The 57,127-nt window shown below is 69.4% G+C and carries 55 protein-coding genes and 2 tRNA genes (2 of these 57 cut by a window edge); 35 read left to right on the top strand and 22 right to left on the bottom strand.

Annotation, left to right across the window (positions count from 1 at the left end; translation table 11 throughout):
• On the bottom strand, positions 1-468 hold the 5' portion of the coding sequence (locus SKC42_RS11745; protein WP_085255217.1) for an STAS domain-containing protein. Its footprint begins 432 nt before the window's first position; the window shows 468 of its 900 coding nt (coding positions 1-468); it begins with the start codon at positions 466-468; its stop codon lies beyond the left edge, outside the window.
• A gap of 150 nt (positions 469-618) precedes the next feature.
• On the opposite strand from SKC42_RS11745, the gene SKC42_RS11740 reads away from it, so the two are divergent.
• Together SKC42_RS11740 and SKC42_RS11735 are read left to right on the top strand one after the other, a co-directional pair.
• Positions 619-969 (top strand): STAS domain-containing protein, encoded by a 351-nt coding sequence (locus SKC42_RS11740; RefSeq protein ID WP_330964467.1) that lies wholly within the window; start codon positions 619-621, stop codon positions 967-969.
• A 36-nt stretch (positions 970-1,005) separates the two neighbouring features.
• On the top strand, positions 1,006-1,506 hold the full coding sequence (locus SKC42_RS11735; RefSeq protein ID WP_330964466.1) for a DUF6328 family protein: 501 nt from the start codon (positions 1,006-1,008) through the stop codon (positions 1,504-1,506).
• A gap of 7 nt (positions 1,507-1,513) precedes the next feature.
• On the opposite strand, the gene SKC42_RS11730 is transcribed toward SKC42_RS11735, so the two are convergent.
• Complete coding sequence (locus SKC42_RS11730) at positions 1,514-2,200, bottom strand: HAD family hydrolase (protein ID WP_330964554.1); 687 nt, start codon at positions 2,198-2,200, stop codon at positions 1,514-1,516.
• A gap of 318 nt (positions 2,201-2,518) precedes the next feature.
• On the opposite strand from SKC42_RS11730, the gene SKC42_RS11725 reads away from it, so the two are divergent.
• Genes SKC42_RS11725 through SKC42_RS11715 form a run of 3 tightly spaced genes read left to right on the top strand, consistent with a single transcriptional unit; the run spans position 2,519 to position 4,908 of the window.
• Positions 2,519-2,815 carry a DUF4193 domain-containing protein gene (locus SKC42_RS11725; RefSeq protein WP_330964465.1) on the top strand — a complete coding sequence of 99 codons (297 nt, stop codon included), beginning with the start codon at positions 2,519-2,521 and terminating at the stop codon, positions 2,813-2,815.
• A 27-nt stretch (positions 2,816-2,842) separates the two neighbouring features.
• A complete protein-coding gene (locus SKC42_RS11720; RefSeq protein ID WP_330964464.1) occupies positions 2,843-4,249 on the top strand; it encodes a cytochrome P450 in 1,407 nt (468 codons plus the stop codon).
• A gap of 53 nt (positions 4,250-4,302) precedes the next feature.
• Complete coding sequence (locus tag SKC42_RS11715; RefSeq protein ID WP_330964463.1) at positions 4,303-4,908, top strand: restriction endonuclease; 606 nt, start codon at positions 4,303-4,305, stop codon at positions 4,906-4,908.
• Here the strand turns inward: SKC42_RS11715 and SKC42_RS11710 are convergent.
• The 8 genes from SKC42_RS11710 to ponA2 all read right to left on the bottom strand — a co-directional run bounded on the left by SKC42_RS11710 (position 4,905) and on the right by ponA2 (position 14,962).
• A complete protein-coding gene (locus SKC42_RS11710) occupies positions 4,905-5,321 on the bottom strand; it encodes an ArsI/CadI family heavy metal resistance metalloenzyme (protein ID WP_330964462.1) in 417 nt (138 codons plus the stop codon). The two genes, SKC42_RS11715 and SKC42_RS11710, sit on opposite strands and share 4 nt — an antisense overlap.
• 24 nt (positions 5,322-5,345) lie before the next feature.
• A complete protein-coding gene (gene arsB / locus SKC42_RS11705) occupies positions 5,346-6,803 on the bottom strand; it encodes an ACR3 family arsenite efflux transporter (RefSeq protein ID WP_442932099.1) in 1,458 nt (485 codons plus the stop codon).
• Complete coding sequence (locus SKC42_RS11700; RefSeq protein ID WP_330964460.1) at positions 6,800-7,144, bottom strand: ArsR/SmtB family transcription factor; 345 nt, start codon at positions 7,142-7,144, stop codon at positions 6,800-6,802. Before SKC42_RS11700 ends, arsB begins: the two co-directional genes overlap by 4 nt.
• Before the next feature lie 448 nt (positions 7,145-7,592).
• The gene (locus SKC42_RS11695) at positions 7,593-9,257 is read right to left on the bottom strand and encodes a hypothetical protein (RefSeq protein WP_330964459.1); all 1,665 of its coding nucleotides are present in this window, start codon (positions 9,255-9,257) and stop codon (positions 7,593-7,595) included.
• 1,045 nt (positions 9,258-10,302) lie between these two features.
• Positions 10,303-10,376, bottom strand: a tRNA-Pro gene (locus tag SKC42_RS11690).
• Between the two features lie 62 nt (positions 10,377-10,438).
• A complete protein-coding gene (locus SKC42_RS11685; protein ID WP_330964458.1) occupies positions 10,439-11,515 on the bottom strand; it encodes a PLP-dependent cysteine synthase family protein in 1,077 nt (358 codons plus the stop codon).
• Positions 11,512-12,471, bottom strand: coding sequence for a metallophosphoesterase (locus SKC42_RS11680; protein WP_330964457.1), 960 nt, complete (start codon positions 12,469-12,471; stop codon positions 11,512-11,514). Before SKC42_RS11680 ends, SKC42_RS11685 begins: the two co-directional genes overlap by 4 nt.
• Before the next feature lie 64 nt (positions 12,472-12,535).
• Positions 12,536-14,962 carry a transglycosylase/D,D-transpeptidase PonA2 gene (gene ponA2, locus SKC42_RS11675; protein WP_330964456.1) on the bottom strand — a complete coding sequence of 809 codons (2,427 nt, stop codon included), beginning with the start codon at positions 14,960-14,962 and terminating at the stop codon, positions 12,536-12,538.
• 360 nt (positions 14,963-15,322) lie between these two features.
• On the opposite strand from ponA2, the gene SKC42_RS11670 reads away from it, so the two are divergent.
• On the top strand, positions 15,323-15,673 hold the full coding sequence (locus SKC42_RS11670) for a WhiB family transcriptional regulator (protein ID WP_330964455.1): 351 nt from the start codon (positions 15,323-15,325) through the stop codon (positions 15,671-15,673).
• A 243-nt stretch (positions 15,674-15,916) separates the two neighbouring features.
• Here SKC42_RS11670 and SKC42_RS11665 read toward each other — a convergent pair whose 3' ends face one another.
• Both SKC42_RS11665 and SKC42_RS11660 read right to left on the bottom strand, forming a co-directional pair.
• Positions 15,917-17,047 carry an ArsA family ATPase gene (locus tag SKC42_RS11665; protein ID WP_330964454.1) on the bottom strand — a complete coding sequence of 377 codons (1,131 nt, stop codon included), beginning with the start codon at positions 17,045-17,047 and terminating at the stop codon, positions 15,917-15,919.
• The gene (locus SKC42_RS11660; protein ID WP_330964453.1) at positions 17,044-18,072 is read right to left on the bottom strand and encodes an ArsA family ATPase; all 1,029 of its coding nucleotides are present in this window, start codon (positions 18,070-18,072) and stop codon (positions 17,044-17,046) included. Before SKC42_RS11660 ends, SKC42_RS11665 begins: the two co-directional genes overlap by 4 nt.
• A gap of 75 nt (positions 18,073-18,147) precedes the next feature.
• Between SKC42_RS11660 and SKC42_RS11655 the strand changes: the two genes are divergently transcribed.
• From SKC42_RS11655 to SKC42_RS11645, 3 genes are read left to right on the top strand one after another with little or no spacing between them, the layout of a single operon-like run.
• Positions 18,148-18,309 carry a hypothetical protein gene (locus SKC42_RS11655; RefSeq protein WP_330964452.1) on the top strand — a complete coding sequence of 54 codons (162 nt, stop codon included), beginning with the start codon at positions 18,148-18,150 and terminating at the stop codon, positions 18,307-18,309.
• Positions 18,310-18,765, top strand: a complete 456-nt coding sequence (locus SKC42_RS11650) for a RidA family protein (RefSeq protein WP_330964451.1) — start codon at positions 18,310-18,312, stop codon at positions 18,763-18,765.
• A 5-nt stretch (positions 18,766-18,770) separates the two neighbouring features.
• Positions 18,771-19,562 carry an MBL fold metallo-hydrolase gene (locus tag SKC42_RS11645; RefSeq protein WP_330964450.1) on the top strand — a complete coding sequence of 264 codons (792 nt, stop codon included), beginning with the start codon at positions 18,771-18,773 and terminating at the stop codon, positions 19,560-19,562.
• 114 nt (positions 19,563-19,676) lie between these two features.
• Here SKC42_RS11645 and crp read toward each other — a convergent pair whose 3' ends face one another.
• The gene (gene crp, locus SKC42_RS11640) at positions 19,677-20,351 is read right to left on the bottom strand and encodes a cAMP-activated global transcriptional regulator CRP (RefSeq protein ID WP_044508824.1); all 675 of its coding nucleotides are present in this window, start codon (positions 20,349-20,351) and stop codon (positions 19,677-19,679) included.
• 97 nt (positions 20,352-20,448) lie between these two features.
• Positions 20,449-20,844 (bottom strand): hypothetical protein, encoded by a 396-nt coding sequence (locus tag SKC42_RS11635; protein WP_330964449.1) that lies wholly within the window; start codon positions 20,842-20,844, stop codon positions 20,449-20,451.
• Positions 20,845-21,005: 161 nt separating this feature from the next.
• Between SKC42_RS11635 and nth the strand changes: the two genes are divergently transcribed.
• From nth to marP, 4 genes are read left to right on the top strand one after another with little or no spacing between them, the layout of a single operon-like run.
• A complete protein-coding gene (gene nth, locus SKC42_RS11630; protein ID WP_330964553.1) occupies positions 21,006-21,686 on the top strand; it encodes an endonuclease III in 681 nt (226 codons plus the stop codon).
• Between the two features lie 9 nt (positions 21,687-21,695).
• A complete protein-coding gene (locus tag SKC42_RS11625) occupies positions 21,696-22,343 on the top strand; it encodes a TlpA family protein disulfide reductase (RefSeq protein WP_330964448.1) in 648 nt (215 codons plus the stop codon).
• A gap of 19 nt (positions 22,344-22,362) precedes the next feature.
• The gene (locus SKC42_RS11620; RefSeq protein WP_442932098.1) at positions 22,363-23,154 is read left to right on the top strand and encodes an NUDIX hydrolase; all 792 of its coding nucleotides are present in this window, start codon (positions 22,363-22,365) and stop codon (positions 23,152-23,154) included.
• Between the two features lie 11 nt (positions 23,155-23,165).
• The gene (marP, locus tag SKC42_RS11615) at positions 23,166-24,359 is read left to right on the top strand and encodes an acid resistance serine protease MarP (protein ID WP_330964447.1); all 1,194 of its coding nucleotides are present in this window, start codon (positions 23,166-23,168) and stop codon (positions 24,357-24,359) included.
• Positions 24,360-24,368: 9 nt separating this feature from the next.
• On the opposite strand, the gene SKC42_RS11610 is transcribed toward marP, so the two are convergent.
• Positions 24,369-25,334 (bottom strand): alpha/beta fold hydrolase, encoded by a 966-nt coding sequence (locus tag SKC42_RS11610; protein ID WP_330964446.1) that lies wholly within the window; start codon positions 25,332-25,334, stop codon positions 24,369-24,371.
• Entirely contained in the window at positions 25,335-25,877 is a 543-nt protein-coding gene (locus SKC42_RS11605) for a phage holin family protein (RefSeq protein ID WP_330964445.1), read from the bottom strand.
• 188 nt (positions 25,878-26,065) lie between these two features.
• Between SKC42_RS11605 and SKC42_RS11600 the strand changes: the two genes are divergently transcribed.
• Positions 26,066-26,764: a serine protease gene (locus SKC42_RS11600; RefSeq protein WP_330964444.1), complete on the top strand. Its 699-nt coding sequence runs from the start codon at positions 26,066-26,068 to the stop codon at positions 26,762-26,764.
• Between the two features lie 12 nt (positions 26,765-26,776).
• On the opposite strand, the gene acs is transcribed toward SKC42_RS11600, so the two are convergent.
• Entirely contained in the window at positions 26,777-28,735 is a 1,959-nt protein-coding gene (gene acs, locus SKC42_RS11595) for an acetate--CoA ligase (protein WP_330964443.1), read from the bottom strand.
• 110 nt (positions 28,736-28,845) lie between these two features.
• Between acs and SKC42_RS11590 the strand changes: the two genes are divergently transcribed.
• Genes SKC42_RS11590 through SKC42_RS11565 form a run of 6 tightly spaced genes read left to right on the top strand, consistent with a single transcriptional unit; the run spans position 28,846 to position 35,233 of the window.
• On the top strand, positions 28,846-29,391 hold the full coding sequence (locus tag SKC42_RS11590) for a DUF4232 domain-containing protein (RefSeq protein WP_442932097.1): 546 nt from the start codon (positions 28,846-28,848) through the stop codon (positions 29,389-29,391).
• A gap of 31 nt (positions 29,392-29,422) precedes the next feature.
• Positions 29,423-31,036 carry a peptide ABC transporter substrate-binding protein gene (locus tag SKC42_RS11585; protein WP_330964442.1) on the top strand — a complete coding sequence of 538 codons (1,614 nt, stop codon included), beginning with the start codon at positions 29,423-29,425 and terminating at the stop codon, positions 31,034-31,036.
• Between the two features lies 1 nt (position 31,037).
• The gene (locus SKC42_RS11580; RefSeq protein ID WP_330964441.1) at positions 31,038-31,964 is read left to right on the top strand and encodes an ABC transporter permease; all 927 of its coding nucleotides are present in this window, start codon (positions 31,038-31,040) and stop codon (positions 31,962-31,964) included.
• Positions 31,957-32,832, top strand: a complete 876-nt coding sequence (locus tag SKC42_RS11575; protein ID WP_330964440.1) for an ABC transporter permease — start codon at positions 31,957-31,959, stop codon at positions 32,830-32,832. The genes SKC42_RS11580 and SKC42_RS11575 overlap by 8 nt, the downstream gene beginning before the upstream one ends.
• Positions 32,829-34,463, top strand: a complete 1,635-nt coding sequence (locus tag SKC42_RS11570; protein ID WP_330964550.1) for an ABC transporter ATP-binding protein — start codon at positions 32,829-32,831, stop codon at positions 34,461-34,463. The genes SKC42_RS11575 and SKC42_RS11570 overlap by 4 nt, the downstream gene beginning before the upstream one ends.
• Before the next feature lie 11 nt (positions 34,464-34,474).
• A complete protein-coding gene (locus tag SKC42_RS11565; RefSeq protein WP_330964439.1) occupies positions 34,475-35,233 on the top strand; it encodes an oxidoreductase in 759 nt (252 codons plus the stop codon).
• Between the two features lie 429 nt (positions 35,234-35,662).
• Here the strand turns inward: SKC42_RS11565 and SKC42_RS11560 are convergent, their stop codons facing one another.
• Positions 35,663-36,520, bottom strand: a complete 858-nt coding sequence (locus tag SKC42_RS11560) for an HAD-IB family hydrolase (protein WP_330964438.1) — start codon at positions 36,518-36,520, stop codon at positions 35,663-35,665.
• Positions 36,521-37,015: 495 nt separating this feature from the next.
• Between SKC42_RS11560 and ssd the strand changes: the two genes are divergently transcribed.
• Genes ssd through SKC42_RS11510 form a run of 10 tightly spaced genes read left to right on the top strand, consistent with a single transcriptional unit; the run spans position 37,016 to position 44,270 of the window.
• Entirely contained in the window at positions 37,016-38,065 is a 1,050-nt protein-coding gene (gene ssd / locus SKC42_RS11555; RefSeq protein ID WP_330964549.1) for a septum site-determining protein Ssd, read from the top strand.
• Positions 38,062-39,237 carry a TadA family conjugal transfer-associated ATPase gene (locus SKC42_RS11550; RefSeq protein WP_330964437.1) on the top strand — a complete coding sequence of 392 codons (1,176 nt, stop codon included), beginning with the start codon at positions 38,062-38,064 and terminating at the stop codon, positions 39,235-39,237. The genes ssd and SKC42_RS11550 overlap by 4 nt, the downstream gene beginning before the upstream one ends.
• The gene (locus tag SKC42_RS11545; RefSeq protein ID WP_330964436.1) at positions 39,234-40,037 is read left to right on the top strand and encodes a type II secretion system F family protein; all 804 of its coding nucleotides are present in this window, start codon (positions 39,234-39,236) and stop codon (positions 40,035-40,037) included. Before SKC42_RS11550 ends, SKC42_RS11545 begins: the two co-directional genes overlap by 4 nt.
• Positions 40,034-40,630 carry a type II secretion system F family protein gene (locus SKC42_RS11540; RefSeq protein ID WP_330964435.1) on the top strand — a complete coding sequence of 199 codons (597 nt, stop codon included), beginning with the start codon at positions 40,034-40,036 and terminating at the stop codon, positions 40,628-40,630. Before SKC42_RS11545 ends, SKC42_RS11540 begins: the two co-directional genes overlap by 4 nt.
• An 18-nt stretch (positions 40,631-40,648) precedes the next feature.
• Positions 40,649-40,849 (top strand): DUF4244 domain-containing protein, encoded by a 201-nt coding sequence (locus SKC42_RS11535; protein WP_330964434.1) that lies wholly within the window; start codon positions 40,649-40,651, stop codon positions 40,847-40,849.
• Positions 40,850-40,872: 23 nt separating this feature from the next.
• Positions 40,873-41,172, top strand: a complete 300-nt coding sequence (locus SKC42_RS11530; RefSeq protein ID WP_330964433.1) for a TadE family type IV pilus minor pilin — start codon at positions 40,873-40,875, stop codon at positions 41,170-41,172.
• 22 nt (positions 41,173-41,194) lie between these two features.
• A complete protein-coding gene (locus tag SKC42_RS11525; protein WP_330964432.1) occupies positions 41,195-41,497 on the top strand; it encodes an Rv3654c family TadE-like protein in 303 nt (100 codons plus the stop codon).
• Between the two features lie 9 nt (positions 41,498-41,506).
• Entirely contained in the window at positions 41,507-42,304 is a 798-nt protein-coding gene (locus SKC42_RS11520; RefSeq protein WP_330964431.1) for a prolipoprotein diacylglyceryl transferase, read from the top strand.
• Positions 42,301-42,723 (top strand): hypothetical protein, encoded by a 423-nt coding sequence (locus SKC42_RS11515; RefSeq protein WP_330964430.1) that lies wholly within the window; start codon positions 42,301-42,303, stop codon positions 42,721-42,723. Before SKC42_RS11520 ends, SKC42_RS11515 begins: the two co-directional genes overlap by 4 nt.
• A 5-nt stretch (positions 42,724-42,728) precedes the next feature.
• Positions 42,729-44,270, top strand: a complete 1,542-nt coding sequence (locus SKC42_RS11510; protein WP_330964548.1) for a radical SAM protein — start codon at positions 42,729-42,731, stop codon at positions 44,268-44,270.
• 7 nt (positions 44,271-44,277) lie between these two features.
• On the opposite strand, the gene SKC42_RS11505 is transcribed toward SKC42_RS11510, so the two are convergent.
• Positions 44,278-45,315 carry a PAS domain-containing protein gene (locus SKC42_RS11505; protein WP_330964429.1) on the bottom strand — a complete coding sequence of 346 codons (1,038 nt, stop codon included), beginning with the start codon at positions 45,313-45,315 and terminating at the stop codon, positions 44,278-44,280.
• Between the two features lie 490 nt (positions 45,316-45,805).
• The gene (locus tag SKC42_RS11500) at positions 45,806-48,133 is read right to left on the bottom strand and encodes a DEAD/DEAH box helicase (RefSeq protein ID WP_330964428.1); all 2,328 of its coding nucleotides are present in this window, start codon (positions 48,131-48,133) and stop codon (positions 45,806-45,808) included.
• Positions 48,134-48,381: 248 nt separating this feature from the next.
• On the opposite strand from SKC42_RS11500, the gene cspA reads away from it, so the two are divergent.
• From cspA to topA, 3 genes are all read left to right on the top strand, one after another.
• On the top strand, positions 48,382-48,585 hold the full coding sequence (gene cspA, locus SKC42_RS11495; protein ID WP_007166602.1) for a cold shock protein CspA: 204 nt from the start codon (positions 48,382-48,384) through the stop codon (positions 48,583-48,585).
• Between the two features lie 143 nt (positions 48,586-48,728).
• Positions 48,729-49,319 carry a hypothetical protein gene (locus SKC42_RS11490; protein WP_330964427.1) on the top strand — a complete coding sequence of 197 codons (591 nt, stop codon included), beginning with the start codon at positions 48,729-48,731 and terminating at the stop codon, positions 49,317-49,319.
• A 193-nt stretch (positions 49,320-49,512) separates the two neighbouring features.
• Positions 49,513-52,323: a type I DNA topoisomerase gene (gene topA / locus SKC42_RS11485; RefSeq protein ID WP_330964426.1), complete on the top strand. Its 2,811-nt coding sequence runs from the start codon at positions 49,513-49,515 to the stop codon at positions 52,321-52,323.
• Positions 52,324-52,326: 3 nt separating this feature from the next.
• On the opposite strand, the gene SKC42_RS11480 is transcribed toward topA, so the two are convergent.
• Positions 52,327-53,955, bottom strand: coding sequence for an adenylate/guanylate cyclase domain-containing protein (locus SKC42_RS11480; protein ID WP_330964425.1), 1,629 nt, complete (start codon positions 53,953-53,955; stop codon positions 52,327-52,329).
• A 155-nt stretch (positions 53,956-54,110) separates the two neighbouring features.
• Here SKC42_RS11480 and SKC42_RS11475 point away from each other — a divergent pair, with 155 nt between their 5' ends.
• Together SKC42_RS11475 and SKC42_RS11470 are read left to right on the top strand one after the other, a co-directional pair.
• Positions 54,111-55,331 (top strand): DNA polymerase III subunit delta', encoded by a 1,221-nt coding sequence (locus SKC42_RS11475; protein WP_330964424.1) that lies wholly within the window; start codon positions 54,111-54,113, stop codon positions 55,329-55,331.
• Positions 55,332-55,364: 33 nt separating this feature from the next.
• Positions 55,365-55,440 (top strand) — tRNA-Thr (locus tag SKC42_RS11470).
• Positions 55,441-55,453: 13 nt separating this feature from the next.
• Here the strand turns inward: SKC42_RS11470 and SKC42_RS11465 are convergent.
• Positions 55,454-57,127: the 3' portion of a hypothetical protein gene (locus SKC42_RS11465; protein ID WP_330964423.1), read on the bottom strand. It continues 132 nt past the right edge of the window; only the last 1,674 of its 1,806 coding nucleotides appear in the window; the start codon falls outside the window, past its right edge — the gene reads right to left on this strand; the stop codon is at positions 55,454-55,456.

Raw genomic sequence — 57,127 nt, 5'->3', positions numbered from 1 at the left:
TTCCTGGACGAAGCTGACGCCCACGGTGTTGGCGATGCGGTTGGCGGCCGGTTCGTAGGCGTCGAGCACCCGGTTGAGCATCTCGAAGTCGGTCTGATACTTCTCGAACAGCGAACGGGCGAGCACGTCGCGCAGCAGCAGGACGATGCCGAGCACCTCGTCGGTCTCGACGCCCCGCGGGATGATGCGCTCGGAGAGGTCCCGGGCGTAGGCCTGCAGCGCCTCGACGCTACCGGTCTCGAGCACCTCTACATAGTTGTCGTAGACGGCGGTGGCTTCGGAGAACAGCTCCTCCGGTGTCATCGCGGTGAGCAGCTCCGCCTCGGTGATCCGGCGCGCCCACTCCTCGCGCAGGATCGTTCGGTTCTGCCGCAAATGCTGAACCAGCTGTGGCAACAGGCCTTCGCTGGAAATCACCGTTGGTGTGGCGGTGGCGGTGCTGCTGAAGTCCGACGGCGAATCTGACATCTGGCCTCCTGCCGTGTCCCCCTCGGTGCACAGGTATAGGGGACACTAGTCTGGGCTGTCGCGGGGTGGGTGCTGAGGGCTTATTCTTCTCGCAGTTCGCGCGGCAGGCTAGGCTTGCACCACGCTCGAGGCCCGGACAAAGGATCGCCATTGTCAGCTCCTGATTCGATTACCACGTTGGTCGAGGACCACGCCGGCGTCTCGGTGGTCCGTGTCAGCGGCGAGATCGATTTGGTCACCGCCCCGGCCCTGGAACAGGCGATCGGCGCGGTTGTCGCGGAGAGCCCGGCGGCGCTGGTCATCGACCTCTCCGCGGTGGAGTTCCTGGGCTCGGTGGGGTTGAAGATCCTGGCGGCGACGCACGAGAAACTCGGCACGGCAACCCAGTTCGGGGTGGTGGCCCGCGGCCCCGCGACCAAGCGGCCGATCCACCTGACCGGACTGGACAAGACCTTCCCGTTGTACCCCACGCTCGACGAGGCGCTGACCGCCGTCGGCTGACCGGTTTCCGCGCCCTCGGGTGCGATGATCGGGTGTATGGACGTCGATCATCCGCAAGACGACCAGCGCTGGGATCGCCGCGAGCGGGACGAGACCGAAGTCCAACGGCTGGACCGCAATTGGAACAACCTGCTGCAAGAGCTGCGGGTGGTGCAGACCGGGGTCCAGCTGCTCACGGGTTTCCTGTTGACGCTGCCGTTCCAGCAGCGTTTCGATCTGCTCGACGGGCCCATGCGCCACGTCTACCTCGCGACGGTCGCGCTGTCCGTGGGCGCAACGGTGCTGCTGGTCGCGCCGGTCAGCATCCACCGCCTGCTCTTCCGGCGGCACCGCCTCCAGGTGCTGGTGTCCGCCGCGCACCGGTGCGCCTACGCGGGGCTCACGCTGCTGGGGGCGGCGCTGACCGGGGTGACCGCCGTCGTGTTCGCGGCGGTGGCCGGGGAGCACGCCGCGGTCATCGCCGGGGCGTGCGCACTGGCGTTGTTCACCTTCTTTTGGTGGGTGTTACCTCTTATATTGCGGACCCGCGGTATGTGACGTTCGGTCACCGGCGGGGCGCGAGCGCCGCTATCCGCGTCGACGACAGGTGTTCGAGCAGACCCTGCGGGTCGGCGAAGACCGGGGTCGCCCCGGCCTCCCGCAGTTCGGCCTCGGCGACGCCCCCGCTCCGCACCCCGATGCACGGGAGGTTCGCGCGGGCGGCGGCCTCCGCGTCCCACACGGCGTCGCCGACGAACACGGCATGGTCGGCGTCGACCCCCGCGCGGTCCAGCGCCACCCGCACGATGCCGGGTTCGGGTTTGGCGGTGTCGACGTCGCGCGACGACGTCGTCTCGGAGATGACGTCGTCGCAGTCGAGCACCTTGAGCAGCGCCTCGAGCTCGTCCTCGGGCGCGGAGCTGGCCATCACCACCTGCAGGCCCAGCTCGCTGACGCGCCGAACCAGCTCGCGGGCGCCCGGCAACGGGGTCAGCAACGGGATGAGTTCCCGGTAGACCCGGCTGTGCGCGTCACTGAGCCGTCCCCGCACATCGTCGGGGGCGCCGTCGGTGAGCGTCTTCACCAGCTGGGATCCGTCCATGCCGATGCCGCGGTGGATCCGCCATGCCGAAACCGGGACGCCTTCCTCGTGGAAGGCGCGTTGCCAGGCGTAGACGTGCAGGTAGACGGAATCGACGAGAGTCCCGTCGACGTCGAACAGGACGGCGGGGGCGCCGGGGCCGGGCTTCAGCGGATGCTCCCCGAGTCGGCCCCGAAACGGCCTCGGGCAAGCGGTCGAAGTTTCATCCGCGCGGGATACCCGGTTGGACGGTGCCTGACACCGCCGTTTGACGTATCGGGCGGTAGGCCCTGTTCTCGTATGCCCAGCGTGGCGCCTACAACGTCGCCCTGCCGCCGCAGGACTGACGGCACCCGCGCCCCCTTTTTTGGCGTGTGTGCAGCTTTTATGATTTCTTGCGTGTAGTCCGCGTCAGAACGGGGTAATGCCTGCGCCACGGGTGAGTACAGGGAAGTGCGTCAACCCGCCACTGAGCAGGAAGGAACTCCCATGGCGACTGCAAGCGACTACGACGCACGCCGTGTTTCCGACGACACGCCGGACCGGTCCACGCTGCGCGAGCTGGCGACCCTGCCCGCGACGACCACCGCGGTGGTCGACGAGGACCCCAACGACGTGCACTTCTTCGAACTGCCCGGTGCCGACCTGTCTAGCGAGGAATTGTCGATCACGGTGATTCCCCAGCAGAAGGACGAGTTCACCTGCTCGTGCTGCTTCCTGGTGCAGCACCGCAGCCGGCAGCGGAGCACCAACGCGGGGCTCCCGGTCTGCGCCGACTGCGCGTAGCGGAGCCCGCGCCGGGCCCGGCGCACCTTGACCAACCCGGCGGCCCGTGTTTCTGTCATCAGCGTGGCAGGACTCGCGACTCGCCGGACGGACGCGCCGGCTGCCGCGGGCCGTCCGCCCGGCCTGCCCGCCCCCCGCCCGTTCCGGTCCGTCTGCGCCGTCGCGTACGCGGTCGCCTACCTCGTGGGCGGCGAGCGCCGGATGCTGCGGCTGATCCGGCGCTACGGGCCGATCATGACCATGCCCATCCTGAGCCTGGGCGACGTCGCCATCGTGTCCGACGCCGACCTCGCCAAGCAGGTGTTCACCGCGCCGACCGACGTCCTGCTCGGGGGAGAGGGGGTGGGCCCCGCGGCCGCGATCTACGGGTCCGGCTCGATGTTCGTGCAAGAAGAGCCGGAGCACCTGCGGCGGCGCAAGCTGCTGACGCCGCCGCTGCACGGCGCCGCGCTGAGCAGCTACGTGCCGATCATGCAGAACTCGGCGCGCGCGGCCATGCACAGCTGGCCGGTCGGCCGTCCGTTCGAGATGCTCGAGGCGGCCCGGGCGCTGACGCTCGACGTGATCGTCAGGATCATGTTCGGCGTGGACGAGCCCGGCGAGGTCCGGCGACTGGGCCGGCCGTTCGAGCGGTTGCTGAATCTCGGTGTGTCCGAACAGCTGACGCTTCGCTACGCCCTGCGCCACGCGGGGGCCCTGCGGGTCTGGCCGTCGCGGACCAAGGCGTACAGGGAGATCGATGATCTGTTGATGCCGCTCATCGCCCGCCGCCGCGGTGACCCGCGCCTGGACGAGCGGCTCGACATCCTGTCGCTGCTGATCCGTGCGCGCGGTGAGGGCGGAGAAGCGCTGTCCGACATCGAGATTCGCGACGACGTCATCACCCTGATGCTGGCCGGGCACGAGACCACCGCCACCACGCTGGCGTGGGTCTTCGATCTGTTGCTGCGCCATCCCGACGCGTTGCGGCGCGTCCAGGCCGAGGCGCTGAGCGGGGGCGAGACCTTCACGACCGCGGTCATCAACGAGACGTTGCGGGTGCGCCCGCCCGCTCCGCTCACGGCCCGCGTTGTGGCCCAGCCATTCCCGATCGGTGGATACGTCGTGGACCCGGGCACGCGGATCGTCGTCCACATCATCGCCATCAACCGCGATCCGCACACCTACGAGCATCCGAACGAGTTCCGCCCCGAGCGGTTCCTGGACGCCCGCCCCCAGACGTATGCGTGGGTGCCGTTCGGGGGTGGCGTCAAACGCTGCCTGGGCGCGAGCTTCTCCATGCGGGAGCTCGTCACGGTGTTGCACACGCTGCTGCGCGAGGGGGAGTTCAGCGCGGTGGACGACGAGCCCGAGCGGATCGTGCGGCGCTCCATCATGCTCGCGCCCCGCAACGGCACCCGGCTGCGGTTCCGGCCGCTCAAGCCGTCGCCGTAGCGGCGCGCGCTTCGTCCGCCGGGTTGTCGTACCGCTGCGGTAGCTTCATCCGCGTGGAGAAAGTCCTTGGGTGCCTGCTCGTGGTCGGGCTCGCTCTCCCTTGGTATTTCGCCCAACGGGCGACCGGCAGCGCGGTGGCGGGGTGCGCGGCGGGGCTGGGCGGGCTCGTCGCGGCGGTGGTCGTGCTGCTGTGGTTGTCGGCCCAGCGGGACCGCTTCCGCGTCGCCCGCCAGCGCAGGCGCGACCATCGGCGCGCGCTGGCGGACATGGCAGACGTCGACGAGATGTCGGGCACCGAATTTGAGGGGTTCGTCGCGGCGCAGCTTCGGGCCAGGGGCTGGAGCGTCACGCACACCGGCGGCACCGGCGACTATGGGGTCGACCTCGTCGCCCAGCGGGACGGCACTCGCCTTGCGGTGCAATGCAAGCGGCTGGCCAAGGCGGTCGGGGTGGCCGCCGTGCAGCAGGTGGTTGCCGGGGCGCGGCACCACGGTTGCGACCAGGCGGTCGTGGTGAGCAATCGATCGTTCACCAGGGCGGCCCACCAGCTGGCGATCACCCACCGTTGCCGGCTCGTCGGGCGTGAGCAAGTGCTGATCTGGGCGGGCGCGGTGGCGCCGCTGCCCAGGCGGCGGTTGCAGCCGGACATGGAGGCCTAGGGCTGGCAGCAGGCCGTGCCGCTCTCGGCAGTGTCGTCACCGAAGGTCTCGGAGTCGGACAGGACGGTGTAGACCTCCCACCGCTCGCCGGCGGGGCCGGTGACCCACGCCTTGTCCTGCGTCGCGTAGCAGCAGGTGGTGCCGATCTCCTCGTCGGGGACCAGGTCCTGGTCGGCGAGGCGCGCGATCTCCGCGTGCACCTCGTCGCTCGAGTCCACCTCGACGCCAAGGTGATTGATGGTGCCGCCGTGCCCGGCGTTTTCGATCAGGACTAGCTTCAGCGGCGGGTCGGCGACCGCGAAGTTGGCGTAGCCCGGTTTGACCTTGGTCGGTGCGGTGTCGAAGAGCCTGCGGTAGAACGCGATCGCCTCGTCGAGGTCGTCGACGTTGAGGGCGAGCTGCACACGTGACATGGTTGATCCTCTCTTCGCGTGCGGTTACGGGGTGGTGGCCAGGAGTTCGCTGACCAACGCCTGGACTCTGTCGGCGATGTCGTCGCGGATGGCGCGGACCGCGCCCAGCGGCTGGCCGGCGGGGTCCGGCAGGTTCCAGTCGCGGTACGACACACCGGGAAAGAACGGGCAGGTGTCGCCGCAACCCATCGTGATGACCACGTCACTGGCTTCGACCGCGTCACCGGTCAGGAGCTTCGGGTGGGCGGCGGTGAGGTCGATCCCGACCTCGGCCATGGCGGCGACGGCGGCCGGATTGATCTGATCCGCCGGCTCGGTGCCGGCGGAGCGGACCTCGATGCGATCGCCCGCCAGGTGACTCAGGAGCGCGGCGGCCATCTGCGAGCGGCCGGCGTTGTGCACGCAGACGAAGAGCACGCTCGGCTTGTCGGGGAACAGGCCGGCGCGCAATGACAGGGCGAGGTACACCAGTCCGAGCAGCACGGGCACCTCGATCAGCGGTCCGACCACGCCGGCCAGTGCCTGGCCGGACGTGACGCCGTAGGTGGCGATCGCGACCGCGATGGCCAGTTCGAAGTTGTTGCCGGCGGCGGTGAACGCCAGGGTCGTGGTGCGGGCGTAGCCCAGCCGCAGGGCGTACCCGAGGGCGTAGCCGCCGGCCCACATGATCGCGAAGTACGCCAGCAGCGGCACCGCGATCCGGGCCACGTCCACGGGCCGCGAGGTGATTTGCCTGCCCTGGAGGGCGAACAGGATCACGATGGTGAACAGCAACCCGTAGAGGGCCCACGGGCCGATGCGGGGCAGGAACGTCGACTCGTACCAGGCGCGGCCCTTCACGCGTTCGCCGAGCCGGCGCGACAGGAACCCGGCCAGCAGGGGGATGCCGAGGAAGACGAGCACGGACTTGGCGATCTGCCAGGGGGAGACCTCGATGCCGGCGCGGGGCAGGCCGAGCCAGCCCGGCAGCACCGACAGGTAGAACCAGCCCAGGGCCGCGAACATGACGACCTGGAACAACGAGTTCAGGGCGACCAGCACCGCCGCCGCCTCCCGGTCGCCGCAGGCCAGGTCGTTCCAGATGATGACCATCGCGATGCACCGGGCCAGCCCGACGATGATCAGCCCGGTGCGGTACTCGGGAAGGTCGGGCAGGAACAGCCACGCCAGTGCGAACATCACCGCCGGCCCGACGACCCAGTTCAGCAGCAGCGAGGAGACCATCAGCCTGCGGTCGGTGGCGACCTCGTCGAGCCGGTCGTAGCGTACCTTGGCCAGCACCGGGTACATCATCACCAGGAGGCCGACCGCGATCGGCAGCGAGATGCCCTGCACCTCAACGGCGCTCAGTGCCGACCCGAGGCGGGGCACGAGCCGGCCGAGCAGCAGGCCGCCGGCCATCGCCACGCCGATCCACACCGGCAGGAAACGGTCCGGCGTGGGCAGGCGGGTCGCGGTGTCTTTGGCGGTCACCGACGTCACCGTTCGCCCGGGCCGACGTGAAGGACCGCCGAGAGCTGTTGCAGGGCCGCGGGAATCACCCGGTAGTACACCCACGTGCCCCGACGCTCGCAATCCAGCAGCCCGGCCGAGCGCAGCAGCTTGAGGTGATGCGAGATCGTCGGCTGCGAGACGTCGAACGTCGCCGAGATCTCACAGACGCACGCCTCACCGCCCGGGTGGCTGGCGACGAGGCTCAGCAGGCGCAGGCGCACCGGATCGCCGAGAGCCTTGAACATCGCCGCCAGCCCCGTCGCCTGCGACTCGCTGAGGGCATCGGCCGTCAGCGGTGGGCAACACCCCGTCCCCGCCTGGTTCGACATTCGTCTATATAAACATCCATCGAATCAAGACGCAACAAGAGCAGACATAGACCCTGGGAACTCCCTCTCCGGATTCGCCACCATCCGCGTTTACCACGGGTTAGCGTGTTGCCCCGCCAGACGCGGCTGCACACAATGGGGGCCGAGGTAGGGCCATTACGACGGAAAACAGGCTAGTCATCGTCTGGCGGTTGGGACAGTTATACGGCGGGACGTAGATTGGCTTCACCGACTCGTCGGAGACGGTCAGTGTTTGGCGCGCCGATCGAATTTGTTTAGGAGATGTCGGCACTCGGGCGACCCAGTAGCTTTGAGGTTTTTCGTTTAACGAATCGGAAGGAACGACGGTGCGTCCAATGGATGCTTGCGGACAAGTTTCGAATTGTATTTGGTCCGTGTGCAACCGGTAATGGGGTTACATGGTGGAATATCGCCAACGATCTTATGACTAAGTGATGCCTTCGAGTTTCGTCAGTTCTAGTTGCGGTGCCCCGCGCAGAATTGATCTTAGCTGGGAAGAGGTTGAGCCGACGCGGTCCGGCTCCTTTCCGCGTGTTTGCCGGGAGACGAAGTTTCCAGCAGAAAAGTCAAGAACTCGAATCCGTTGTTTCAGCCGGGCGCCCGAGAACTGGCTCAAATCGAGCATGTATGCTTCGTATCGGTGACCGGCTGAGTGAGGATCAGACACTCCTGCATCCACCAAATGGATTAATCGAACGTCCATCAGGTCGGTTAGCAAACTATACCAAATCGGATTGTCCTCTTTGTCACGAAAGCTGACCAGGAAGTAAGTGTACGAGGATGTCTCCAGACAAAACTTACGCACCACTTTGAGGGTGTCAAGCGTCTTTTGAGCGGCTCCGGGATTCGAGGCCATATCCTCTTCGAGTTCGTTAATCTTGGTGGCAGCGGCGTCGCCGGCTGCCTGATTAACCTCCTGAACCCCGACCTGCCGGGCGCCTGGGCGTTGCTGAGCGCGTGTCAATGCACTTGCTGCCAGCACAAGATAATCGCGAGGTACGGCCCCAGACGCCAAAACAAGACGGTCAAGGCCAGTCCGGGAGTAAATCTGTGACAACGAGGATATTCCCACCCGCTTGCCATAGCCGGCTAGTACGGTTTCGAGGAAGTCCTGGGCCTGCCGCGGATCCTGCAACGTGACATCCAGATCGATAATTTCAGCGTCTTGGCCTGTCTGCAGTCCGGTCGGCGGTGAGTTTAACCACCAACGTGTTAGGTGCTTGATAGAAGCGACTTTGAGCCAGACTTGCGAATCACGCGTAATCCCGTGAAGCATGTCAAGTATCTGGGGCTGGGCGTTTCGGCTGACGTAGTAGAAGTCGTCTAAGAAAACAAATATTCTTGAAGACGTGAGATCGAGCTGGTGAGCAATTGCGTCTTGCACTCGGGGGATCAGTAATTCGACTTCTCTTGCGGAGTTCGATTCTTTGTCTAGCAGGGTCAAGATTCGATTATGGACTTTCGATAGTGTAATCGCTGCAGGGTTGTTTACGCTTAATTGACGAGCAGCTATTAGGCTGCTGAGAATTTTATCAAGGGTATATAAAACAACTCGTTGGGGTTCTTCGTGTCGATATGTCTGAATATTAATCCACGCTGTTACCGCGCCTGCCGACTCGATATTTCTTCTCGCCTCCACAAGGAGCGCCGTCTTTCCGGCGCCGCGGCGTCCGAATATCAAGTGATGGCGTGCGGCTGTGACGGCAGACAAGCTCGCGCGGGCATTTGGTACATAGCCAAGGCTCGGCTCCGCGGCGGATACCCTAGACCTTGCGCTCACCAGACTGACAAGCTCTGAAATGCGTTGATCGGCCAGGTTCTTTACTGACGTCCTTGATTTGTCGGCCTCGGTAAGTTCTAGACTCGCCACGCGAAAGACAACAAAACACTGTTGGCCGGGTGACGAAAGTTGTAACTCAAGGGCCTCAGATAGCTCCGAGGCGCATGCGAGGTCGTCCCGTGCCACGAATACTATGTAATTACGTTCATTCGGGTAATCTTTAATCTGCACGTCTAGCGCAGAGATGCCAGCCTCGTCGATTAAAAATTTATTGATAAACCTGCGTGCAGACTGTGTATCGAAATTGATCATACGTGCGCACATCCCTTGCTGCTTAGATAGAAGCGGCAATCGCCAACAAATATATTAGCTATCGGCTGAAGGTTCAATGCAATCGCTTTGAAGTGGGCCGCTGACTGTGGGTAAGGATCGTAGTCCGCTTCATTGCGCCAAAGGCGCGCGCTTTTCAGTTCGTTAGACCGAATGGAGGAATTTGGGAAATCGGATGGCACAGAGCTGAATAATTTGGTGTGGTCTTGGCAATCATCACCACCGACGTGAAAATACGAGACTGCCCGCATGCTGTGGTACATCGAGTAGTAGTATCGTCCAATAACTGTGCGCCAGTCGAGGCCTCGTGACCGTGATTTTCTCAGTCGGTTGGCGACTTCGAGGAAATGCTCACCCAGGACAAGCCTATCCGCAGCTGCGCGATGAGTTAAGTCGGTGATACTAGTTCCGAAGGTGCTCGCTAGGTTCTCGCCCTCAGCGAAGTGACTAAGCACCCGCTTATCGGATTTGCTGATCCGCAGGAGCCGCTGTTGTTGGGGCGTGGTAACCATCGGCGGATCTTGGTGCCATCTCTAGAGTCGCGAGCGGTCGCTGGATGCGGCGGTTCTGTCACGGGGCCGCAAGCGACACTTAGGTGAACGAGGATGAGACTACAACAGTGCCGGCGCCACTCAAGGCGGTTGGCGAGTTCGCGTGCTCTTGGTGCAGATGTTCGCCTGGGCCTGCGATTTCGCCCGGGCTCAAGGAGGCGGGGCGCTCATCAGACCTGCTTGCACACGCCTACCTTCTGGCCAGCTCGCAGGCGCGGTGACAATTACGACGCTTTCAGCGACCATCTGCGCCAGCCGTCAACCTGAAGGCCATTCAGACGATGCTTGGCCACGCCTCGGCCGCGCCGACTTAGCCACCTATGCCGACCAGTTCGCGGATGGCCTGGACTTGGGGTTAGCGGTTCTGGACGACCTCGAACAAGGTCCTCGCAACCTGCCGCGGGAATCGAGCGAAAGTAAGGCCCGGAACTCGAAAACGAGTCAGGGCCCTCTCGCTCTAGCTGCAACATTGCGAGTCGGGGTGGCGGGATTCGAACCCACGGCCTCTTCGTCCCGAACGAAGCGCGCTACCAAGCTGCGCCACACCCCGCTTGAAGCTCCGACAGCCTATCGCACCCGCCCGGCGGCTCACCAAATCGCGGTGTCTTCGGCTCACGCCCAGGTGCAGGACCGCTCGAATTCGACCAGAGCCTCGGCGTGCTCTCCCGGGTCGAGGCCCTGCGCGCTCACCCAGTCGTCGCTGAAGTAGGTGTCGGTGTAGCGGTCGCCGCTGTCGGCGATCACCGTCACCACCGACCCGCTGCGGCCGTCGGCGACCATCTCGGCGAGCAGGCCGAAGGCGCCCCACAGGTTCGTGCCCGTCGACGGGCCGACCCGCCGGCCCAGGACGGCGCTGACGTGGCGCGCGGCGGCGATGGAGGCCGCGTCGGGGACCGCGACCATGCGGTCGACCACGCCGGGCAGAAACGACGGCTCCACCCGCGGCCGCCCGATGCCCTCGATGCGCGACGACACCGGCATCACGATGTCGTACCGCCGCTGGGTATAGGCGGAATAGAACGCGGAGTTCTCCGGGTCGACCACGCACAACCGGGTCGCGTGCCGCCGGTAGCGGATGTACCGGCCGATCGTCGCGCTGGTGCCCCCGGTGCCGGCGCCCACCACGATCCAGTCGGGGATCGGGTAGCGCTCGTCGCGCATCTGCTGGTAGATCGACTCGGCGATGTTGTTGTTACCGCGCCAGTCGGTGGCGCGCTCGGCGTTGGTGAACTGGTCCAGGTAGTGGCCGCCGGTCTCGTCGGCGACTCGCTGCGCCTCCGCGTACACCTGGCTCGAGTCCGCGACGAAATGGCAACGGCCGCCCTGCGACTCGATCAGCGCGACCTTTGCGGTGCTGGTCGCCGCCGGCATCACGGCGACGAACGGCAGGCCGAGCAGGGCCGCGAAGTAGGCCTCGGAGACCGCCGTCGATCCCGACGACGCCTCGACGACGGTGGTGTGTTCCCCGATCCAGCCGTTGCACAGGGCATAGAGGAAGAGGGAGCGCGCCAGCCGGTGTTTGAGGCTGCCCGTGATGTGTGTGGACTCGTCCTTGAGGTACAGCGCGACGTCGGCGTCGGAGCACCACGCCGACGGCAGCGGGTAGCGGAGCAGGTGCGTGTCGGCGCTGCGGCGGGCGTCGGCCTGGATGAGCCGGATCGCGTCGTCGGTCCAGGCCCGGTGCGTCAACGCACCGAGGCGGTCGGCTGCGAACGGGTCAGATCGCTGACCGAGTCCCGCCCGCCCATCGGCGCCGCGATCAGGGTCAAAAGCGTCGCCTCGGGCCGGCAGCAGAACCGCACAGGCGCAAACGGCGACGTCCCGATCCCGGCCGAGACGTGCAGCTGCATGTCGGCCCCCCAGCGCGACGGCCCCTTCGCCCGCGAGCGGTCCAGGCCACAGTTGGTCACCAGCGCGCCGTACAGCGGCAGGCAGACCTGGCCGCCGTGCGTGTGACCGGCCATCACCAGCTGGTAGCCGTCGGCGGCGAACCGATCCAGCACCCGCGGCTCGGGCGAATGGGTCAGCCCCAGCCGCAGGTTCGCGGCCGGGCTGGCCGGGCCGGCGATCGTGTCGTACCGGTCACGGTGGATGTGCGGGTCGTCCACGCCCGCGGCCGCGACGTGCAGGCCGGCCACCTCGAACTCGCGGCGCGTGTGAGTGAGGTCGAGCCAGCCGCGCTCGGTGAACGCCGCCCGCAGGTCCTGCCACGGCAGCGCCCCACCGCGGACGCGGTGCGACGGGTTTGTCACGTAGTTCAACGGGTTCTTCAGGCGCGGCCCGAAGTAGTCGTTGCTGCCGAACACGAACACGCCGGGCCGCGACAGGAGGTCGCCCAGGGCCTGGACGACCGAGGGCACCGCCTTGGGGTGGGCCAGGTTGTCGCCGGTGTTGACCACCAGGTCGGGCTCCCAGCCGGACAGCTCGCGCAGCCACGCCTGCTTGCGGCGCTGGTTTGGCGTCATGTGGAGATCGCTGATGTGCAGCACGCGCAGCGGCGTCGAACCCGGCGTCAGCACGGGCATGGTGATCTCGCGCAGCACGAAGGCGTTGCGCTCCACGAGCGAGGCGTAACCGATCCCGGCTACGGCCGAACCGACCGCGGCGGCACCGGTACGAATCAGAATGGGCAAAACTTCAGCCATGCAGGAAGCGTACTGCCGGTCGGGGACTCGCAGCGCATTCCGCGCGTCGACGGCGCCGCAACGCCTACGGGGGCGGCTGACCGGGCGGCGGGGGAGGCGCCAGCAACGGGATGGTGATCGGCGGCAGGCCGGGAATCTCCACCACCTGCGACCCGATCGGCGCCGGCAAACCTTCCGGCGGCGGGGGCGGCGCGGGCGGGATGCCGTTGCTCACCTGGATCGTGATGATCGAGCCCGGAATCGTCTGGCCGCTGGGCGTGGTGCCCACGACCTCGCCCATCTCCGCGCTGCTGTTGACCGAGTTGGTCTGGTCCGCGACCTGGAAGCCCGCGTCCTTGAGCCGCTGGCGGGCCGCGTCCACCTTCAACCCCGCCACGCTGGGGACCCGCGACCCGGGTGACCCGTCGACGTACCGCGGGTCGGTGGGCGGCAACGCCACCGGGCCAAAGTTGAGGGCGATCGGCTTCATGGCGGTGAACCAGGTGCGCGCCGGCTCGTTACCGCCGTAGAGGTCGCCCTCGCCGCAGTGCCGCAGGGGCGCGGAGCACAGGTCGGTCGGGTTGGGCGAGTCGTCGTAGATGTAGTTCGCCGCCGCGTAGTGGCTGGTGAAGCCCACGAAGCCCGACGAGCGGTGCGCCTCGGTGGTGCCCGTCTTACCGGACACCGGCAGGTCCCAGCCCGCGGCGCCGGCCGAACCCGCGGCCGTGCCGCCGCCCACCGCGTCCTTGCTCATCGCGTTCGCCAGCGTGTTGGCCAGGCCTTCGGGCACCACCTGGTCGCAGGTCTCGGTGGTGACGGCGACCTCGTTGCCGTTCCGGTCGATGAGCTTGTCGATCGGGTTCGGGGGGCACCACACGCCGCCGGAGGCCAACGTCGCCGCGACGTTCGAGAGCTCCAGCGCGTTCACCTCGATGGGGCCGAGCGTGAAGGACCCGATGTTCTGCCGCTTGACGAAGTCGGCCAGGCTCTCGTTGCTGTCGGGGTTGTATGTCCGCGCGGTGCCGGGGTCGGCGTAGGAGCGCAGGCCGAGCTTGATGGCCATGTCGACCGTGCGCTGAACGCCGACCTGCTGGATCAGTTTGGCGAACGCAGTGTTGGGCGAGGTCGCCAGCGCGTCGGTCACGTTCATCGAGCCGCGGTAGTTACCGGCGTTGACGACGCACCAGGTGTCCTTGGGGCAGCCCTTGGCCCCGCCACTGCCCATGCCTTTGGCCTGGAATCGGCCGGGCACCTCGAGCGTGGCGTTGGTGCCCATGCCCATGTCCAGCGCGGCGGCCGTCGTGAAGATCTTGAAGACCGAGCCGGCGCCGTCGCCGACCAGCGAGAACGGCTGCGGGCGCATGGTTTCGCCGGCGTCGAGGTTCAGGCCGTAGGTGCGGTTGCTGGCCATCGCCATCACCTTGTGCGACGTCTTACCGGGCTGAATCACGCTCATGACGCTGGAGATGCCGGGCAGGGTTGGGCTGGCGAACTTGTCGATGGCCGCCTTGACCGGGATCTGGACGTCGGGGTCCAGCGTGGTGCGGATCAGGTAGCCGCCGCGGGCCACCTGCTCCTTGCTGATCCCGGCGCGCGACAGGTATTCCTGCACGTAATCGCAGAAGAAGGCTCGGTCGCCCGCGGCGATGCAGCCGCGTGGGAGTTCGTTGGGCTGCGGCAGCACCCCCAGGGGCGTGGCCTTGGCGGCGCGCAGTGCGTCGGCCTCCTGGGGCAGGTTCTCGATCATCGTGTCCAGCACCAGGTTCCGCCGGGCCAGGGCGCCGTCGGGGTTGGTGTAGGGGTTGAGCGCGCTGGTCGACTGCACCATGCCCGCCAGCAGCGCCGCCTGCTGCCAGTTCAGGTCGGACGCATTGATGCCGAAGTACGTCTGGGCGGCGTCCTGCACACCGAACGAGCCGTTGCCGAACGAAACCAGGTTGAGGTAGCGGGTCAGGATCTCGGGCTTGGTGAACGTCTTGTCGAGCGTGAGCGCCATCCGGATCTCGCGCAGCTTGCGGGCGGGGGTGGTCTCGACGGCCGCGCGCTTCTCGGCGTCGGTCTTCGCCGTGACCAGCAACTGATAGTTCTTGATGTACTGCTGCTCGATGGTGGAGCCGCCGCGGGTGTCGACGTCCCCGCGCGCGTACCCGGCCAGGCCCGTCAGCGTGCCCTTCCAGTCCACCCCGTTGTGGTCGGCGAACCGCTTGTCCTCGATGGACACGATCGCCAGCTTCATCGTGTTGGCGATCTTGTCGCTGGGCACCTCGAAGCGGCGCTGCGAGTAAAGCCAGGCGATGGTGTTGCCCTTCGTGTCCACCATGGTGGACACGGCGGGAATCTCGCCCTGCAGGAGCTGGGCCGATCCGTTGGCCACCACCTCGGAGGCGCGGTTGGACATGAGCCCGAGCCCCCCGGCGAGCGGGAACATCAGCGCCGTTGCCACCACACTGGCCAACAGGCAGCACCCCGCAAGCTTGAGGATCGTTAGCGCGGCCGGGGGGCGGTCTGACATGGGTACTAGAGTAGCGGCCTCGCGACACGCCGCCGGGCGACGACTTTTTCGAAAGCCGCCGCCGGGCCTGACCAGCCAACTTATGATCGCTGCGGGCCAAAATTTTCGCCTGGGTAACTGAACGGTCGCCCAGATGTAGCGCGATTCTGGTAACTAAGACGTATCGTTTTGAGGCGAGACTGCACGGGCGTCCCAAAAAAAGCGTTATGAGACTGTTGCGCAATTGCCACCTGACCACCTAACTTAGACACACGGTGAGATTCAGATAACACCGATCTGCATGGTGTGGCGTAGATCGCAAGGGGTCTGCACTTGAGGAGGGACGGTCGCGAAGGGCGGCCGAGAGGAAGGGAACAGCTCGTGTCAGGAACGCGGCCGGCCGCGCGGAGGACCAACATCGCGGCCGCACAAGGGGTGCTCCGAAGCGTCGACGCCGAGGATCGGATTGCATGGGTTTCGAAGGCGCTGTGCAAGACGACCGACCCCGACGAATTGTTCGTCCGGGGGGCGGCCCAGCGCAAAGCCGCGGTGATCTGCCGGCACTGCCCGGTCATGCAGGAGTGCGGAGCGGACGCGTTGGACAACAAGGTCGAGTTCGGTGTGTGGGGTGGCATGACCGAACGGCAACGCCGGGCTTTGCTCAAGCAGCACCCGGATGTGGTGTCGTGGGCCGACTTTTTCGACAAGCGGAGGCCCCGCAGCGTCGGCTGAGGTCGCCGGGTCCCGCCCCGCGCAGGGTCGCTCGGACGGGACCGATTGCTGCACTCAATTCTGAAAACTTAGGTTTTCGTAATTACTTTTTTGTTACGGCTCTCGGCCGATTCGTTACTGACTTTGTTCAATAGCGGCCCGATCGCTGGCCGCGGACGAAGTCGATTGTGCCGATTGGCGTTTCGTCTTCGGCGCCAAACAGAATCCGGACGCTAACTGGCGCGTGCCTAATAAGGCCGCGAGCTACCCCGCGGCAGTGATCTGATCGGCCAGCGCCCGCAGCGCTTCCAGGTCCGAGACGTCGAACGGCAGCGACGGGACGCCGATGACGGGGACGTGCGGGTGGGCGCCGGTGAACCGGGACAGCAATCGGATCTCCCGCTTCGCCGTCTGCGCTCGGTCGGCGTGGATCTGCAGGACACCGGCCGCCAGCGATGCCTCCTCGGAGTCCGCCTTGGCCTCCAGCGTTTCGCTCCCGTCGATGGCCCGCTCCGCCGGCAGCGAGCACAGCGGCGGGTGGGTGCGGTTCAGGACGAGCCCGGCGAGCGGCATGCCCTCCTGAGAGAGTCGGTCGACGAAGAACGCCGCCTCCCGCAGCGCGTCGGGTTCGGCGGCCGACACCACGACGAACTGCGTGCCGGTCTGCTTGAGCAGGGCGTAGGTGCGGTCGGCCTTCTCGCGGAACCCGCCGAACGTCGCGTCCAGCGACTGGACGAACGCCGCGGCGTCGCTCAGCATCTGCGAGCCGAGCACCGTCGACATCGCCTTCATGGCCAAACCCATTGCGCCGGTGACCAGTCGGCCGATGCCCCGACCGGGAGCGAGCAGCAGTCGCCACAGCCGGCTGTCCATGAAGCTGCCCAGTCGCTTCGGGGCGTCCAGGAAGTCGAGCGCGTTCCGGGACGGGGGGGTGTCCACGACGACCAGGTCCCAACGATCCTGGGCCAGAAGCTGACCCAGCTTCTCCATCGCCATGTATTCCTGCGTGCCGGCCAGGGAGCTGGCGACCGTCTGATAGAACTGGTTGTCCAGAATGCTTTGCGCCCGACCGGTTCCGGAGTACTGGATCACCATCTCGTCGAACGTGCGTCGCATGTCGAGCATCATCGCGTGCAGCTCGCCGGAAACCTCCGGGGCCAGCGGGACACGCTGCGGGGTGTTGCCGAGGTCGTTCACGCCCAGCGCCTGCGCCAGCCGCTTGGCCGGGTCGATCGTCAACACGCAGACGTTGCGCCCGTATTCGGCCGCCCGCAGCGCCATCGCCGCCGCGGTGGTGGTCTTGCCCACGCCGCCCGCGCCGCAGCACACCACCACCCGGTTGCCGGTGTCGGCGAGGATCGCGCCCATGTCGAGGGTCGTCGGCGTGATACTCATCTGACCCCCTGCTGCGCAAGCGATTCGGACAGCTCGTAGAGGCTGCCGAGGTCCACACCATCGGAGATTGCCGGCAACTCCAGCCGCGGCACCTTCAGCGCGTCGAGTTGCTGAGCGATCTCGGCCCGCGCGGTGATTCTGGTTGCGTGCTCGATAGTTTCGGTCAGCAGACCGGCAAAGTCGTTGTCGGCCAGCGAGATTCCGGCCATCTCGAGCCCGGCCCGCACCGAGTCGGCGTCGATGTGGCCCTCGGCCGCCTTGGCCAGGTCGCCTGGGTCCAGGTAGGTCGGGATGTTGCGGTTGACGATCACGCTGCCGATCGGGAGCTGCATCTCCGCGAGCTCTTCGATGGCCTCCAGCGTCTCCTGCACCGGCAGCGCCTCCAGCAGGGTGACCAGGTGGATGGCGGTCTGGTCGGAGTGCAGCAAGTTCACCACCCCTTCGGCCTGCGAATGCACGGGCCCGCCCTTTGCCAGGTCCGACACCGCCTTGGTCACGTCGAGGAAGCGTGCGATCCGGCCGGTCGGGGGCGCGTCGACGACGACCGCGTCGTAAACCGGCTTCTTCGAGCCCTTGTCCAGGCGGACGACCGACTCCTTGATCTTGCCGGTCAGCAACACGTCGCGCAGGCCCGGCGCGATCGTCGTCGCGAACTCGATCGCGCCGATGCGCCGCATCGCCCGGCCCGCGATGCCGAGGTTGTAGAACATGTCGAGGTACTCCAGGAACGCCGCCTCGATGTCGATGGCCAGGGCATTGACCTGGCCGCCGCGCTCGGCGGTCGCGATCTTGAGCTCTTGGTAGGGCAGCGGCGGGACGTCGAAGAGTTGCGCAATCCCCTGGCGCCCCTCGACCTCGACGAGCAGGACCTTGCGGCCCCCGGCGGCCAGGGTCAGTGCCAGCGCGGCCGCGATCGTCGACTTGCCCGTCCCGCCTTTGCCGGTGACGAAGTGCAGGCGGGCCTTCGACAGGCGCGTCGGCCAGCCCAGGGAACTAGCAGCGCCGCTAGATGTGGTTGCCACCATCGCATGCTAGCCCGACCGCCGGGCGCCGCCCCGGCCTGGCCAGAGCCGTGAGTTTGCGACCGATAAGCTCCCCCCATGACCCAACCGACCGCATGGGAATACGCCACGGTTCCGCTGCTGACCCACGCCACCAAGCAGATTCTCGACCAGTGGGGCGCCGACGGCTGGGAGCTGGTGGCCGTCCTGCCCGGGCCCACCGGTCAGGACCACGTCGCGTACCTGAAGCGCGCCAAGTAGATGAGCGCGTCGGCCCGGCTTGCCGAGCTCGGTGTCACGCTTCCGGAAGTCGTTGCGCCGCTTGCCTCCTACGTGCCCGCGGTACGCACCGGCAACCTCGTCTACACCTCCGGTCAGCTTCCGATGGAAGCGGGAAAGCTGACGGGGACGGGCAAGGTTGGGGCGGACATCACCCCGGAACAGGCCAAGGCCATGGCCCGCGTCTGCGCCCTGAACGCGCTGGCGGCGGTTAATTCGCTGGTCGGGATCGACGCGGTCACCCGGGTGGTGAAAGTGGTCGGGTTCGTCGCCTCGGCTCCCGGTTTCAACGGTCAGCCGGGCGTCGTCAACGGCGCCTCCGACCTGCTGGGTGAGGTGTTCGGCGACAGTGGGGCGCACGCGCGTTCGGCGGTGGGCGTATCGGAGCTGCCGCTGGATGCGCCGGTGGAGGTCGAGCTGATCGTCGAGGTCGGCTGACGGCTGTGCCCGAGTCCGCCGAGTCGCCGACGCATCCCGCCTACGGCCGGTTGCGGGCGGTGACCGAGACCGCGTCGGTCATGCTGGCGGACAACCCCGGCTTGCTGACGCTCGAGGGCACCAACACCTGGGTGCTGCGCGGCCCGGGCAGCGACGAGGTGGTCGTCGTGGACCCCGGTCCGGACGATGACGAGCACATCGCGCGGATCGCCGAGCTCGGCCCCGTCGCGCTGGTGCTGATCAGCCACCGCCATGGCGACCACACCGACGGCATCGACAAGCTGGTCGAGCTGACCGGGGCCCCGGTGCGGTCGGCGGGCAGCGGCTTCTTGCGCGGCCTGGTCCGCGAGCTGACGGACGGCGAGGTGATCGACGCCGCGGGGCTGACGATCAAAGTGATGTCCACCCCGGGCCACACCGCCGACTCGCTGTCCTTTGTCCTCGACGACGCCGTGCTGACGGCCGACAGCGTGCTGGGCCGCGGCACCGCCGTCATCGACAAGGAAGACGGCAGCCTGGCGCACTACCTGGAGTCGCTGCGCCGGCTGCGCGGCCTCGGCCGACGTACGGTGCTGCCCGGGCACGGCCCCGAGCTGCCCGACCTGGCGGACGTCGCCGCGGGCTATCTGCGGCATCGGCACGAACGCCTGGAGCAGGTGCGTGCAGCCCTGCGCGCCATCGGCGACGACGCCACGCCCCGCCAGGTGGTCGAACACGTCTATGTGGACGTCGACGAGAAACTCTGGGACGCCGCCGAGTGGTCCGTCCAGGCGCAGCTGGACTACCTGCGCGGTTGACGCGGGCGCCGAGGGGCGGCCGGCGAGCGTGCGCAGTTGTACAGCTGTGACGGCGTGTCCGCGTACCGACACGCACGCTCGCGGGTGCCAAATACGCCCGCGCAACGCCCGCGCTTACCTCGCTCGGCGGGCCAGCCTCTCGGAGTCCGAGATCAGCACACTCTTGCCCTCCAGGCGGATCCAGCCGCGGTGCGCGAAGTCGGCGAGCGCCTTGTTCACGGTCTCGCGCGACGCGCCCACCAGCTGGGCGATCTCCTCCTGGGTGAGGTCGTGGGTGACGCGCATGGCGCCGCCTTCCTGCGTACCGAAGCGTTGCGCCAGCTGCAGCAGCTGCTTGGCGACCCGGCCCGGCACGTCGGTGAAGATGAGGTCGGCCAGGTTGTTGTTGGTGCGGCGCAGCCGGCGGGCCAGCACGCGCAGCAGCTGCTCGGCGATCTCGGGCCGATCGGCGATCCACGCCCGCAGTGCGTCGCGGTCCATCGATACGGCCCGCACCTCGGTAATGGTGGTCGCGCTCGATGTCCGGGGCCCCGGGTCGAATATCGACAATTCGCCGAACATATCCGACGGGCCCATGATCGTCAGCAGATTCTCCCGGCCATCCGGAGAGCGACGACCGATCTTCACCTTGCCCGAAACAATGATGTACAGCCGGTCGCCGGGCTCACCTTCGGCGAAAACCGTGTGCCCCCGCGGGAAGTCGACTGGCTGCAATTGCTTCGTCAGTGCGGCGACTGCGCCGGGCTCAACCCCTTGGAAGATTCCGGCCCTTGCCAGGATCTCGTCCACGTTGCCTCTTCAGCTTTCCAATTAAGTGATCTGGGCAGGCTAACCCCGTACCCGCGAGATGAGTCTAGAGGTAACCAATGTGTCCAACGTGCCAACGCTACACACGATTGACGTATCGGGTTAGCGTAAATTCCGGATTAACACCTGAATGGGCGTGCATTCGCACAGCTACGAGGGCTTGAACGGTCTCCCGGGAATCCACGGCAAAGCGCGGCGCGGCGGGGCTCGGCAGGGCGTGCCGGCCCGCCGGGCGGGGGTGGGACAGCTCCCGCGCCTGACGTAGATGGAGGAATTCCAGCGCCTCCGGCATGCCCTCCCGGGCCAGTGTGTGGACGTCGACGGCCTCGGCCTGGTCGAGGAACTCGTCGACGTCGGTCGCCGTGACGGCCGCCGGCGAGAGGTCGCGTTCCAGCCGCCCCAGACCGAGCGCAGCGAGCATCAGCAGCCCCGGAACGCACGCCACCAGCAACCATGACACAAGGGAAGTAAACATGCCCAAGGTCTCAGCGAGATCACGAAATCAGTACTCTGTCGTAGGTGACAGCGGCGAAGGCGTCCGGGCGCGCGAAGTCCACCTCGACCACCCCCGGAGGCAACTCGGCCGGCCGCTGGGCTGACGAGAGCCGGGTCGGTCTGGTGCGCCGGGCTCGGCGGATGAATCGGGCACTGGCGCAGGCTTTTCCGCAGGCCCACTGCGAGCTCGACTTCACGACGCCGCTGGAGCTCACCGTGGCGACCATCCTGTCCGCGCAGAGCACCGACAAACGGATCAACCTGACGACGCCGGCGCTCTTCGCCAAGTACCGGACGGCGCTGGATTACGCGCAAGCCGACCGCGCGGAACTGGAAAACCTCATTCGTCCCACTGGTTTCTTCCGTAACAAGGCCACCTCGCTGATCAATCTCGGGCAGGCACTGGTCGAACGGTTCGACGGCGAGGTGCCGTCGACCATGGCCGAGCTGGTAACGCTGCCCGGCGTGGGGCGCAAGACGGCCAACGTCATCCTGGGCAACGCCTTCGGCATCCCCGGCATCACGGTCGACACCCACTTCGGGCGCCTGGTCCGCCGGTGGCGGTGGACTGCCGAGGAGGACCCGGTCAAGGTCGAGCACGCGGTCGGTGAGCTGATCGACCGCAAAGAGTGGACGATGCTGAGCCACCGGGTGATCTTTCACGGCCGCCGCGTGTGCCACGCCCGCAAACCGGCGTGCGGCGTGTGCGTGGTCGCCAAAGACTGCCCATCCTTCGGCCTCGGCCCCACCGATCCCGTGCTCGCCGCACCCCTGGTGCGGGGGCCGGAAACCGCGCACCTGCTGGCCCTGGCCGGGCTGTAAAGCACGACCTTGACGCGGACGACGCGCTGGACGATCGCGATCCTCGTGGTGGTGGCGGCGCTGGTGGCGGCGCTGGTCGCCGAGCTGCGCGACCGCTCCGCGACCAACGCGACCGCCCCACCGCCCGCCGCGCGCGAACACCGGGACGCCGACACGACGGCCGCGCTCGCCGGTCCCCGCGAGCGCGCCAACCTGTTGCCATGCCCCGTCCCAGGCGCCGATCCCGCGGTGTCCGGTTCCGCGGCCCTGCGCGGGGTGACGGTGGAATGCGCGGCCGACGGCTCGGTCGTCGACGTCCCGCGGGCGCTGGCCGGGCGACGCGTCGTCCTCAACCTCTGGGCGTACTGGTGCGCGCCGTGCGCGGCCGAACTCCCGGCGATGGCCGAATACCAGCGCCGGGTGGGGCCGGGCGTGACCGTGCTGACGGTGCACCAGGACGAGAACGAGACGGCCGCGTTGCTGCGGCTGGCTGACCTGGGGGTTCGTCTGCCGACCCTGCAGGACGGCCGCCGCCGGATCGCCGCGGCGCTGGGGGTCGTGAATGTCATGCCCGCCACCGTGGTGCTGCGACCAGACGGTAGCGTTGCGCAGACGCTGCCGCGAGCCTTCGCCAGCGCCGACGACATCGCGGCCGCGGTCGGAAGCGACACGGGATAAGGACGGACGAGGAGGCGCGGTGAGTGCTGGGGGTCCTGCCCGCCCGCCGGCGGCCTCGGGGATGCTTGCACCCGGTCCCGAAGCCTGCCCGCCCTGGCTGCGCCCGCTGGTCGACAACATCGCCGCGATCCCCGACGCGTACCGGCGCCGCCTGCCCGCCGATGTGCTGGAGATGGTGAGCAAGGCCGTGTCGTCGCGCGCCGGCGGCCGGGAAGCCGCCGTCCTGGTGCTGTTCTCCGGCCCGGCCGGCGGATCCTCCGATTCCGGACTGCCCGAGGACGCCGACCTGTTGGTGACCGTGCGCGCCTCGACCCTGCGCCACCACGCCGGCCAGGCGGCCTTTCCGGGCGGCGCGTCCGACCCGACCGATCACGGCCCGGTAGACACCGCCTTGCGCGAGGCGCGCGAGGAGACGGGGATCGACCCGTCCCGGCTGCACCCGCTGGCCACCATGGACCGCCTATTCATCGCGCCGTCGCGGTTTCACGTCGTCCCGGTGTTGGCGTACTCGCCCGATCCCGGGCCGGTATCCGTCGTCAACGAGGCCGAAACAGCCGTGGTCGCGCGAGTTCCGGTGCGCGCCTTCGTCAATCCGGCCAACCGGCTGATGGTGTACCGCGGCGACCTCGGTCGCCGTTGGGCCGGTCCGGCGTTCCTGCTGAACGAGATGCTGGTGTGGGGCTTCACCGGCCAGGTGATCTCGGCGCTCCTCGACGTCGCCGGCTGGGCGCAGCCGTGGGACACCACCGACATGCGCGAGCTGGACGCGGCGATGGCGCTCGTCGGCGACCAGGGCGGGTCACGCCGATGAACATGAACGCGATGACCCCGTCGCAGTGGCTCGACATCGCCGTCCTGGCCGTCGCGTTCATCGCGGCCATCTCGGGGTGGCGGTCCGGCGCGCTCGGGTCGTTGTTGTCGTTCGCGGGTGTGCTGCTCGGCGCCATCGCGGGCGTCCTGCTGGCTCCGCACATCGTCAGCCACATCGCCGCCCCGCGCGCGAAGTTGTTCACCGCGCTGTTTCTGATCCTGGCGCTGGTGGTCGTCGGGGAGGTCGCCGGGGTGGTGCTCGGGCGCGCGGTTCGCAGTGCGATCCACAGCCGCACCGTGCGATCGGTCGACTCGGTCATCGGCGTGGGGGTCCAGCTCCTGGTGGTGCTGACGGCGGCGTGGTTGCTGGCGACGCCGCTGACGCAGTCCAAGGACCAGCCCGAGCTTGCCTCCGCGGTCAAGGGTTCGCGAGTGCTGGCGCAGGTCAACGAGATTGCGCCGCCGTGGCTCAAGACGGTGCCCAAGCGGCTGTCGGCGTTGCTGAACACCTCGGGCCTGCCCGCCGTGCTGGAGCCGTTCAGCCGTACCCCGGTGATTCCGGTCGCCTCGCCCGACCCCGCGCTGGCCAACAACCCGGTGGTGCTGGCCACCGCGCCGAGCGTCGTCAAGGTGCGCAGCCTGGCGCCGAGCTGCCAGAAAGTGTTGGAGGGCAGTGGCTTCGTGATCGCGCCCGACCGGGTGATGACCAACGCGCACGTGGTCGCCGGCTCCAACAGCGTCCAGATCTACGCCAGCGGCAGCCCCCTGGATGCCACCGTGGTGTCCTACGACCCGTCGGTCGACATCGCGATCCTCGCCGTCCCGAACCTGCCCCCGCCGCCGCTGGCCTTCGCGCAGAACGAGGCGAAATCCGGTGCCAGCGTTGTGGTGCTGGGCTATCCCGGCGGCGGCAACTTCACGGCGACCCCGGCGCGGATCCGCGAGGCCATCAAGCTCAGCGGCCCGGACATCTATCGGGACCCGACACCGGTCACCCGCGACGTGTACACCATCAGAGCCAGTGTGGAGCAAGGCAATTCGGGTGGACCGCTGATCGACTTGGAAGGGCATGTGCTCGGCGTGGTGTTCGGCGCGGCCGTCGACGATCCCGACACCGGCTTCGTGTTGACGGCCGACGAGGTGGCCGGCCAGCTCGCCAAGATCGGCGATACCGCCCAGGTGGCCACCGGGACGTGCGTCAGCTGATGCCCGCGCTCAGCGGGCCGGCGAGCCGTGCACCTGCTCGAAGAATCGCATCAGGTGCCGGTTGGTCTCCTCCGGCACCTCTTCGTGACTGAAATGCCCGGCGCCGGCGATGGATAGGTACCGGCCGTGGGGCGCGTAGCGCTGGGTGCGGTCCACCGGGTCGGCCAGCACGTAGGGGTCGTCCTCGCCGCGCAGGTGCAGCAGCGGCAGTCCGAGTTGCCGCGACATCGACTTCATGAAGCGCCGGCCCTCGTCGCGCAGCTGGCTGCGCACCGCCCACCGCTGGTATTCCAGTGCGCAGTGCGCGGCCGCCGGAATGCGGATCGCCATCCGAAGGTGCCCGACGGTCTCCGAAAAATCTTCGGAGGCAACCCATTTGGCCCCGCCGCGGTGGCGGACCAGGCGCTCGACCTCCGCGGCGTTGTCGCGGGTCAGCAGGCGTTCCGGCCAGACCGGCAGCTGGTAGCGCAGCAGCGTCGGCAGCAGGGCGCGACTTTGGTCACGGCGCGTCAGCGTGGACCGTCGTAGCGCGGCCGGGTGGGGCGAGCTGATCAGCGCGATGGCGCGCACCAGCCGCGAGTGCAGCAGCGCGGTGGCCCAGCAGGCCAGCCCGCCGTCGGCGTGGCCGACCAGCGTCGCCGACGAATGCCCGAGCGCGCGGATCAGTCCCGCCGTGTCGCCGGCGAGCGTCCAGCCGTCGTAGCCGCGGGGCGGCTTGTCGCTGCCGCCGTAGCCGCGCAGGTCCACCGCGACCATCCGCGCCCCGCTCAGGCCGCGCAGCTGGTGGCGCCACGACCACCAGAACGATCCGAAGCCGTGCAGCATCATCACCAGCGGCTGCGCAGTGACCGGGCCGGCCGTGTCGGCGCCGGACGCCACGGCCTCGACGACATGAAACCGAATGCCGTTGGCGTGCACATCCAGATGGCGCCATGGCCCGTCGATGCGCGCGACCGACGGGTCCGGTGCTGCCATCTACCAACCCGAGGGATCGGCCGGGGCCCCATCCTCGGGCCTTTCGTGCCGGCCGTGAGCCTCGGTGAGCGTCTTCGCGCCGGCGGCGGACTTGTCGTGGCCCGGGGTCAGCGCGGTGCGCGTCTCCTTGACCGATGCGATCGTCTGCCGCGGGCCGCGGATGCGGCGCACCTTGAGGAAGCCCAGCAGTCCGAGCAGGGCTCCCACCACGACCATGATCCCGAACACGATCAGGAACGCGGCCCAGCGCCACAGCCAGGTATCGAGCAGCTCGGCGAGGAAGAAGAAGAAAAAGAAGGTGGAGTAGAACAGCACGACCAGGGCGGCAATGAAGAAGACGCTGCCGGTCAGGCCCTTCTTCACGTCCCGGGTGATCTCGGAGCGGGCCAGTTCCACCTCGGCGCGCACCAGCGTGGAGACCTGGGCGGTCGCGTCCTTGATCAGATCACCGATCGACGGCTCGACGGCCTTGGCGTGCGGGTCGGTCAACGGAATCGTGGTCAAGGTGCTGGGCACACCGTTCTTGCCATCGCTCTTGCTCACAGACGGACCTCTCTCGTTTCTCGCCCCGGCGCGCTCTCGTCGCGGTTTATGTTGCCATGCGGATGTGGCCCCAAACGAGGCCAGCCGAGGACCGCCCCTGCTGGCGCCCCATTTGGGCCGCGGGGGCCTTCGAGCCCATAGACTGGCCAAGCCGGTCCTCACGCCGGTCGATCGATGGGAGTGGTGCTGTGCGGACGGCGCACCGGTACTTCGTGGCCGCGACGATGACCATGCTGTTGGCGCTCGTGGGCCTGCCCGTCCGCGCCGCCGCGGCCGATGTCCGGGTGCCGATGGGCGGCGGTGCGGGCATCGTGATCAACGGGGACACCATGTGCACCCTCACCACCATCGGCAACGACGCCGCCGGGGAGCTGATCGGCTTCACGTCCGCGCACTGCGGCGGCCCCGGCGCCAAGGTCGCCGCCGAGGGCGCCGAGAACGCCGGCATTCTGGGCACCATGGTCGCCGGCAACGACACCCTGGACTACGCGGTCATCAAGTTCGACCCGGCCAAGGTGACACCCACGGCCAATTACAACGGCTTCCCGATCAACGGCATCGGCCCCGATCCGGCCTTCGGCGAGATCGCCTGCAAGCAGGGCCGCACCACGGGCAACTCCTGCGGGGTCACCTGGGGTCCGGGGCAGGACCCGGGCACCATCGTCATGCAGGTCTGCGGCCAGCCGGGGGACTCCGGGGCGCCCGTCACCGTCAACGGTCTGCTGGTGGGCATGATCCACGGCGCGTTCAGCGACAACCTGCCGACCTGCGTCATCAAGTACATCCCGCTGCACACCCCGGCGGTGGTCCAGTCGTTCAACGCGATCATCGCCGACATCAACGCCAAGCACCGGCCCGGCGCGGGCTTCGTGCCGCTGCCCGCCTGACGCGCGGCCCCGCTACTTCGGGGACTGGATCGCGTCGAACACGCCGGGGTCGAGCAGCGTCGACGTGTCGCCCAGCTCGCGGTTCTCTGCGACGTCACGCAGCAGGCGCCGCATGATCTTGCCGCTGCGGGTCTTCGGCAGTTCGGGCACCACGTGTACCTCGCGCGGCTTGGCGATCGGCGAGATCTCCCGGGCCACCTCGACGCGCAGCTCGTCGACGATCCCGTCGTGCACCTGGTAGTCGGCGCGCAGCACGACGAACGCACAGATGGCCTGGCCGGTGGTTTCGTCCGTCGCGCCCACGACGGCCGCCTCCGCTACCGCGACGTGGCCGACCAGCGCGGACTCCACCTCGGCCGTCGAGAGCCGATGCCCCGACACGTTCATCACGTCATCGATGCGACCCACCACCCAGATGTCGCCGTCGGGGTCGTACCAGGCGCTGTCGCCGGCGAAGTACCACCCCTGCTCGGCGAACCGGGACCAATAGGTCTCGACGTAGCGCTCCGGATCGCCCCAGATGCCGCGCAGCATGGACGGCCACGGCTGGTCCAGCACCAGGTAGCCGGTGATGTGTTCGCCCTCCTTGCTGCCCGCCGGCAGCCGGTCGCCGTGGTCGTCGACGATCTTGGCCGAGATGCCCGGCAACGGCCGCATCGCCGAACCCGGTTTCGCCGCGGCGACCCCGGGCAGCGGGGAGATCATCGCGCAGCCGGTCTCGGTCTGCCACCAGGTGTCGACGATCGGCAGGCTGTCCGCGCCGATCACCTTGCGGTACCAGCGCCAAGCCTCCGGGTTGATCGGTTCGCCGACCGATCCCAGCAGTCGCAGGCTGGTCAGGTCGTGCGCGTCGGGGATCTCCCGGCCCCACTTCATGAACGTGCGGATGAGCGTGGGGGCAGTGTAATAGATTGTCACACCGTACTTTTCGATGATCTCGAAGTGCCGGTGCTGGGTCGGGGTGTCCGGTGTGCCCTCGTAGAGCACCTCGGTGACGCCATTGGAGAGCGGTCCGTAGACGCCGTAGGTGTGTCCGGTGACCCAGCCGATGTCGGCGGTGCACCAGAACACGTCGGTTTCGGGCTTGATGTCGAAGACGTAGTAGTGGGTGTAGGAGACCTGGGCCAGGTAACCGCCGCTGGTGTGCACGATGCCCTTGGGCTTGCCGGTGGTGCCGGAGGTGTAGAGCAGGAACAGCGGGTGCTCGGCGTCGAAGGGCTGCGGGGTGTGTTCGGGGGACGCCGAGTCGACGACTTCGTGCCACCACAGGTCGCGACCCTCGTTCCACGACACGTCGATTCCGGTGCGGCGCACCACCAGAACGTGTTCGACGGGGCTGTCGCCATCCTCGTCGGGCGATGTGGCGTCGTCGGCCGCGTCCTTGAGCGGGGCCGGCTTGCCGCGGCGGAACTGACCGTCGCTGGTGATCAGCAGCTTGGCCTGGGCGTCGGCGATCCGGGCCCGCAGCGCCTTGGCGGTGAAGCCCGCGAACACGACGCTGTGCATGAGGCCCAGCCGCGCGCAGGCCAGCATCGCGATCACCGCCTCGGGGATCAGCGGCATGTAGATGGCCACCCGGTCCCCGGCGACGAGGCCGATCCCGGTCAGCGCGTTGGCCGCCCTGCAAACCTCGGCCTGCAGGTCCGAATAGGTCAGGCTGCGGCTGTCGCCCGGTTCGCCCTCCCAGTGGATGGCAACCCGGTCACCGAGCCCCGCCTCCACGTGGCGATCCACGCAGTTGTAGGCCACGTTGAGCTTCCCGTCGGCGAACCACTTGGCGAACGGCGCGTCGGTCCAATCGAGCACCTCGGTGAAGGGCGTCGACCAGGACAACCGGTTGGCCTGCTTGGCCCAGAACGCCAGCCGGTCCTCCTCGGCCTCGCGGTACAACTCCTCACCGGCGTTGGCCTGCTGAACGAATTCGGCCGGGGGCGGATACGACGACGGGCCCGCGTGGTTCGTGGCGGTCACTGGTTCTCCTATGTCGAGGCGCGTAAACCGTCTGTGAGCCTAACGCCGCGCGGCGAAAAGCGGTCCGTCAAACCGGGGTGAAAATTGTCCTTGTAATCGATAATCACGGGGTGCCGGGATCTGGAGGGCGGTGGTGCCGCCGGTTGGTAGGCAGTCTCGCCGCGGTGGCGGTGGGCTGGGTGGGCGCCGTCGTGTCCGGACCACCCGCGCGGGCCGTGCCCTTCGGCACCGGCGACCAACCGGTGCCGTGCTGGTCGGATCGCATCGCGGTGAACGCTTCCCCGATCCAGGCGGCGGTCGGTCACCGCTCGGTGACGCTGTATTTCAGCCTCGCGAGCGGCGTCGAGCCGTGCACGCTGAACGGCTATCCAGCGGTGGACACGGGCGACGGCGGGCCGCCCCTACACGCCGAGCCCACGCCGCGCGGGTACATGGGCGGGTTGCCGGCCGGTGTGGAGGTGTCCCCCACGGTGACGCTGTCGCTCTCGACCCAGGCGCAGGCCGTTGTGGAGGGCATGGCGATCGACCGCGACGGCAACCTGTGCCCGACGTATACCGGCCTGTTGGTCACGCCGCCGGACGCCGGTCAGGTCTTCCCCGTCGCGGCCCCCATCGACGCGTGCTCGCTGCAGGTGCACCCGGTAACCGCTGGCTGACCAGGTCCGCTCAGGCCCTAAGGTCGCAGGCATGCGTCGGATGCGGGCGACCCTCGCCTTACTGGTCTCGGCCGCCGTGATCCTGTTGCCGGTCGGCTGCGGCGGCGGAGTGCTCACCCCGGACCTGGTTCTGGTCAACGGCGCGGAGCCGCCCTACCCCCTCGTGCCGACCAGCACCAACGACAACAACGGAGGCCGAATTCTTAATCGGCTCTTCGCCGGCTTGATCTCCTACGACGCAGGCGGGAAGCCTTCGAACGAGGTCGCCCAGGCCATCGAGAGCGCCGACAACGTCAACTACCGCATCGTGCTGAAGTCCGGCTGGAAGTTCACCGACGGCTCGCCGGTGACAGCACACTCGTTCGTCGACGCGTGGAACTACGGCGCGCTGAGCCGCAACGCCCAACTCGAGCAGAGCTTCTTCAGCCCGATCGACGGATTCGACGATGTCGCGGCCGCGGATGCGAAGCGAACCACGATGACCGGGCTGCAGGTGGTCAACGACCTCGAATTCACCGTTAGGCTCAAGGCGCCCACCATCGACTTCGTAATGCGGTTGGGTCACAGCGCGTTCTACCCGCTGCCCGACAGCGCCTTTCGTGACATGGCGGCCTTCGGCCGCAACCCGATCGGCAACGGTCCCTACCAGCTTGCCGACGGACCGGACGGCCCGGCCTGGGAACACAACGTCAAAATCGACCTGAGGCCCAACCCCGACTATCGGGGAAACCGCAAGCCCCGCAACAAAGGCCTGCGATTCGAGTTCTACGCCAACCTGGATACCGCCTATGCGGACCTGCTGTCCGGGAATCTCGATGTGCTCGACACGATTCCACCGAGCGCGTTGCCCGTGTATCGGCGCGATCTCGGCGACCACGTCGCCAGCGGCCCGGTCGCGATCAAACACAGCCTGGACACCCCGTTGCGGCTCGCGCATTTCGGCGGTGAGGAAGGCCGCCTGCGCCGGCTCGCGTTGTCGGCCGCCGTGGACCGCGCGCAGATCTGCAAGCAGATCCTCCTGGGCACCCGCAGCCCGGCGCGCGACTTCACCGCCCAATCCCTGCCCGGCTTCGACCCGAACCTGCCGGGCAACGACGCGCTCGACTTCAATCCCGAACGTGCCAAACAACTCTGGGGACAGGCCAACGCGATCTCGCCGTGGAGCGGCCAGTACGCGATCGCCTACAACGCCGACCTCGGGAACCAGGAGTGGGTCGACGCGGTCGCCAACAGCATCAAAAATGTCCTCGGCATCGACGCGGTCGGCGCGCCGCAGCCCACCTTCGCCGGATTCCGCACCCAGATCACCAACCACACCATCTCGACGGCCTTCCGCGCGTCATGGCAGGGCGACTATCCGTCGCTACTGGAATTCCTGGCGCCGGTCTTCGCTAGCGGGGCGGGATCGAACGACGTCGGCTACTCCAGCGCCGAATTCGACGCAGCGCTCGCGGCCGCCGAGGCCGCGCCGACCATGCGGGACGCGGACGCCCTGGCCAATCGTGCGCAGCAAGTCCTGCTGCACGACATGCCCGCCGTCCCACTGTGGGACAACATCAGCGTGGTGGGATGGTCCTCGGAGGTAAACGGGGTCACCGTCACGTGGAACGGTCTGCCGGACTACGAGAACATCATGAAGGGCTGAGATGGTTGCCTACGTCGCGCGTCGAGTCGCAGTCATGGTTCCGGTCTTTCTCGGCGCCACGCTGCTGATCTACGGCATGGTGTTCCTGTTGCCCGGCGATCCGGTCGCCGCGATGGCGGGGGATCGGCCGCTGACGCCCGCGGTCGCCGCGGCGTTGCGCGCCCGCTACCACCTCGACGAGCCCTTCCTGACGCAGTACCTGCGCTACCTGAGCGGCGTCCTGCACGGCGACCTCGGCCGCTCCTATTCCGGCCTACCCGTGAGGCTGGTTCTGGCGCATGCGTTTCCGGTCACGCTGCGCCTGGCGCTGATCGCCGTCGCGGTCGAGGCCGTGCTCGGCGTCGGCTGCGGGGTGCTGGCCGGGCTGCGCCAGGGCGGGATCTTCGATTCGACCGTGCTGATCGCCGGCCTGATCATCATCGCCATCCCGACCTTCGTGCTGGGGTTCCTGGCGCAGTTCATCTTCGGCGTCCAATTGGGCATCGCGCCGGTCACGGTGGGCGACCGGGCGACCCTCGGGCGGCTGCTGCTGCCCGGGATCGTCCTGGGCTCGGTGTCGTTCGCCTACGTGGTCCGGTTGACCCGGTCGGCGGTGGCCGCCAACGCCCACGCCGACTACGTGCGGACCGCCACCGCCAAGGGCCTCTCGCGCCCGCGGGTGGTGACGGTGCACATCCTGCGCAACTCGCTGATCCCGGTGGTAACCTTCCTCGGCGCCGACCTGGGGGCGCTGATGGGCGGCGCGATCGTGACCGAGGGCATCTTCAACATCCACGGCGTTGGCGGCGTCCTGTACCAGGCCGTGACGCGGCAGGAGGCGCCGACCGTGGTGTCCATCGTGACGGTGCTGGTGCTGATCTATCTGGTGAGCAACCTGGTGGTGGACCTGCTCTACGCCGCCCTCGATCCCCGGATCAGATATGCCTAAGCCGTCCGTCGAACGCCACGGCTTCTGGCGCGACACATGGCGCGAATTGCGCCGGCGCCCCAAGTTTCTGGTCGCCGCGGGGCTGATCGTCCTCATCGTGGCGGTCGCGGTCTTTCCGGCGTGGTTCACCGGGATCGACCCCACCTACGCCAGTCCCAGCCAGAGCCTGCTGCCACCCTCCGCGGCGCACTGGTTCGGCACCGACCTGCAGGGCCACGACATCTACGCCCGCACCGTGTACGGCGCCCGCGCCTCGGTCACCGTCGGGCTCGGGGCCACCGTGGGAGTGTTCGTCATCGGCGGGACGCTGGGCGCGCTCGCGGGCTTCTACGGGGGCTGGATCGACGCGGTGGTCTCGCGCGTCGCTGACGTGTTCTTCGGGTTGCCGCTCCTGCTGGCCGCGATCGTCATCATGGGGGTGATGCGCCACCGCACGGTGTGGACGGTGATCGCCATCCTCGCGCTGTTCGGCTGGCCACATGTGGCGAGGATCGCCCGGGGGGCCGTGCTTGAGGTGCGGGCCGGCGACTACGTGCTGGCGGCGAAGGCCCTGGGGCTCGGCGACTTCCAGATCTTGCTGCGGCACGCGCTGCCCAACGCGCTGGGCCCGGTGCTGGCGGTGGCCACCATCGCGCTAGGCATCTTCATCGTCATCGAGGCCTCACTGTCCTACCTCGGCGTCGGCCTGCCGCCGACGGTGGTCTCCTGGGGCGGCGATATCAATTTGGCGCAGAGCCGGCTGCGGTCCGGCTCGCCCATTCTGTTCTATCCGGCCGGCGCGCTGGCCGTCACGGTGCTGTCGTTCATGATGCTGGGTGACGCCCTGCGCGACGCGCTGGACCCAGCCTCGCGGGCGTGGCGCGCGTGACCGGCCCGGCGGCGCCGCTCCTGTCGGTCGAGGGGCTAGCGGTGACCTTCGGCGCGGGCGACCCGGCGGTTCGGGGCGTTGACCTGACCGTCCGGCCGGGCCAGACCGTCGCGGTGGTGGGTGAATCGGGGTCGGGCAAGTCGACCACGGCCGCCGCGATCCTCGGGCTGCTACCACCCGGGGGGCGCATCACCGCCGGGCGCATCATTTTCGACGGGCGTGACATCGCCGGGGCCGACCGCCGCCTGCTGCGATCCATTCGGGGCCGCGCCATCGGCTACGTCCCGCAGGATCCGATGACCAACCTCAACCCGGTGTGGAAAATCGGATTCCAGATCCGGGAGGCGTTGCGGGCCAACGCGGTCGGCGGCCGGGCACGCGACCGCGCCGTCGAGCTGCTGGCGGAGGCGGGCATGCCGGACCCGGCGCAGCAGGCCGCCCGCTACCCCCACCAACTGTCCGGCGGCATGTGCCAGCGGGCGCTGATCGCCATCGGTATGGCCGGCCGGCCGAAGCTGCTCATCGCCGACGAGCCGACCTCCGCGCTCGACGTCACCGTGCAGCGCCAGGTGCTCGACCACCTGCAGCAGCTCACCGACGAACTGGGTACCGCGCTGCTGCTCATCACCCACGACCTGGCCCTGGCCACCGAACGGGCCGAGTCGGTGGTCGTCATGCATCGCGGCGTGGTGGTGGAGTCCGGCGCGGCCGTGACGATTCTGCACGCCCCGAGCCACGAGTACACCCGCAGGCTGGTCGCGGCGGCGCCGTCGCTGGCGGTCGCGGGCCCGGCCCGGGTGCGGCCGGCGGCCGCACCCGCCGACGACATCCTCGTCGCCTCCGATCTGACCAAGGTCTACCGCGACCCCCGTGCCGCGCCCGGGTGGCTGGGGAAGCGACGGACGGAGTCGCGCGCCGTCGACGGCGTGTCGTTCCGGCTTCGCCGGGGCGCCACGCTGGCGGTCGCCGGCGGTTCGGGCTCCGGCAAGTCGACCCTGGCGCGCCTGGTACTCGGCCTGCTGGAACCGACCTCGGGCACGGTGGTCTTCGACGGCACCCCGGTCGGCGCCACGATGCGGCGGGAGCAGGTGCTGGCCTTTCGCCGCCGCGTGCAGCCGGTGTTCCAAAACCCCTACGGCAGCCTGGATCCCAGGTACTCGGTGTTCCGCGCCATCGAGGAGCCGTTGCGGATTCACCGGATCGGCGACCGCGCGCAGCGCGAGGAGGCGGTGCGCAACCTCGTCGACCAGGTGGCGCTGCCGGTGTCCGTGCTCAGCCGGCTGCCCCGGGAGCTGTCCGGCGGGCAGCGGCAGCGGGTCGCGATCGCCCGGGCGCTGGCGCTGCGACCCGACGTGTTGGTCTTGGACGAGGCGGTCTCGGCGCTCGACGTCCTGGTTCAGGCGCAGATCCTCGACCTGCTCGGTGAGCTGCAGGCCGGGCTGGGATTGACCTACCTGTTCATCAGCCACGACCTGGCCGTGATCCGTCAGATCGCCGACGAGGTGCTGGTGATGCGGGCCGGGCAGGTGGTGGAATGGGCGCCGACCGAGGAGCTGTTCACCCGGCCCGCGCACGCGTACACGCGCCAATTGCTGGAGGCCATTCCGCGCGCCCCGGCGGCGCCCCGATAGGTTGGCAACCTGTGACAGCCGACCCGCTGGCCCCATTGATGGACCTACCCGGCGTCGCCGAGGCCAGCGACCGGGCCCGCGACGCGCTCGGCCGCGCCCACCGGCACCGGGCAAACCTGCGCGGCTGGCCGGCGAGCGCGGCCGAGGCGGCGCTGCGCGCGGCGCGCGCGTCGTCGGTGCTCGACGGCGGCCTGGTGCGGCTCGACGACGTGGCGGATGCGGGGCAGGTCAGCGAGCCCGTGTTCGCCGGGGCCCTGCGGGTCGCCCAGGCGTTGGAGGGCGGCGGCGGCCCCCTGGTCGGCGTTTGGCAACGGGCGCCGTTGCAGGCGCTGGCCCGGCTGCACATGCTGGCGGCCGCAGACCAGGTCGACCCCGACCGGCTCGGGCGACCGCGGGCCGACCCTCAGGTGGGGCCGCGCCTCGAGTTGCTGACGGGTCTGGTGATGGGCGGTACGGCAGCCGCGGCGCCCGTCGTCGCTGCCGTCGCTCACGGCGAACTCCTGACCCTGCGGCCGTTCGGCAGCGCCGACGGCGTCGTCGCCCGCGCGGTGTCGCGGCTGGTGACGATCGCCACCGGGCTCGACCCGCACGGCCTGGGAGTGCCCGAGGTGAGCTGGATGCGGCAACCGGCGGCGTATCGCGACGCCGCCCGCGGCTTCGGGGAGGGGACGCCCGAGGGTGTGGCCGAGTGGCTGGTCATGTGCTGCCGCGCGCTGCGGGCCGGCGCCCAGGAGGCGCTGGCGATCGCCGATTCGTTGGCAAAGCGTTAGCCAGGCACCAGTGGCGACGCGTTTGCGATAAATGCAATGCGGGCGGCGTACCGAACTCGTCGGCGCGCCGCCCGCTAACACGGAACTCGGTTACCATGCGTGCATTTCTGGGCTGCGTGGGTGGCCTCGGCGATCTTGCGGTGCCTCCGGCTGCAACCCCACCCAAAGGGCCGTCGACGCCGTCCGCTTCTCCGCAATTACGCAGGCCCGCAACACTTCTGCCATTATCGCGGCTATGACTCCGCGTGGGTGCCGGGAACCGTGCTCGGCGCCCGGATCGGGAGACTGACCCTTCTCTTCCGGATCGGCCTAGGCCTCACCGGGCTTCCGTGGTTTCCTTTGTACTCCTGCACCCCGGCGCCCAGCAAGGCCCAATTGCGAAGCAATTTGGTTGCGACGGGTGCGGGTTTGCTGGCCGCCGGAACGCGATTAGAAAGCGAAGCGGCGCAGCAGCGAATAGGTGATCGCGCCGGCGGCCAGCGCGCTGACGCCGACGGCGGCGGTGGTCGCGATCGCGGCGCCCGACGGCGCCGGGATCCGGTCGCGCAACGACACCGGCCGCGAGAACGTCAGCACGGGCCATCCCCGCTCGGTGGCCTCTTTGCGCAACCCCCGATCCGGGTTGACCACGCTGGGGTGGCCGACGGCCTCAAGCATTGGCAGGTCGGTGATCGAATCGGAGTAGGCGTAACAGTGCTCCAGCGGGTAGCCCTCGCGGGCGGCCAGCTCGCGGATCGCTTGCACCTTGCCCTCGCCGTAGCAGTAGAACGCGATCTCGCCGGTGTACCTGCCGTCCTCGACGACCATGCGGGTCGCCATCGCGTGGGTAGCGCCCAGCGCGCGGGCGATCGGTGCCACGATCTCTTCCCCCGACGCCGACACGACCACGACGTCGCGGCCGCACAGCTTGTGGGCGGCGATGAGGTCCGCCGCCTCGGCGAACACCAGGGGAGTCACGATGTCGTGCAGTGTCTCGCCGACGATCGACTTGACCTGATCCACGTCCCAGCCGGTGACCATGTTGGTCATGTGAATCCGCATCCGGTCCATCTGGTCATGATCGGCACCCGAGAGCAGATAGATGAACTGGGCGTAGCTCGACTTGAGCACGGCGCGGCGGTTGAGCAGCCCCTGGTCGAAGAATGGTTTGCTGAAGGCCAGCGTGCTGGACTTGGCGATGATGGTTTTGTCCAGGTCGAAGAAGGCGGCGGTGCGGGCACCGGCAGCGTCGGCCGTCGCCGCTTCGGATGAGAGTTGCTGCGGCGCGGCCTCGTCGGAGACGGTCACCGACCCAGCATAGGTCGACGGTGCCGCGGGGCCGCGCGCTTACGCCCGAAAAGACGATCGAACCGGGTGCAATCGTTGCAATGGGCACTGTTTACGCGGCTCAACGACTTTTTTCCATCGAAAGCTACTTGCGTTGGTGCGGACTGTCATGTGTATAGTAAGCATTACTCGGCCTGAGCCGAGGGTGTATCAGCCCGACCCCCCGGGGCTGATACACGACGACCCTCGCCTCCTCCCCCCCTGGCGGGGGTCGTCCCTTTTCTGGGGTAAGTGATCCGCCGCGAGACGGCGTCTGATTCCACACTCGACCGGTTGCGGAACGCGCGCCGACTGTGCGCTGGGCGGGAGCCGAGCGTCGCGGTTGTGCACACCCCCGTCTCTATCCACAAAACGCCTCTTTGGGACTGGTGTGCCAACCCCCAGGTCCCGCAGGGTCATTGCGTGACCGGCGCCGGCGACCCCGCACCCCCGAATTCCGCGGGCGTGCTGGCCGCGTTGACGGATGCCGAGCTGCGCGACGAGCTGGACCACGTCGCCGCCGCCGTGGGTATCCGCGTGGTGCACGCAGGCGGTGCCTCGCCCGTGAGCCGGAAGTCGTGGTCGGCCGCCGCGGCCGTGGTGCTCGACGCGCCGGCGGCGCACCGGTGCGGCGAGGCGGGGCTGCCGCGGCGGGCCCACGTGACCGTGCTGACCACCGCGGAACCGGCCGCGGCGACCTGGGCGGCGGCCGTTGCCGCGGGGGCCGACCACGTGCTGTGGCTTCCCCACCAAGAACGGGAGTTGATCCGGGAGCTTGCTGAGGCCGCCGAATCGGCGCGCGGCGACGCCCGGCGTGGGCAGGTCGTCGCCGTGGTCGGCGGGTGCGGCGGGGCCGGCGCCTCCTTGTTCGCGGTCGCCCTGGCTCAGGCCGCCGCCGAAGCCCTGTTGGTCGACCTGGACCCGTGGGGCGGCGGCATCGACCTGTTGTTGGGCGGCGAAAACACGTCGGGGCTGCGGTGGCCCGACCTGGCGCTGCGGGGCGGCCGGCTCGCCTGGCCCGCGGTGCGCGACGCGCTGCCCCGGCATCGGGGAGTCACCGTCCTGTCCGGCACGCGGCGCGGGCACGACATCGACCCCGCGCCCGTGGACGCCGTCGTTGATGCGGGCCGGCGCGGCGGAGTCACCGTCGTGTGCGACCTGGCCCGTCGCCTCAGCGATGCCACCCACGCGGCGCTGGACGCGGCCGACCTCGTCGTGGTGGTCAGCCGCTGCGACGTCCGCGCGTGCGCGGCCACCGGGGCGATGGCATCGGTGCTGGCCGCGCTCAATCCCAACCTGGGCTTGGTGGTTCGGGGTCCGGCGCCGGGCGGGCTGCGGGCGGCCGAGGTCGCCGACATCACCGGCCTGCCGTTGCTCGCCTCGATGCGGGCCGAACCGCAGCTGGCCGGCCAGTTGGAGCGCCACGGCCTGCGGTTGGGGCGGCGATCCCCGGTCGCCGCGGCGGCGCGGCGGGTACTTGCGGTCCTGCCGCGCGCCGGTGCGGGGCGAAACGGCAGGGCCGCGTGAGCGGATCACTGATCGAGCGGGTGCGCGAGCGGCTGGCGGCGGAGCCGGGCTCACTAGGCGCCCCGCCCCGGCCCGGGGTCGTCGCCGCCGCGATCCGCGCCGAGTCCGGCGGCATGCTCGGCGACACCGAGGTGCTGGCCAATCTTCGGGTGCTCGAGACGGAACTGACGGGGGCGGGCGTCCTCGAACCGTTGCTCTGCGCGGACGGCACCACCGACGTCCTGGTCACGGCGCCGGACGCGGTCTGGGTCGACGACGGAAACGGCTTGCGGCGCAGCGACGTTCGCTTCGCCGACGAGGCGGCGGTGCGCCGCCTGGCGCAGCGGCTGGCCGTTGCGGCCGGCCGGCGTCTCGACGACGCCCAGCCCTGGGTGGACGGCCACCTGAGCGGAATCGGCGCTCCGGGCCTCACGGTGCGCCTGCACGCGGTCTTGCCGCCGGTGGCGGTCGCGGGCACCTGCCTCTCGCTGCGGGTGCTGCGGCCCGCCACCCAGGACCTGGCGGCGCTGACGGCGGCCGGCGCGATCGCACCCGAGGCGGCCGCCCTGATCGCCGGCATCATCACCGCCCGGCTCGCCTTCCTGGTGTGCGGCGGGACGGGCGCCGGGAAGACGACGCTGCTGGCCGCCATGTTGGGCGCCGTCCCCGCCACCGAACGCATCGTGTGCGTCGAGGACGCCGCCGAGTTGGCACCGCGACACCCGCATCTGGTCAAGCTGGTCGCGCGGTGCGCCAACGTCGAAGGGGTGGGGGAGGTGCCGCTGCGCCAACTGGTGCGGCAGGCGCTGCGAATGCGGCCCGACCGCATCGTCGTCGGCGAGGTGAGGGGCGCCGAGGTGGTCGACCTGCTGGCCGCGCTGAACACCGGTCACGACGGCGGGGCGGGCACCGTGCACGCCAACAGCCCGGGCGAGGTCCCGGCCCGACTGGAGGCTCTGGGCGCGCTCGGCGGCCTCGATCGCGAAGCGCTGCACAGTCAGCTCGCGGCCGCCATTCAGGCCCTGGTGCACGTCGCGCGCGACCGGACCGGCCGGCGCCGGCTCGCCGAAATCGCCGTGCTGCGGCAGGCGCGGGGCCAGGTGCGGGCCGTCACGGTCTGGCACGCGGACCGCGGGATGACCGACGCCGCCGCGGATTTGGATCGCCTCCTGCAGAGCAGGATGCCGGCGTGAACGGCCCGGGGGCGGCCGCGCTGCTGTTGGCGCTCGCGCTGGTGGCCTACCCGTCGTCCCCGCGGCGCCGGATCGCTCCGCGGGGAATCCGTTCCCGGCGCCCCGCGGTGCTCGGGTCACGCGGGATCGGTTCACTGGCGGTCCTTCTCGGCGTGCCCGTCGCGGCGCTGCTCCCGTGGCCGGTACTGCTGGCGGTGGCGGTCGCGGCGGCCACCGCTGCCCTGCGGTATCGCCGCCGTCACCGCCTCCGGCGCGCCGCCGACGAGGGCCGGACGCTGGAGGGCGCCCTGGACGTGCTGGTGGGTGAGCTGCGGGTGGGGGCCCACCCGGTGCGGGCGTTTTCGGTCGCCGCCGACGAAACCGACGGGGCGGTCGCCGCGTCGTTGCGTGCGGTGGCCGCGCGCGCCGGGCTCGGGGCCGACGTCACCGCCGGCCTCCGCGACGCGGCCCGAACGTCCGCACTGCCGGCGCACTGGACGCGGCTCGCGGTGTGCTGGCGGCTGGCCGCCGAGCACGGGCTGGCGATCGCCACGCTGATGCGGGCCGCGCAGCGCGACATCGCCGAGCGGCAACGCTTTTCGGCACGGGTGTCGTCGGCGATGGCCGGGGCGCGCGCCACCGCGGCGATATTGGCGGCGCTGCCGGTCCTGGGCGTGCTGCTGGGCCAGCTGATCGGGGCCCACCCGCTGGCGTTCCTGTTGGGCGGCCAGGCGGGCGGCTGGCTGCTGTTGGTCGGCTCCACGCTGACCTCCCTCGGGCTGCTGTGGTGTGACCGCCTTACCGATCGGCCGGCGTCGTGACCGCCGCGGCGATGCTGCTGGCCGCGGCGCTGTGCGTGGGGCCGGGCCCGTCGATGGTGCGGACGCGCGCCAGGGCGCGTCCGCGGCGCGCACGCCAGGAACCCCGGAATGAGTTGGCGCAGGGCGCCGATCCGTTGGCCTTCGCCTCCAGCCTCGACGTCCTCGCCGTGTGTCTGGAGGCCGGCATGGCCGTGTCGACCGCCGCGGCGGCGACCGCGCCCTCCGCGCCGCCGGCGCTGGCTGCGGTGTTGCGCCGCGCCGCCGACCTGCTCGCGCTGGGCGCCGACCCCGCCGTCGCGTGGTCGCCTCCGCGGGATCGGCCGGCCGGCCCGGCCGACGCCGAGATCGATGCCCTGCTGCGGCTGGCGCGGCGGTCCGCGTCGTCGGGCGCGGCGCTGGCGGGCGCGGTCGCCGAGCTGGCCGACGAGGCTCGGCACGACGCCGCGCACGCGGCGGCCGCGGCCGCCGAGCGTGCCGGCGTGCTGATCGCCGGACCGCTCGGGCTGTGCTTTCTGCCGGCGTTCCTCTGCCTGGGCATCGTGCCGGTGGTCGCCGGGTTGGCGGGCGAAGTCCTGAGGTCGGGGTTGTGGTGATTGGGAAGGAAGGTTCTGATGATCAACGGGATTCGGACTCTGCTGGCCCGCGCGGCGGTCCTGGCCGCCGACGAGTCGGGAATGTCCACCGTCGAGTACGCGATCGGGACGATTGCGGCCGCCGCCTTCGGCGCGGTCCTCTACGCCGTCGTCACGGGCGACTCCATCGTGTCCGCGCTGACGAACATCATCGGCCGCGCGCTCAACACCAAGGTCTAGCCGGTTGTGCGGGTGCCGGCACGGTGGAAGCGGCGTTGGCCATCGCCGCGCTGGTCGTGGTGCTGGCGCTGTGTCTGGCCGGCGTCACGGGCGTGTCGATGCAGATTCGGTGTGTCGACGCCGCGCGCGAGGCCGCCAGGCTGGCGGCGCGCGGTGACGAGCGGTCGGCAGTCGACGCCGCCCGCGGCATCGCGCCGGGCGGCGCGCGCATCCGCGTGGATCGCGACGGTGACTTCCTGGTCGCCACCGTGGTCGCCCGCTCGAAGCTGTTGCCGCGGTTGGACATCGCGGCGAAGGCGGTGGCCGCGGTGGAGCCTCGGTGACGACCGGGGAGCGGCCACGATCGTGGCCGCGGCGGCGGTGGTCGTCCTGCTCCTGGTCACCGGCGCGGGCGCGTACCTCGGGAGCGTCGTGGTGGCGCGGCACCGCGCCCAGGCGGCCGCGGACCTGGCCGCACTGGCGGCGGCGGCCCGGTTGCCGTCCGGGGCGGCGGCGGCCTGCGCCCGTGCGACGGCGGTGGCCCGCGCGATGCGTGCCGACGACGCGGTATGCGAGGTGGACGCCCTGGACGTCGTCGTCACGGTCCGGGTGGCGGTGGCGTTCGCCGGCGCGGCGCGGGCGGCCGCGCGAGCGGGGCCGAACGTATAGTCTGGCGGCGTGATTCCGCAGTGGCGGATCGGCCCGCTGGTGTTGCCGGTGCACGGCGTCTTCGTGGGCCTGGGGGTGCTGGCCGCGGCGGTCGTCTTCGTCGCCGAGGCGCGACGGCGCGGCGCCGTGAACGACCAGTCATTGGTGGCCGTCACCGGCGCCCTCGTCGGCGGCGCGATCGGCATGCGGCTGTCAGGCTGGGCGCAGCACCTCGACCTCCGGCTCAACCCGTCGCTGCTGCAGGCGTGGGAGTACGGCTCGCGCAGCATCCTCGGTGGCTTGCTCGGCGCCTATGCCGGCGTGCTGATCGCCAAACGGATCGGCGGCTATACCGGCAAGACGGGGGACCTGTTCGCGCCGGCGGTCGCCCTCGGGATGGCGATCGGCCGCATCGGCTGTCACCTCACCGAGGCGCCCGGCCGTCCGACCGGGCTACCCTGGGGCGTCCACGCCCCGGCGACGACGCCCAAGTGCCCGGGGTGTCTCGCGGGCGCGCCCATGCATCCGTCGTTCCTCTACGAGATCGCCTTCCAATTGGCGGCTTTCGCCGTGCTGCTGTGGTTGCGCGACCGAATCCGGCAGCCTGGCGAGCTGTTCGTCCTCTACATCGCGGCCTACGCGGCGTTCCGGTTCGCCGTCGAGTTCACCCGGGCCAACGAGACCGTGTGGCTGGGCCTCACCCGGCCACAATGGTTCCTGTTGCCGTCGCTGGCCCTGATCGCCTGGCGGCTGCGCCGCGGCCACCGGCTGGGATACTACGACCGGCTGCTGGACCCGCTGCTGCGTCGCCGGGCGGATGTGACATGACCGAACCCCCGCCTCCGCCGGGGTGGCGGCCCGAGGACTGGCCCCCGCCCGGCTATCCCTACGGCATGAACCAGCCGTATCCCCAGTGGCAGCAGCCACCCGAAAAGGCAAGCGGCGGAGAGGTCGTGGGCGCGGCCATCGCCGGCGTCGCCTTCTACCTGGGCATCAACGCGATCATCGGCCCGATGACCCTGTTCGGTCTCGCCAACGTCATAGCGCCGAAGGCGGCGTTCGCGATCGGTGCGGCCACCCTGGCGTTGATCGCGTTCGTCGGTGGCGGCGCACTGTTGCTCACCAAGAAGGGTGCCTGGGGCAGGGGCATCGGGATGGGGCTGATGATCGGCTGGGCACTGACATCCATCTTCACCGTAGGCATCTGCAATGGCCTCAACCCCGTGCTGTACCACATCACCCGATGAGCGGCATGGGCCTGCGGGGCGACCGGATTCACCGCTACGTCAACGCGTTCTGTCCGCGCTGCCACGCGGAACAACCGGAACGTCCGCTGGGCGATGTCGAGCGGCTCAGCGGCTGGCTCGCCGTGCGCGACGACGGACGGGTCTGGCTGGAACGCGGCTGCCGGACGCACGGACGCGTGATCACCCTGTACGACGAAGATCCCGAAATCCTTGCCTACCTGGAGGAATGGACGGCGCCGACCAAGGCGCACACGCCGGATGTGGCCGGCAATTTCGACCCCGTCCCGTCGGCGTATCTGCGGGGCCTGCCGCAGATGCAGACCCAGCACACCTGCATCCTGTTGGAAGACATCGCCGAGACATGCAACCTGCGCTGTCCGACGTGTTTCGCCGGCTCCTCGCCCGAGCTGCGCAACGTCGTCGCGGTGCGCGATGTGCTGGCCAATGTCGATCGGCGACTCGAGCGCGAGAACGGCCGCCTCGACGTGCTGATGCTCAGCGGCGGCGAACCCACCCTGCACCCGCAGCTCCCCGAGCTGCTCGCCGAACTCAGTGCGCGCCCCATCACCCGGATCCTGCTCAACACCAACGGGTTACGAATCGCGCAGGACGATCGGCTGCTGGACCTGCTCACCGAACATCGCGAACGCGCCGAGGTGTACCTGCAGTACGACGGGTTGTCTGAAGTCGCGCACCGGCACCACCGCGGCGGGGACCTGCGTCGCGTGAAGCGCGACGCGCTGCGGCGGCTGTCCGAGCGGGAGGTCTTCACCACCCTCGTGATGACGGCCGCGCTCGGTGTCAACGACGGCGAGCTCGGGGACGTCGTGCGGCTCGCGCTGGACACCCCGTACGTCGGCGGCGTCTGCATTCAACCGCAATTCGGTTCGGGCCGTTCGGGATTCATCGACGACGCCGACAGGCTCACCCACACCGGCGTGCTGAAGCGGCTGGGGCCGCAGACCGGCGGGCTGGTGACGTGGCGGGATCTGACCGCCCTGCCGTGCTCGCACCCGCATTGCTGCTCGGTCGGTTACCTGCTCCGCGACGACGGCGGGCAATGGCGCTCCCTGGTTGGACTGATCGGCCACGACAACCTCAAGGACCGGCTCGGCCTGGTCGCTAACCGGATCGCCGACAGCGACATTCCCCGCGAGCTGCGGCTGGCCGTGCGCGAATCTCTGCTCGGACTGCTCTCCGAGCAGTCGTCGCTGTCCCACCCCCAGATGTCGGAGGTGTGGCAGATGATCTGCGAGAGCTGCGACCTCGGCATCGGCACCCTGCTGACGGTGGCTTCCGGCGCGCTGCCGGGACGCCGGGCCCGGCTGAGGCGCCTCCTCGGTGAGCGGGTGGTTCGCCTCACGGTCAAGCCGTTCATGGACATGTCGACGATGATCGAGGAGCGGCTGCTGCAATGTTGCGTGCACGTCGGCACCCGGTCGTCGCAGGATCAGTGTGCGCCGTTCTGCGCGGTGCAGGCCTGGCCGCAGCTGAGCGAGCAGCGGCTGTCCGCTTCCGCGCGGCGGCTGCTACCCGTGGTGGGTTAGGTCCGGGTTAGGTCTCCTGCCGCGGCGGCTTGGGCAGGCCGGCGGCGGCGAGTTCGTTCTCGGCGGGCAACCGCAGGGAGATCAGTCCCGCATAGACGTCGGGTTCCAGTTCCACCCGGTTGACCGTGACGTGCACCGGCACCCAATCGACCTCGTGCCCGCGCATCCGCAGGACCTGGCTGGTGGCGCCGTTGGCGAATTCCGTTGCCATCGCCGCCATCAAGTGCTGGTCGTAGGGATGGACCCAGGGCCGCTCGGCGTTGCTGCCGCGCCAGTCGTAGAAGGGGCACGGCTCGTCGAGCCACTTCAGCAGGTTCCAGTTCTTCAGGTCGACGAGTGCGCGGTGCACCCCCGCCTGCGCGAGTCCGCTGAGGATCCGCTGGGCCAGGTCGTCGGTGGACACCACCGGGCCGTTGAGTTCGGCGCGCCAGTTGATCGCCCGGGCGATCAAGTGGTCGCGGCCGTCCGGACCCGGTTCCAAGCCCGTGCGCGCGACGAAGCCGATGCGAACGGGATCTCCGCGCCAGTCCGTGAGATCCCATGTGCTGCAGATCGTCTGGTCGGGCTTGGCCTTGACCGCCATGGCCAGCACCTTGGTTTCGTTCGGGTTGAGCTCCCGGGACGGGAGATCCTCCGCGAACGCCCGGCCGAAGGTTACCTCGACCTCGGGGTTCTTGCCGCTGTTGACCAGCGATTCGCGGGTGTCCGTGGCGACCCCGAGGGTGAGGTCCCACTTCACCGGGCCGGGTGTGGGACGCTCGGGTGGTTCGTCGTCGGCCGGCCCGGTCCACACATGCACGCCGTGTAGGAAGCCGTCGGACATCACCACCGGTTCGGTGCGGATGACCCGGTCGCGTTTCGGGGTGATGCTGGTCATGCTCTGGCCCGTCTGCACCGTCTCGGCGATCGCCGTGCGAACCGCGGAAAGGTGGGGGCTGCGGCGCATGAACGTGGTGATCGGGACGAGGTTCTTCAGCTGTCGCCCCTGCGCCACCACGGCGGGGTCACCCCCAAGCGTCTCCACGAGCAACCAGTCGTGGGCCATGGCGTCGATTTTAGATGAGGCACGTGCCGAATAAGAAAGGGCGGGGGGATCGAAGTCCAGGCCGGCGCGCAAAGACCGCAAATGGGCCCGGACGGCCCTAATCATGCCGCGAGACGGATATCCGTCAAATTCAAATGCGTCGAGTATGGCGGAGGGGAAATGGGCACGAATATCGAAGTTTTCATCCCGCCGGAGTCCGGCAAAATACGCGTAGACGTCACACGAATGCGCAATGATGACAATCGCGATCATCAACACCGCGTTTTGAGCAGTTGGATCGTGCGCCCGGATTGCGCGGGCCCGCGGACGGCTCGTGCCATCCGGCCGTTCGCCCGTTGCGGCGAAGCGCGAGCGCACCTGCAGCAGCGATGGAACGAGTCCGGTTGGGTGTCGCGACCACGATCCGTGGTGTCGTCCGTCGAGGGGTCGGTCGGCGTCACGCCCGATCGGAGCTGTGCAACTCGCCGGCGGTCTGGCAAACGGCCACCGGTTAGCCCGGGCAGCGCCCGAGCTGACCGAGCACGAGCCGCAGCACGCGGATCGCCCCGGCCTTGTCCAGCGGGTCGTTGCCGTTGCCGCATTTGGGTGATTGCACGCACGACGGGCAGCCGCGCGGACATTCGCACGCCTCGATGGCCGCGGCCGTCGCCGTCAGCCAGGTGCGGGCCTCGCGGAAGCCGCGTTCGGCGAACCCCGCGCCGCCCGGGTGGCCGTCGTAGACGAAGACGGTTGGCAGCCCGTCGGGGCCGACGGCGGTGGACAGGCCGCCGATGTCGCCGCGGTCGCAGCTCGCCACCAGCGGCAGCAGGCCGATCGCCGCGTGCTCGGCGGCGTGCAGCGCACCCGGGATTTGCGGCGGGTCAATCCCGTTGTCCAGCAACGACTCCGGCGCGATCGTATACATCACGGCGACGGTCGGCAGGGTGTTGGCCGGCATGTCGAGTTCGACGAAGTCGATCACCTCTCCGTTGAGGCGCCGGCGGAGGTACCCGATGACCTGGTTGGTGACCGTCACGGGCACCAGGCCCAGCGTCACCGGGCCGAGGGCCACCCGTTCGCCGGGGCCGGTCACGGCGATGTCGGTGACCTCGCGAGCGAATGTCGCATAGCCGGGATCGTCGGCGTGGACGAACGCGATGTGGTCCTCGAGGTCGAGCGAGTCGACGACGTAGCTCTCGCCCTGGTGCAGGTAAACGGCCCCCGGGTGGATGCAGGCCGGTGCCTGGCCCACGCCGGTGCTGCCCAGCAACCGGCCGGTGTCCGCCTCGACGATGACCACCTGCCCCCCGATCGAGCCCCGAATGTCCACGCCGGCATGCGGTTGCAGCCCAGGCGCGGGATAGTACTTGCCGTTGCGCCGCCGCAGCAGGCCCTCGTCGAGGAGCCTCGCCGCCACATCGGTGGCGCCGAATTCACGGACCTCGGCGTCGTCCAGGGGCAACTCGGTTGCGGCGCAAAGCAATTGTGGACCAAGCAGGTAGGGGTTGGCCGGGTCGATCACCACCCGTTCGACCGGCTTGCCCAGTAGGGCGTTGGGGTTGTGCACGAGGTAGGTGTCCAGCGGGTCGTCGCGGGCGATCAGCACGACAAGCGCACCCTGGCCGCGGCGGCCCGATCGGCCGGCCTGCTGCCAGAACGAGGCCACCGTCCCGGGGAAACCGGCCAGCACCACGGCATCCAGGCCGGCGATATCCACCCCGAGCTCCAGCGCGTTGGTGGTCGCCAGGCCGCGCAACCGGCCCTCGGCCAGCGCGCGCTCCAGCGCGGTGCGGTCCTCGGCGAGGTAGCCGGCCCGGTACGACGCCACCTTGTCCGACAGGTCGGGCGCGATGTCGGCAAGCCGCCCCTGCGCGCCCAGCGCGGTGAGTTCGGCGGCGCGGCGCGACCGGACGAAGGTCAGGGTCTGGGCTCCCTCGGCGACCAGGTCGGCCATCACGCGCGCCGCCTCCGCGCCGGCCGAACGGCGGACCGGCGCGCCGTTCTCCCCGGTCAGGTCCTCGCGCAGCGCGGGCTCCCACAACGCGACCGTCCGCGCCCCCTGTGGGGAGCCGTCCTCGTCGACCTCTTCGACCGGCTGCCCGATCAGCTCGGCGGCCGTCGCGCCCGGGGAATCCGTTGTGGCGCTGGCGAAGACCACGGTCGGGGCCGCCGAATACCGCGCGCACAACCGCAACAGGCGCCGCAGCACCATCGCCACGTTGGATCCGAAAACGCCTCGGTAGTAATGGCATTCGTCGACCACCACGAACCGCAGCCCGCGCAGGAACACCGACCAGCGGGCATGGTTGCGCAGCATCGACAGGTGGATCATGTCGGGGTTGGAAAACAGCCAGCGGGACCGTTCACGGGCGAAGCGGCGCACCTCGCCGGGGCTATCACCGTCGTAGGCGGTGGGGGCGACCGCAAACCCGGAATCGCACAGCCGGGGGACCGCGGTGGTGAGCGCGTGCGCGGCGCGCAGCTGGTCGTGACCGAGCGCTTTGGTGGGCGACAGGTAGAGCACCCGGGCCCGCGGATCGGTGGCCAGCGCGTTGAGCACCGGAAGCTGATATGCGAGCGACTTGCCGGACGCGGTGCCGGTGCTGATCACCACATGGCGGCCCGCGTTGGCCAGCTCCGCGGCCGCGGACTGGTGCGACCATGGGCACCCGATGCCGCGGTCGGTGAAGGCCCGAATCACGTCCGGCTCCGCCCATTCCGGCCAGCCGTGCGGGCGCCCCGCGCGCGCGTGAAGTTCGGCGACGTGGCGCAGCGGGCATTCACCGGTTGCGGTACCGGCGAGCGCGACGGCGAGCAGGTCGCTGCCGAAACTCGCCAACTTCACATCCTCCTAACATCAGCGCATCACACAAGTCTGTCGCCGACGCGGCGAACATGGTTGGATGATTGCGGTCGCAGCTTCTGTGTTCGTGTCAAACTTTCGCAGGATCGACGTTGCGGCCGCGGTTCCTGCGAGGTTAATCGGTCGGGTGAAGTTCCGGCGACTGAGCGAGGTATGGCGGTCGTAAAGGCCCGGGGCATCGAAAGGCGATGTCCCGCACCCAGAAGAAAAGGAAAGATCGAGAGATGCCACAGGGAACTGTGAAGTGGTTCAACGCGGAGAAGGGTTTCGGGTTCATTGCCCCCGAAGACGGCTCCGCAGATGTTTTTGTCCACTACACGGAGATCCAGGGTTCGGGCTTCCGCACCCTCGAAGAGAACCAGAAGGTCGAGTTCGAGATCGGCCACAGCCCTAAGGGCCCCCAGGCCACCGGAGTCCGCTCCGTCTGAGACGAGCAAGAACTCCACGGACGCCCCCCGTGCGACCCGCCCAGCGGGCCCGCCGGGGGGTTTTCGTCTCTGGCCGGGGTGTCCGCGCCGCCGCGCCGCTGACCTGAAGGCGCGGACGCGCGACCTGGCCTACTGTCGGTGGCGTGAGCCAGCTGTCCTTCTTCACGGCGGAGTCGGTGCCCCCCGCGGTCGCCGATCTGTCCGGGGTGCTGGCGGCCACGGGCCAGATCATCCTGGTCGGCGCCCGGGACGCGCAGGGGGCGCGGCTCTCGGTGGTCGTGGATCAGCTCTGGCGCGCGACGGCGCTCGCCGAGATGATCCGCGAGGCCGGCCTGGTCCCGGAGATTGGCCGCACGGAAGAGGACAGCCCGCTGGTGCGGACGGCGGTGGACCCGTCATTGGTTGACATCGCGGCCGAATGGACGCGCGGTGCGGTCAAGACGGTGCCGCCGCGCTGGCTGCCCGGGCCCCGCGAGCTGCGGGCGTGGACGTTGGCGGCCGGCGCCCCCGAAGGTGACCACTATCTATTGGGACTGGATCCGCACGCGCCCGACACCCATTCCCCGCTGGCGTCCGCCCTGATGCGGGTCGGGATCGCGCCCACGTTGATCGGCACCCGCGGCGGGCACCCGGCGCTTCGCGTCAGTGGCCGACGCCGGCTGTCGCGCCTGGTAGAGCACGTGGGCGCCGCCCCCGCGGGCGCCGACGCGTCCTCGATGTGGCCCCGGGCCTGACGGCCGGATACGATCTGCGTTTTCGGCATCCGGTTTGCGTCGGCCCGCCCAGGGGTGCGAAATTGTCAGGTGCCCGGGGCGAGGGAACGCCGCCGTACCTGAAATTTCCCCGGAATTTTCGGCGACGGCCTGTCATTCTTCCTGCAGGGCGGTCTCGCAAGGGGACCGGACAAGAGATGGAGCGTAAGCGTAGTTGGCTGACCCAAAGGTGAAGGACCGCACGAGCGGCCCAAATGGGAGCCGTCGGAGACTCGTCATCGTCGAGTCGCCGACCAAGGCGCGCAAGTTGGCGGGTTACCTCGGCTCCAGCTACATCGTGGAGTCCTCGCGTGGCCACATCCGCGACCTGCCCCGCGCCGCGGCCGACGTGCCCGCCAAGTACAAGTCCGAGCCGTGGGCCAGGCTGGGCGTCAACGTCGATCACGACTTCGAGCCGCTCTACATCATCAGCCCGGAGAAGAAGAGCACGGTCACCGAGCTCAAGGGATTGCTCAAGGACGTCGACGAGCTCTACCTGGCCACGGATGGTGACCGCGAGGGCGAGGCCATCGCCTGGCACCTGCTGCAGACCCTCAAGCCGAACATCCCGGTCAAGCGGATGGTTTTCCACGAGATCACCGAGCCCGCGATCCTGGAAGCCGCCGAAAACCCCCGCGACCTCGACATCGACCTGGTCGACGCGCAGGAGACCCGCCGCATCTTGGACCGGCTGTACGGCTACGAGGTCAGCCCGGTGCTGTGGAAGAAGGTGGCGCCCAGGCTGTCGGCCGGCCGCGTGCAATCGGTGGCCACCCGGATCATCGTGCAGCGCGAGCGCGACCGCATGGCGTTCCGCAGCGCGTCCTACTGGGACATCGTCGCGCAGCTGGACGCCAGCGTGTCCGACCCGCAGGCTACGCCGCCCACCTTCGCCGCCCGGCTGAGCAGTGTTGCCGGCCGCCGGGTCGCGACCGGGCGCGATTTCGACTCCCTGGGCCAGCTGCGCAAGGCCGACGAAGTGACCGTGCTGGACGAGGCGAGCGCCACCGCGCTGGCCACGGCGCTGCAGGGCGCGCAGCTGACCGTGGCGTCGGTGGAGGAGAAGCCCTACACGCGGCGCCCCTACGCGCCGTTCATGACGTCGACCCTGCAGCAGGAGGCGGGCCGCAAGCTGCGGTTCTCCTCCGAGCGGACGATGAGCATCGCCCAGCGGCTCTACGAAAACGGCTACATCACCTATATGCGTACCGACTCCACGACGCTGTCGGAGTCGGCGATCAACGCCGCGCGCACCCAGGCGCGCCAGCTCTACGGCGCGGAGTACGTGTCCGCGTCGCCGCGGCAGTACACCCGCAAGGTGAAGAACGCCCAGGAGGCCCACGAGGCGATCCGGCCCGCCGGGGACACCTTCGCCACCCCGGACGCGGTGCGCCGCGAGCTGGACGGCGACGAGTTCCGCCTATACGAGCTCGTCTGGCAGCGCACGGTCGCCTCGCAGATGGCTGACGCCCGCGGCACCACGCTCAGCCTGCGGATCGGGGGCCGGGCGGGTGACCAGGACGTCATGTTCTCCGCGAGCGGGCGCACCATCACGTTCGCCGGCTTCCTGAAGGCCTACGTCGAGACGGTGGACGAGCTGGCCGGCGGCGAGGCCGACGACGCCGAGAGCCGGCTGCCGCAGCTGACGGAGGGGCAGCGGTTGGCCGCCCTCGCGCTCACCCCGGACGGCCACGCCACCAACCCGCCGGCGCGCTACACCGAGGCGTCGCTGGTCAAGGCGCTCGAGGAGTTGGGCATCGGCCGTCCGTCGACGTACTCGTCGATCATCAAGACCATCCAGGACCGGGGCTACGTCCACAAGAAGGGCAGCGCCCTGGTGCCCTCGTGGGTGGCGTTCGCCGTCACCGGGCTGCTCGAACAGCACTTCGGCCGGCTGGTCGACTACGACTTCACCGCGGCCATGGAAGACGAACTCGACGCGATCGCGTCCGGTCAGGAGCGACGCACCGACTGGCTCAACAACTTTTACTTCGGCGGGGATCACGGGGTGGCCGATTCGGTGGCCCGCTCCGGCGGGCTGAAGAAACTGGTCGGCGTCAACCTGGAGGGTATCGACGCGCGGGAAGTCAACTCCATCAAGCTTTTTGACGACGTTCAGGGCCGCCCCGTCTATGTGCGGGTGGGCAAGAACGGCCCGTACCTGGAACGCATGGTGACCGGCGACCCCGATGATCCCAGCGGCGAACGGAAGCCGCAGCGGGCGAACCTCAACGACTCGCTGACCCCCGACGAGCTGACGCTCGAGGTCGCCGAGGAGCTGTTCGCCACCCCGCAGGAGGGGCGCGTGTTGGGCGTCGATCCCGAGACCGGGCACGAAATCGTCGCCAAGGACGGGCGGTACGGGCCGTACGTGACCGAGGTGCTGCCCAAGACCGACGATGACGACGACGGCAGCGCCGGCACGCCGGCGAAGAAGGGCAAGAAGCCCACCGGCCCCAAGCCGCGCACCGGTTCGCTGCTGCGCAGCATGGACCTGCAGACCGTCACCCTCGAGGACGCGCTCAAGCTGCTGTCGCTGCCGCGGGTGGTCGGCGTCGACCCCGCGTCGGGCGAGGAGATCACCGCGCAGAACGGCCGCTACGGGCCATACCTCAAGCGCGGCAACGATTCTCGTTCGCTGGCGACCGAAGATCAGATTTTCGATATCACCCTCGAGGAAGCGCTCAAGATCTACGCGGAGCCGAAGCGGCGCGGCCGGCAGAGCGCGGCGGCCCCGCCGCTGCGAGAGCTGGGGAACGATCCGGCGTCGGGCAAGCCGATGGTGATCAAGGACGGGCGGTTCGGGCCGTACGTCACCGACGGCGAGACCAACGCGAGCCTGCGCAAGGGCGACGACGTCATGTCGATCACCGACGAGCGCGCAGCCGAGCTGCTGGCCGACCGGCGCGCCCGCGGCCCGGTGAAGCGGCCCGCCAAAAAGGCCGCCCGCAAGGCCCCGGCCAAGCGGGCCGCCAAGAAGAGCTAGCGGCTAGAAACCCGGACCGATCGACTCGCTGGCCACGTCGGCGTGGTGGGCCCGCACCGGCTGGGAATCCGTGACACCGGCCAGATGCACTGGTCGGGCCAACTGGGTGGGCGCCGTGCGGCCGCGCAGTTCGACGACCTCGCCGACGTCCCAGCACAGGGCCTCGGCGTCCAGCGCACCGCTGACCGCGATCGCCGACGCCAGCACGTGGCCCGGCTCGAGTTTGGCCAGCTCGGTGAGCCGCGCGGCCTCGTTGACCGGGTCGCCGATCACCGTGTACTCGAAGCGGGCCTGCGCGCCGATGTGGCCGGCGATGGCCCGCCCGGCCGACACCCCGATGCCGAACTCCGCCGACCCGATCACCGGCAGGATCTCGTCGTGCAGCTCACGCGCCGCGGCGAGCGCCCCGCCGGAGCTGTCGGGGTGCTCGATGGGCGCCCCGAAAATGGCCAGCGCCGCATCGCCCTGGAACTTGTTGACGAACCCGCCGTGCTTGCCGACGGTGTCGACCACGACGCGGAAGAACTCGTTGAGCAGGTGGACCACCTCGGCGGGGGGCCGCGTCGAGGCCAGCTTGGTCGAGCCGACCAGGTCGACGAACAGCACCGCCACGTCGCGCTCCTGGCCGCCCAGCTCGGTGCCGCGCTCCAGGGCCCGCCGGGCCACGTCCTCACCGACGTAGCGACCGAACAGGTCGCGCAGCCGCTGCCGCTCGGACAGGTCGCGCACCATGTCGTTGAACCCGGCCTGCAGCAGGCCCAGCTCGCTGGCGTCGTAGATCTGCATGTGCGCGTTGTAGTTGCCGCGCTGCACCTCGCTCAGGGCCCAGCGCAGCTGACGCAGCGGGTCGGCGATCGACATGGCGACCAGCAGGGTGCTGACCCCGCCGATGCCCAGCGCCGCCACCGCCAGCAACAGGATGGGGGTGAACAGCTTTTCGGGCGTGGCGTGCAGCAGCGAAGCCCTGTCGGCGATCACCGCCAGCACGATCGCCAGCACCGGCACGGCGGTGGACAGCATCCAGGTCAGCATCTGCCGCAAGATCACGCCCGGCGCCTGGACGTTCTCCGGCACCCCGCTGCGCAGGGCGGCGACGGCGACGGGTCGCAGCACCCGTTCGGACTGCAGGTAGCCGATGATGGCGGTCGCCGCGGCGCCCAGCCCGGTGGCGACGGCCACCACCGGCGCGGCGTACCGGGCCACCGACCAGCTCGCGATGATGAAGACCGAACCCCCGATGCACCAGGCCACCATGCTGGTCAGCGTGCGGTAGAACGGCATGCGCAACGCGCGGCTGCGGGCGAGCTCGGTGTCGGTGGGGTCGGCCTCCGCGAGGAGGTTGTCGCGGCGCTGCCAGCGGAACACCGGCATCAGCAGCTTCAGGTTGACCAGCCAGCCGGCGATGAACAAGACGATCAGGGAGCCGGCGAAGATCATCAAGTTGAGCGCCGGCAAATCCTGCAGCTGGACGCGGTCCTGGGGTGGCAGGGCATACCGGAGGAAGCCCAGCACGAAGAGGGCACCGATGATGTCGGCCTGCAGCATGCTCAGCGAAAACAGTGGCCAGGGGGTGCGTACCACCCAGCGGACGAATGCGGTGATTCGCCCGGGCAGTGCGGCCGCTGTTGCCATGAATCCACCGTATCGGTCGGCAGGGACTTGTCGGAAACTTACAACTGCAACGGGAGGTCGCCGAATGCCGCCATCACCTCGGCAAATGTAACGGGATTGTCGCGAAACGGCGGCCGATCGGTATCTGTCACCACCGCTGGCTACTGTTGCCGATGATGTCCGGGGTATTTACGCGGCTGGTAGGGCAGGCCGCCGTCGAGGCCGACCTGCTCGCCGCCGCCAGGGCGGCGCGTGGATCCGCGCGTGATCCGGTTCACACCGACCCGGGTGACGGGTCTATGACACACGCGTGGCTCATCACCGGGCCGCCGGGGTCGGGGCGTTCCGTGGCGGCGTTGTGCTTCGCGGCCGCGCTGCAGTGCACCGCGGCCGCCGAGGACGGCGGGCCCGGGTGCGGCCGCTGCCGGGCGTGCACGACGACCATGGCCGGCACCCACGCCGACGTGCGGCGGGTAATCCCCGAAGGCCTGTCGATCGGGGTCGACGAGATGCGCGCCATCGTGCAGACCGCGTCGCGGCGCCCCACCACCGGGCACTGGCAGATCGTGGTGATCGAGGACGCCGACCGGTTGACCGAGGGCGCCGCCAACGCCTTGCTGAAGGTGGTGGAGGAGCCGCCGCCTTCGACGGTCTTCCTCCTGTGCGCGCCGTCGGTGGATCCCGAGGACATCGCGGTCACCCTGCGGTCGCGGTGCCGGCACGTCGCGCTGGTGACGCCGCCGACCGACGTCATCGCGCGCGTGCTGATCGACCGCGACGGCCTGGCCCCCGACCTGGCGGACTGGGCGGCGTCGGTCAGCGGCGGGCACGTCGGCCGGGCGCGCCGCCTGGCCACCGACTCCGAGGCCCGGCAGCGACGCGAGCGGGCGCTGGGGCTGGTGCGCGACGCGGCGACCCCGTCGCGGGCCTACGCCGCCGCCGAGGAGCTGGTGGCCGCCGCCGAGGCCGAGGCCGTGGTGCTGACCGCCGACCGGGCGGAGGCCGAGACCGAGGAGCTGCGAACCGCCCTCGGCGCCGGCGGCACCGGCAAGGGCACGGCGGGCGCGATGCGCGGCGCCGCGGGCGCGATCAAGGATCTCGAGCGCCGCCAGAAGTCGCGCCAGACGCGCGCGTCGCGCGACGCGCTGGACCGGGCACTGATCGACCTGGCGACCTACTTCCGCGACGCCCTCATGGTGTCGTCGGGCGCCGCGGTGCGCGCCAACCACCCGGACATGGCCGACCGGATCACCGCCCTGGCCTCCCACGCCGAGCCCGAGCGGCTGTTGCGCTGCATGGAGGCGGTGCTCGAGTGCCGCGAGGCGCTGGCGATCAACGTCAAGCCCAAGTTCGCCGTCGACGCCATGGTCGCGACCATCGGGCAGCAACTTGGGTGAGCGCGGCCGGCTGCCGTAGACTCGTGCCGCCGTGCCGCCTTAGCTCAGTCGGTAGAGCGATTCACTCGTAATGAATAGGTCGGGGGTTCGATTCCCCCAGGCGGCTCCACATTTTTCGGTGCTCAGGCCGGCGCCACGAAACCCACCGGCCCGGATGCCAGGCACAGGGACAACGCGGTGGTGTTGGCCCGGACGGTGATCGCGTCGCCGGCGCCCGGCACCCTCGCGAAGACCCGGTTGAGGCCCGGGCGCACCGGAACCTTGACGTCGGGGCCCTCCGACAGCGACAGGGTCATCGATCCGTCGCTGTTGGCCAGGTAGTTGAGTTCGACGGTCCAGTCGGCGGGCAACAGCGGCCCGTCCAGGACCAGGCGCGCCGGCCGATCGGGTTGCGCGAAGTAGCCGCAGCGCGGCATCGGGCCGGGCACAATCGTGCGGATCCAGGTCACGCGCGCCGGAATCAGCCGGCCGGAGCTGTCGAACATCCGCAATTGCGTTGTCGCCGGGGCGAATTCGGGCCGATCCCGCAGCAGCCCGAACAGGTGGCTGGCCAGGTTCTCCGGCGCGGCCACCCGCTGCAGCACCAGCGGGTCGACCTCCTGGTCGAGCAGGGCGGCGTTCGAAGCCGCGTGCGCGGCGGCCAGCCCGGCCCGCGCGTTGCGCAGGTACGGCTCGGCGGGGTTGTCCCGCCAGCTGGTCAGGAATGTGGCCGTCGAGTAGAGGCTGCTGGCGACGAACAGCGTCACCACTCCCACCGCCGCCGCGGCGCGCCGCGGCGAGGGCCCCAGCCAGCGCGGCGCGGACGCCCGGGCCGGGGCGGCCAGCGCCACGGCGGCCAGCAGGGCCAGCACCACTGCGAGGTCCGGCAGGTACCGCAGCGTCTGGGCCAGCTCCAGGGCCGTCTGCTTCGACGAGCGCATCAGGTAGATCGGCACCTGGCAGGCGACGGCGTAACCCGCCGCCGTCAGCCACACCGCCCCCACCCGCTTGCGGGAGAGCGACGCCGCCAGCGCCCCGGCCAACACCAGCCACCCGAGCGCCATCACCGCCGGCGGGGGAGTCGCCCACGGCGAGGCGGGCGCCCACCGGTCCCAGTGCCACGGGCCGCCCGCCAGCCCCGGCACGATGCCGTGCGTGACCGACCGCCACAGCAGGTCTGCGGTCATCGACAGGTCGAAGCTCCACCGTCGCTGGTTGACGACGGCCAGATACAGCGCCACCCAGGCCACCGTCAACGCCAGCGCCGGCACCCACAACCGGATGCCGGCCCGCCACACCGACCGCAGGGCCGCGGGCTCCCCCCGCACGTGGCACAGCAGCGCGGTGACGGCGAAGGCGACGAACGGGATCACCGCGGCCTTCTCGAAGAACAGCAGGCCGCCGAGGTAGGCGAGCCCCCCGGTCGCCGCGTACCGCCGATTGCCCGTGCGCACCAATCCGATCGCGTCGCCGCACACCCAGGCCAGCGCCGCCAGCATCGGCAGCGAATTGAGCGCCGCCGCCCACCACGCGAAACCGGGCACCGCCAGCGGGGTGAACAGCGCGAACGTCAGCGGCGCCAGCAGCGCCCAGCGCCGGCCGAGGATGACCCACAGCGCGCGCAGCAGGGCCAGCGAGGCCAGCAGCTGCAACACCAGCAGGCTGACCGCCGGCCACGTCCAGTCGAGCGGTGCCAGCCGGATGATCACGCCGGCGAGCAGGAAGGCGCCCGGCATCACGTGCCCGTCGTGGTCGTCGAACAGGTACGACGGCGACAACAGGTTGTGCGTGCCGGCCTTGCCGATGAGGATCAGGTC

The organism is Mycobacterium sp. 050134, from assembly GCF_036409085.1.
Lineage (GTDB): Bacteria > Actinomycetota > Actinomycetes > Mycobacteriales > Mycobacteriaceae > Mycobacterium.
This window is presented reverse-complemented; position numbering and strand designations above follow the sequence as displayed.

Bases quoted from the DNA above. Each gene is read 5' to 3' on its own strand.
- SKC42_RS11735 (WP_330964466.1), top strand. From the start codon at position 1,006: ATGGACGTCGATCATCCGCAAGACGACCAGCGCTGGGATCGCCGCGAG.
- SKC42_RS11725 (WP_330964465.1), top strand. From the start codon at position 2,519: ATGGCGACTGCAAGCGACTACGACGCACGCCGTGTTTCCGACGACACG.
- SKC42_RS11710 (WP_330964462.1), bottom strand. From the start codon at position 5,321: ATGTCACGTGTGCAGCTCGCCCTCAACGTCGACGACCTCGACGAGGCG.
- SKC42_RS11700 (WP_330964460.1), bottom strand. From the start codon at position 7,144: ATGTCGAACCAGGCGGGGACGGGGTGTTGCCCACCGCTGACGGCCGAT.
- SKC42_RS11695 (WP_330964459.1), bottom strand. From the start codon at position 9,257: ATGATCAATTTCGATACACAGTCTGCACGCAGGTTTATCAATAAATTT.
- SKC42_RS11680 (WP_330964457.1), bottom strand. From the start codon at position 12,471: ATGGCTGAAGTTTTGCCCATTCTGATTCGTACCGGTGCCGCCGCGGTC.
- ponA2 (WP_330964456.1), bottom strand. From the start codon at position 14,962: ATGTCAGACCGCCCCCCGGCCGCGCTAACGATCCTCAAGCTTGCGGGG.
- SKC42_RS11665 (WP_330964454.1), bottom strand. From the start codon at position 17,047: ATGAGTATCACGCCGACGACCCTCGACATGGGCGCGATCCTCGCCGAC.
- SKC42_RS11660 (WP_330964453.1), bottom strand. From the start codon at position 18,072: ATGGTGGCAACCACATCTAGCGGCGCTGCTAGTTCCCTGGGCTGGCCG.
- SKC42_RS11655 (WP_330964452.1), top strand. From the start codon at position 18,148: ATGACCCAACCGACCGCATGGGAATACGCCACGGTTCCGCTGCTGACC.
- SKC42_RS11650 (WP_330964451.1), top strand. From the start codon at position 18,310: ATGAGCGCGTCGGCCCGGCTTGCCGAGCTCGGTGTCACGCTTCCGGAA.
- SKC42_RS11635 (WP_330964449.1), bottom strand. From the start codon at position 20,844: ATGTTTACTTCCCTTGTGTCATGGTTGCTGGTGGCGTGCGTTCCGGGG.
- nth (WP_330964553.1), top strand. From the start codon at position 21,006: ATGAATCGGGCACTGGCGCAGGCTTTTCCGCAGGCCCACTGCGAGCTC.
- marP (WP_330964447.1), top strand. From the start codon at position 23,166: ATGACCCCGTCGCAGTGGCTCGACATCGCCGTCCTGGCCGTCGCGTTC.
- SKC42_RS11610 (WP_330964446.1), bottom strand. From the start codon at position 25,334: ATGGCAGCACCGGACCCGTCGGTCGCGCGCATCGACGGGCCATGGCGC.
- SKC42_RS11585 (WP_330964442.1), top strand. From the start codon at position 29,423: ATGCGTCGGATGCGGGCGACCCTCGCCTTACTGGTCTCGGCCGCCGTG.
- SKC42_RS11580 (WP_330964441.1), top strand. From the start codon at position 31,038: ATGGTTGCCTACGTCGCGCGTCGAGTCGCAGTCATGGTTCCGGTCTTT.
- SKC42_RS11575 (WP_330964440.1), top strand. From the start codon at position 31,957: ATGCCTAAGCCGTCCGTCGAACGCCACGGCTTCTGGCGCGACACATGG.
- SKC42_RS11535 (WP_330964434.1), top strand. From the start codon at position 40,649: ATGATCAACGGGATTCGGACTCTGCTGGCCCGCGCGGCGGTCCTGGCC.
- SKC42_RS11515 (WP_330964430.1), top strand. From the start codon at position 42,301: ATGACCGAACCCCCGCCTCCGCCGGGGTGGCGGCCCGAGGACTGGCCC.
- SKC42_RS11510 (WP_330964548.1), top strand. From the start codon at position 42,729: ATGGGCCTGCGGGGCGACCGGATTCACCGCTACGTCAACGCGTTCTGT.
- SKC42_RS11505 (WP_330964429.1), bottom strand. From the start codon at position 45,315: ATGGCCCACGACTGGTTGCTCGTGGAGACGCTTGGGGGTGACCCCGCC.
- cspA (WP_007166602.1), top strand. From the start codon at position 48,382: ATGCCACAGGGAACTGTGAAGTGGTTCAACGCGGAGAAGGGTTTCGGG.
- SKC42_RS11480 (WP_330964425.1), bottom strand. From the start codon at position 53,955: ATGGCAACAGCGGCCGCACTGCCCGGGCGAATCACCGCATTCGTCCGC.
- SKC42_RS11475 (WP_330964424.1), top strand. From the start codon at position 54,111: ATGTCCGGGGTATTTACGCGGCTGGTAGGGCAGGCCGCCGTCGAGGCC.